Source organism: Vulcanithermus mediatlanticus, assembly GCF_055385885.1.
This window is the reverse complement of the sequence record NZ_AP042385.1, coordinates 1,098,850-1,154,267: the sequence shown is the minus strand read 5'-3', so window position 1 is coordinate 1,154,267 and position 55,418 is coordinate 1,098,850. Positions and strand designations below refer to the sequence as shown.

At 64.9% G+C, this 55,418-nt stretch carries 55 protein-coding genes and 1 pseudogene (2 of these 56 only partly in view); 22 read left to right on the top strand and 34 right to left on the bottom strand.

Translation table 11 applies throughout. From position 1 onward, the window contains the following. The 3 genes from ACZ5BT_RS06870 to ACZ5BT_RS06860 form a co-directional block, all read left to right on the top strand. Positions 1–279, top strand: the 3' portion of a protein-coding gene (locus ACZ5BT_RS06870) for an NUDIX hydrolase (RefSeq protein WP_464883868.1). The gene continues 192 nt to the left of window position 1, outside the view; the window shows 279 of its 471 coding nt (coding positions 193–471); the start codon falls outside the window, past its left edge; its stop codon occupies positions 277–279. Further along, positions 243–1,571 (top strand): nicotinate phosphoribosyltransferase, encoded by a 1,329-nt coding sequence (locus tag ACZ5BT_RS06865; protein WP_464883867.1) that lies wholly within the window; start codon positions 243–245, stop codon positions 1,569–1,571. Before ACZ5BT_RS06870 ends, ACZ5BT_RS06865 begins: the two co-directional genes overlap by 37 nt. Before the next feature lie 120 nt (positions 1,572–1,691). Next, entirely contained in the window at positions 1,692–3,500 is a 1,809-nt protein-coding gene (locus ACZ5BT_RS06860) for an aldehyde ferredoxin oxidoreductase family protein (protein WP_464883866.1), read from the top strand. Positions 3,501–3,541: 41 nt separating this feature from the next. Here ACZ5BT_RS06860 and ACZ5BT_RS06855 read toward each other — a convergent pair whose 3' ends face one another. The 13 genes from ACZ5BT_RS06855 to ACZ5BT_RS06795 form a co-directional block, all read right to left on the bottom strand. Then, the gene (locus ACZ5BT_RS06855) at positions 3,542–5,353 is read right to left on the bottom strand and encodes a S9 family peptidase (RefSeq protein WP_464883865.1); all 1,812 of its coding nucleotides are present in this window, start codon (positions 5,351–5,353) and stop codon (positions 3,542–3,544) included. A gap of 87 nt (positions 5,354–5,440) precedes the next feature. Then, on the bottom strand, positions 5,441–5,881 hold the full coding sequence (locus tag ACZ5BT_RS06850; protein WP_464883864.1) for a PaaI family thioesterase: 441 nt from the start codon (positions 5,879–5,881) through the stop codon (positions 5,441–5,443). 113 nt (positions 5,882–5,994) lie between these two features. Further along, positions 5,995–6,813 carry a hypothetical protein gene (locus ACZ5BT_RS06845; RefSeq protein WP_464883863.1) on the bottom strand — a complete coding sequence of 273 codons (819 nt, stop codon included), beginning with the start codon at positions 6,811–6,813 and terminating at the stop codon, positions 5,995–5,997. A 30-nt stretch (positions 6,814–6,843) separates the two neighbouring features. Further along, positions 6,844–7,140 carry a cysteine peptidase family C39 domain-containing protein gene (locus ACZ5BT_RS06840; RefSeq protein ID WP_464885788.1) on the bottom strand — a complete coding sequence of 99 codons (297 nt, stop codon included), beginning with the start codon at positions 7,138–7,140 and terminating at the stop codon, positions 6,844–6,846. A 32-nt stretch (positions 7,141–7,172) separates the two neighbouring features. Further along, positions 7,173–8,311, bottom strand: a protein-coding gene (locus ACZ5BT_RS06835; RefSeq protein WP_464883862.1) for an IS3 family transposase whose coding sequence is annotated in 2 segments (ribosomal slippage) — positions 7,173–8,077 and positions 8,077–8,311 — 1,140 coding nt in all. Because the reading frame shifts where the segments join, the coding sequence is not laid out codon by codon here. A gap of 17 nt (positions 8,312–8,328) precedes the next feature. Beyond that, complete coding sequence (locus ACZ5BT_RS06830) at positions 8,329–8,691, bottom strand: C39 family peptidase (RefSeq protein WP_464883861.1); 363 nt, start codon at positions 8,689–8,691, stop codon at positions 8,329–8,331. 447 nt (positions 8,692–9,138) lie between these two features. Then, positions 9,139–9,399: a hypothetical protein gene (locus ACZ5BT_RS06825; RefSeq protein ID WP_464883860.1), complete on the bottom strand. Its 261-nt coding sequence runs from the start codon at positions 9,397–9,399 to the stop codon at positions 9,139–9,141. 985 nt (positions 9,400–10,384) lie between these two features. Beyond that, complete coding sequence (locus ACZ5BT_RS06820) at positions 10,385–10,870, bottom strand: hypothetical protein (RefSeq protein ID WP_464883859.1); 486 nt, start codon at positions 10,868–10,870, stop codon at positions 10,385–10,387. Positions 10,871–11,194: 324 nt separating this feature from the next. Next, complete coding sequence (gene fmt, locus ACZ5BT_RS06815; protein WP_464885787.1) at positions 11,195–12,115, bottom strand: methionyl-tRNA formyltransferase; 921 nt, start codon at positions 12,113–12,115, stop codon at positions 11,195–11,197. Between the two features lie 8 nt (positions 12,116–12,123). Further along, positions 12,124–12,714, bottom strand: a complete 591-nt coding sequence (def, locus tag ACZ5BT_RS06810) for a peptide deformylase (RefSeq protein ID WP_464883858.1) — start codon at positions 12,712–12,714, stop codon at positions 12,124–12,126. A 70-nt stretch (positions 12,715–12,784) separates the two neighbouring features. Next, positions 12,785–13,648 carry a CdaR family protein gene (locus ACZ5BT_RS06805; RefSeq protein WP_464883857.1) on the bottom strand — a complete coding sequence of 288 codons (864 nt, stop codon included), beginning with the start codon at positions 13,646–13,648 and terminating at the stop codon, positions 12,785–12,787. Further along, positions 13,635–14,360 carry a diadenylate cyclase CdaA gene (gene cdaA, locus ACZ5BT_RS06800; RefSeq protein ID WP_464883856.1) on the bottom strand — a complete coding sequence of 242 codons (726 nt, stop codon included), beginning with the start codon at positions 14,358–14,360 and terminating at the stop codon, positions 13,635–13,637. Before cdaA ends, ACZ5BT_RS06805 begins: the two co-directional genes overlap by 14 nt. Then, positions 14,361–15,506: a phosphopentomutase gene (locus ACZ5BT_RS06795; protein WP_464883855.1), complete on the bottom strand. Its 1,146-nt coding sequence runs from the start codon at positions 15,504–15,506 to the stop codon at positions 14,361–14,363. It lies immediately after the preceding gene. A gap of 104 nt (positions 15,507–15,610) precedes the next feature. Between ACZ5BT_RS06795 and ACZ5BT_RS06790 the strand changes: the two genes are divergently transcribed. Continuing rightward, the gene (locus ACZ5BT_RS06790; RefSeq protein WP_464883854.1) at positions 15,611–16,066 is read left to right on the top strand and encodes a hypothetical protein; all 456 of its coding nucleotides are present in this window, start codon (positions 15,611–15,613) and stop codon (positions 16,064–16,066) included. Here the strand turns inward: ACZ5BT_RS06790 and ACZ5BT_RS06785 are convergent. Both ACZ5BT_RS06785 and hisJ read right to left on the bottom strand, forming a co-directional pair. After that, positions 16,058–17,680 (bottom strand): helix-hairpin-helix domain-containing protein, encoded by a 1,623-nt coding sequence (locus tag ACZ5BT_RS06785; protein WP_464883853.1) that lies wholly within the window; start codon positions 17,678–17,680, stop codon positions 16,058–16,060. The genes ACZ5BT_RS06790 and ACZ5BT_RS06785 overlap by 9 nt on opposite strands. Then, complete coding sequence (gene hisJ, locus ACZ5BT_RS06780; protein ID WP_464883852.1) at positions 17,677–18,471, bottom strand: histidinol-phosphatase HisJ; 795 nt, start codon at positions 18,469–18,471, stop codon at positions 17,677–17,679. Before hisJ ends, ACZ5BT_RS06785 begins: the two co-directional genes overlap by 4 nt. Before the next feature lie 159 nt (positions 18,472–18,630). Here hisJ and ACZ5BT_RS06775 point away from each other — a divergent pair, with 159 nt between their 5' ends. Next, entirely contained in the window at positions 18,631–19,614 is a 984-nt protein-coding gene (locus ACZ5BT_RS06775) for a zinc-dependent alcohol dehydrogenase family protein (protein ID WP_464883851.1), read from the top strand. Here the strand turns inward: ACZ5BT_RS06775 and ACZ5BT_RS06770 are convergent. The 4 genes from ACZ5BT_RS06770 to ACZ5BT_RS06755 all read right to left on the bottom strand — a co-directional run bounded on the left by ACZ5BT_RS06770 (position 19,611) and on the right by ACZ5BT_RS06755 (position 23,424). After that, the gene (locus ACZ5BT_RS06770) at positions 19,611–20,387 is read right to left on the bottom strand and encodes a DeoR/GlpR family DNA-binding transcription regulator (RefSeq protein ID WP_464883850.1); all 777 of its coding nucleotides are present in this window, start codon (positions 20,385–20,387) and stop codon (positions 19,611–19,613) included. The two genes, ACZ5BT_RS06775 and ACZ5BT_RS06770, sit on opposite strands and share 4 nt — an antisense overlap. 2 nt (positions 20,388–20,389) lie before the next feature. After that, positions 20,390–21,238, bottom strand: coding sequence for a carbohydrate ABC transporter permease (locus ACZ5BT_RS06765; protein ID WP_464883849.1), 849 nt, complete (start codon positions 21,236–21,238; stop codon positions 20,390–20,392). After that, the gene (locus ACZ5BT_RS06760; protein WP_464883848.1) at positions 21,235–22,116 is read right to left on the bottom strand and encodes a carbohydrate ABC transporter permease; all 882 of its coding nucleotides are present in this window, start codon (positions 22,114–22,116) and stop codon (positions 21,235–21,237) included. Before ACZ5BT_RS06760 ends, ACZ5BT_RS06765 begins: the two co-directional genes overlap by 4 nt. Positions 22,117–22,179: 63 nt before the next feature. Further along, the gene (locus tag ACZ5BT_RS06755) at positions 22,180–23,424 is read right to left on the bottom strand and encodes an ABC transporter substrate-binding protein (RefSeq protein ID WP_464883847.1); all 1,245 of its coding nucleotides are present in this window, start codon (positions 23,422–23,424) and stop codon (positions 22,180–22,182) included. Positions 23,425–23,616: 192 nt separating this feature from the next. Between ACZ5BT_RS06755 and galT the strand changes: the two genes are divergently transcribed. Both galT and galK read left to right on the top strand, forming a co-directional pair. After that, positions 23,617–24,642, top strand: a complete 1,026-nt coding sequence (gene galT, locus ACZ5BT_RS06750; protein WP_464883846.1) for a galactose-1-phosphate uridylyltransferase — start codon at positions 23,617–23,619, stop codon at positions 24,640–24,642. Between the two features lie 8 nt (positions 24,643–24,650). Further along, positions 24,651–25,685 carry a galactokinase gene (galK, locus tag ACZ5BT_RS06745; RefSeq protein ID WP_464883845.1) on the top strand — a complete coding sequence of 345 codons (1,035 nt, stop codon included), beginning with the start codon at positions 24,651–24,653 and terminating at the stop codon, positions 25,683–25,685. A gap of 156 nt (positions 25,686–25,841) precedes the next feature. Here galK and ACZ5BT_RS06740 read toward each other — a convergent pair whose 3' ends face one another. Further along, entirely contained in the window at positions 25,842–26,330 is a 489-nt protein-coding gene (locus ACZ5BT_RS06740; protein ID WP_464885786.1) for a nuclease-related domain-containing protein, read from the bottom strand. Between the two features lie 412 nt (positions 26,331–26,742). Next, a complete protein-coding gene (locus ACZ5BT_RS06735) occupies positions 26,743–27,318 on the bottom strand; it encodes a DUF981 family protein (RefSeq protein ID WP_464883844.1) in 576 nt (191 codons plus the stop codon). A gap of 117 nt (positions 27,319–27,435) precedes the next feature. On the opposite strand from ACZ5BT_RS06735, the gene ACZ5BT_RS06730 reads away from it, so the two are divergent. From ACZ5BT_RS06730 to ACZ5BT_RS06715, 4 genes are all read left to right on the top strand, one after another. Further along, complete coding sequence (locus ACZ5BT_RS06730) at positions 27,436–28,086, top strand: GntR family transcriptional regulator (protein WP_464883843.1); 651 nt, start codon at positions 27,436–27,438, stop codon at positions 28,084–28,086. Next, positions 28,083–28,997 (top strand): proline dehydrogenase family protein, encoded by a 915-nt coding sequence (locus ACZ5BT_RS06725; protein ID WP_464883842.1) that lies wholly within the window; start codon positions 28,083–28,085, stop codon positions 28,995–28,997. The genes ACZ5BT_RS06730 and ACZ5BT_RS06725 overlap by 4 nt, the downstream gene beginning before the upstream one ends. Before the next feature lie 19 nt (positions 28,998–29,016). Then, complete coding sequence (gene pruA / locus ACZ5BT_RS06720; RefSeq protein ID WP_464883841.1) at positions 29,017–30,570, top strand: L-glutamate gamma-semialdehyde dehydrogenase; 1,554 nt, start codon at positions 29,017–29,019, stop codon at positions 30,568–30,570. 96 nt (positions 30,571–30,666) lie between these two features. Further along, positions 30,667–31,071, top strand: a complete 405-nt coding sequence (locus ACZ5BT_RS06715; protein WP_464883840.1) for a DUF4395 domain-containing protein — start codon at positions 30,667–30,669, stop codon at positions 31,069–31,071. Between the two features lie 60 nt (positions 31,072–31,131). Here the strand turns inward: ACZ5BT_RS06715 and ACZ5BT_RS06710 are convergent, their stop codons facing one another. The 5 genes and pseudogenes from ACZ5BT_RS06710 to ACZ5BT_RS06690 all read right to left on the bottom strand — a co-directional run. Then, positions 31,132–32,274, bottom strand: a complete 1,143-nt coding sequence (locus tag ACZ5BT_RS06710; protein WP_464883839.1) for a BMP family ABC transporter substrate-binding protein — start codon at positions 32,272–32,274, stop codon at positions 31,132–31,134. 13 nt (positions 32,275–32,287) lie between these two features. Continuing rightward, positions 32,288–33,190, bottom strand: a complete 903-nt coding sequence (locus ACZ5BT_RS06705) for an ABC transporter permease (RefSeq protein WP_464885785.1) — start codon at positions 33,188–33,190, stop codon at positions 32,288–32,290. Between the two features lie 16 nt (positions 33,191–33,206). Beyond that, positions 33,207–34,232, bottom strand: a complete 1,026-nt coding sequence (locus ACZ5BT_RS06700) for an ABC transporter permease (RefSeq protein WP_464883838.1) — start codon at positions 34,230–34,232, stop codon at positions 33,207–33,209. A gap of 35 nt (positions 34,233–34,267) precedes the next feature. Next, positions 34,268–35,818, bottom strand: coding sequence for an ABC transporter ATP-binding protein (locus ACZ5BT_RS06695; protein ID WP_464885784.1), 1,551 nt, complete (start codon positions 35,816–35,818; stop codon positions 34,268–34,270). Between the two features lie 24 nt (positions 35,819–35,842). After that, a pseudogene (locus tag ACZ5BT_RS06690) lies at positions 35,843–36,913 on the bottom strand (integrase core domain-containing protein); the annotation flags it as partial. Between the two features lie 274 nt (positions 36,914–37,187). On the opposite strand from ACZ5BT_RS06690, the gene ACZ5BT_RS06685 reads away from it, so the two are divergent. From ACZ5BT_RS06685 to ACZ5BT_RS06665, 5 genes are read left to right on the top strand one after another with little or no spacing between them, the layout of a single operon-like run. After that, positions 37,188–37,868: a hypothetical protein gene (locus tag ACZ5BT_RS06685; RefSeq protein WP_464883837.1), complete on the top strand. Its 681-nt coding sequence runs from the start codon at positions 37,188–37,190 to the stop codon at positions 37,866–37,868. 8 nt (positions 37,869–37,876) lie between these two features. After that, the gene (locus tag ACZ5BT_RS06680; protein WP_464883836.1) at positions 37,877–38,650 is read left to right on the top strand and encodes a hypothetical protein; all 774 of its coding nucleotides are present in this window, start codon (positions 37,877–37,879) and stop codon (positions 38,648–38,650) included. A 3-nt stretch (positions 38,651–38,653) separates the two neighbouring features. Next, positions 38,654–39,325: a hypothetical protein gene (locus tag ACZ5BT_RS06675; RefSeq protein WP_464883835.1), complete on the top strand. Its 672-nt coding sequence runs from the start codon at positions 38,654–38,656 to the stop codon at positions 39,323–39,325. Next, positions 39,322–41,661 (top strand): hypothetical protein, encoded by a 2,340-nt coding sequence (locus ACZ5BT_RS06670; protein ID WP_464883834.1) that lies wholly within the window; start codon positions 39,322–39,324, stop codon positions 41,659–41,661. The genes ACZ5BT_RS06675 and ACZ5BT_RS06670 overlap by 4 nt, the downstream gene beginning before the upstream one ends. 21 nt (positions 41,662–41,682) lie before the next feature. Continuing rightward, positions 41,683–42,237, top strand: coding sequence for a class I SAM-dependent methyltransferase (locus ACZ5BT_RS06665; RefSeq protein WP_464883833.1), 555 nt, complete (start codon positions 41,683–41,685; stop codon positions 42,235–42,237). A gap of 2 nt (positions 42,238–42,239) precedes the next feature. On the opposite strand, the gene ACZ5BT_RS06660 is transcribed toward ACZ5BT_RS06665, so the two are convergent. Genes ACZ5BT_RS06660 through rdgB form a run of 3 tightly spaced genes read right to left on the bottom strand, consistent with a single transcriptional unit; the run spans position 42,240 to position 44,085 of the window. Continuing rightward, the gene (locus ACZ5BT_RS06660) at positions 42,240–42,749 is read right to left on the bottom strand and encodes a hypothetical protein (protein WP_464883832.1); all 510 of its coding nucleotides are present in this window, start codon (positions 42,747–42,749) and stop codon (positions 42,240–42,242) included. 9 nt (positions 42,750–42,758) lie between these two features. Then, a complete protein-coding gene (locus ACZ5BT_RS06655; protein WP_464883831.1) occupies positions 42,759–43,502 on the bottom strand; it encodes a TlyA family RNA methyltransferase in 744 nt (247 codons plus the stop codon). A 4-nt stretch (positions 43,503–43,506) separates the two neighbouring features. Beyond that, positions 43,507–44,085 (bottom strand): RdgB/HAM1 family non-canonical purine NTP pyrophosphatase, encoded by a 579-nt coding sequence (gene rdgB, locus ACZ5BT_RS06650; protein WP_464883830.1) that lies wholly within the window; start codon positions 44,083–44,085, stop codon positions 43,507–43,509. A gap of 69 nt (positions 44,086–44,154) precedes the next feature. Here rdgB and ACZ5BT_RS06645 point away from each other — a divergent pair, with 69 nt between their 5' ends. After that, positions 44,155–46,305, top strand: coding sequence for a putative bifunctional diguanylate cyclase/phosphodiesterase (locus tag ACZ5BT_RS06645; RefSeq protein WP_464883829.1), 2,151 nt, complete (start codon positions 44,155–44,157; stop codon positions 46,303–46,305). A 12-nt stretch (positions 46,306–46,317) separates the two neighbouring features. Here ACZ5BT_RS06645 and rph read toward each other — a convergent pair whose 3' ends face one another. Beyond that, positions 46,318–47,043 carry a ribonuclease PH gene (gene rph / locus ACZ5BT_RS06640; protein ID WP_464883828.1) on the bottom strand — a complete coding sequence of 242 codons (726 nt, stop codon included), beginning with the start codon at positions 47,041–47,043 and terminating at the stop codon, positions 46,318–46,320. Positions 47,044–47,075: 32 nt separating this feature from the next. Between rph and ACZ5BT_RS06635 the strand changes: the two genes are divergently transcribed. From ACZ5BT_RS06635 to ACZ5BT_RS06620, 4 genes are read left to right on the top strand one after another with little or no spacing between them, the layout of a single operon-like run. Beyond that, a complete protein-coding gene (locus tag ACZ5BT_RS06635) occupies positions 47,076–48,029 on the top strand; it encodes an ABC transporter substrate-binding protein (protein WP_464883827.1) in 954 nt (317 codons plus the stop codon). Further along, complete coding sequence (locus ACZ5BT_RS06630) at positions 48,026–49,693, top strand: sensor histidine kinase (RefSeq protein ID WP_464883826.1); 1,668 nt, start codon at positions 48,026–48,028, stop codon at positions 49,691–49,693. Before ACZ5BT_RS06635 ends, ACZ5BT_RS06630 begins: the two co-directional genes overlap by 4 nt. Beyond that, entirely contained in the window at positions 49,671–50,327 is a 657-nt protein-coding gene (locus tag ACZ5BT_RS06625; RefSeq protein WP_464883825.1) for a response regulator transcription factor, read from the top strand. Before ACZ5BT_RS06630 ends, ACZ5BT_RS06625 begins: the two co-directional genes overlap by 23 nt. Positions 50,328–50,363: 36 nt before the next feature. Beyond that, positions 50,364–51,224, top strand: coding sequence for a c-type cytochrome (locus tag ACZ5BT_RS06620; RefSeq protein WP_464883824.1), 861 nt, complete (start codon positions 50,364–50,366; stop codon positions 51,222–51,224). Between the two features lie 65 nt (positions 51,225–51,289). Here ACZ5BT_RS06620 and ychF read toward each other — a convergent pair whose 3' ends face one another. Both ychF and ACZ5BT_RS06610 read right to left on the bottom strand, forming a co-directional pair. Further along, positions 51,290–52,417, bottom strand: coding sequence for a redox-regulated ATPase YchF (gene ychF, locus ACZ5BT_RS06615; protein ID WP_464883823.1), 1,128 nt, complete (start codon positions 52,415–52,417; stop codon positions 51,290–51,292). Positions 52,418–52,453: 36 nt separating this feature from the next. Next, entirely contained in the window at positions 52,454–52,741 is a 288-nt protein-coding gene (locus tag ACZ5BT_RS06610) for a rhodanese-like domain-containing protein (protein WP_464883822.1), read from the bottom strand. Positions 52,742–52,859: 118 nt separating this feature from the next. Here ACZ5BT_RS06610 and ACZ5BT_RS06605 point away from each other — a divergent pair, with 118 nt between their 5' ends. After that, on the top strand, positions 52,860–53,621 hold the full coding sequence (locus tag ACZ5BT_RS06605) for a carbohydrate kinase family protein (RefSeq protein ID WP_464883821.1): 762 nt from the start codon (positions 52,860–52,862) through the stop codon (positions 53,619–53,621). A 25-nt stretch (positions 53,622–53,646) separates the two neighbouring features. Here ACZ5BT_RS06605 and ACZ5BT_RS06600 read toward each other — a convergent pair whose 3' ends face one another. Further along, positions 53,647–54,762 (bottom strand): MFS transporter, encoded by a 1,116-nt coding sequence (locus ACZ5BT_RS06600; protein WP_464883820.1) that lies wholly within the window; start codon positions 54,760–54,762, stop codon positions 53,647–53,649. A gap of 31 nt (positions 54,763–54,793) precedes the next feature. Further along, on the bottom strand, positions 54,794–55,418 hold the end of the coding sequence (gene dnaB / locus ACZ5BT_RS06595; RefSeq protein WP_464883819.1) for a replicative DNA helicase. The gene runs 710 nt beyond the window's last position; 625 of the gene's 1,335 nt are visible here — the last part of the coding sequence; its start codon lies beyond the right edge, outside the window — the gene reads right to left on this strand; its stop codon occupies positions 54,794–54,796.

The window sequence follows — 55,418 nt, the reverse complement described above, 5'->3', positions numbered from 1 at the left end:
CGAATCGTCAGGGATCTGGGCTACGTTCGCTATTACTTCACCGTCCACGAAGAGGTCGGGCAAATTCGCATCTCAAAAACCGTGCACTACTACCTGATGCGCTTCCTGGGCGGCGGGTTGACGCCTCAACTCGAGGAAGTCGACGACGCCAGGTGGGTGAGCGTGCAACGTGCGCTGAAGATGCTGGCGTATGATAACGAGCGAACGGTCCTCGAGCGGGCCCTCAACCACTGGAGGGAAAGATGTCGCAAGCGCTCCTCACCGACCTCTACGAGCTAACCATGGCCTATTCCTACTTCAAGCGGGGAATGAACAGCCCCGCGACCTTCGATCTGTTCGTGCGCCCCCCGGTTCCCAACCGTCGTTTTCTGGTCTTTTCCGGGCTGGAGTCAGCTCTCTCCTATCTGGAAAATCTTCATTTTGACGATGATGACCTGGCCTACCTCGACACCCTCGGGCTCTTTGACCGGGAATTTCTCGACTACCTGAGCCGTTTTCGTTTCCAGGGCGAGGTCTGGTCGGTGTCCGAGGGCGAGATCGTCTTTCCCGGCGAACCGCTGATGACGGTCCAGGCCCCTCGGATCGAGGCCCAAATCGTCGAAACCTTCCTCCTCAATACGGTCAACTACGAAACGCTCATCGCTTCCAAAGCGGCGAGGGTCCTCCTGGCCGCCGGAAAAGAGGCCAGTGTGGTCGATTTTAGCCCCAGGCGCGATCACGGTGCCGACGCCGCGATCAAGGCGGCCCGGGCTTCGTACCTGGCTGGCTTCGATGGAACCTCCAACGTGCTCGCCGGAAAACTCTATGGCATCCCGGTGGTGGGCACGATGGCCCATTCGTACGTGATGAGCTTCCCAGACGAAGGCTCGGCCTTCCGTGCATTCGCCGAAGATCACCCCCGCCCCATCTTGCTGATCGACACCTACGACCTGATGCGGGGACTCGAGAACGCCATCGCAGTCGCCAAGGATCTCAAGGCCAAAGGGCGTAGCTTAATCGGCGTTCGCATCGACTCTGGCGACCTGGCCGAGGCCACCCGTATGGTCCGCCAGCGGCTCGACGCTGCGGGGCTCCCCGAGGTCAAGATCTTTATCTCCGGCGACCTCGACGAGTACCGGATCCAGGCCTTCAAGGCCCAAGGGGGTGTCGCCTGGGGCTACGGCGTGGGGACCCGGCTCGGCACCTCCTACGATTTGCCCGCCCTGGGCGGGGTCTACAAACTGGTGGAGGACGACGCCGGCCCCCGGATCAAAAAGAGCCCGGGGAAGCACACCCTTCCCGGCAAAAAACAGGTCTGGCGCCTCGAGGACGGCGGCCAGCCTTCGGACCGGATCACCTTGCGAGAGGAAACCGGCGAAGGGCGAGCGCTCCTGCACCAGGTGATGAGGCAGGGTCGGCGAATCGTTCCCCCGCCCGACCTCAAAAAACTCCGGGAAGCGACGCGCGAGCGGATTTTCTCGCTCCCCGAAGCGCTGAAAGACCTCAATCCGGTCGAGAACCCCGCCTACCCGGTCACGGTCTCCCCCAGTCTTCTGTCGTTGCAAAACGAAGCCTTTCTGGAAAACTCCTGAATCCACACCCCTCCGCCGTATTGCATGGCTGTGCAGAACGGCCTTGCGGGCCATTCGTCCCGGGAGTAGCATGGCCCCAAAGGCGCTTATCGAAAACCAGCCTGGTTAGGAGGGGAAAGCATGCTTGGTGGTTACGCCCACAAGTTGGCAAAGATCGACCTCACCAACAAAACCGTCAGTTATGAGGCCCCCCGGGAGGAAGACCTGAAAAAGTACATCGGCGGACGCGGGCTCGGGGTGAAGTACGTTTTCGACAACGGCCCCTCGGTCGACCCGCTCTCTCCGGAAAATCTCATCGCCGTCATGAACGGACCGCTCTCGGGCACGCTGGCCAAGATGAGCGGACGCCTGGCGGTGGTGACCAAAAGCCCACTCACCGGCACCGTTGCTGATTCCCACATGGGCGGCTGGACCGCAGCCAAGCTCAAGTGGGCCGGATTCGACGGGCTTCTCATCAAAGGGGCCGCCAAAGAACCCGTTTACCTTCTGGTCAAAGACGGCGAGGTCAGCATTGAGGACGCCTCGGACCTTTGGGGCAAGACCACCCACGAGGTCCACGAGATTCTCCGAAAGCGCCACGGCGAAGAGGCCGACGTCATGGCCATCGGCCCTGCGGGCGAGAACCTGGTTCGCTTTGCCAACTGGATCAACAACGACGAACGCGCCGCCGGTCGAAACGGGACCGGGGCGGTGGCCGGCTCGAAAAAGCTGAAGGCCATCGTGATCATCGGCGATAAGGACAAAATCCCGAAGCCTGTTGACAAGGACGCCTGGCGCGAGGCCGACCAGCGTGCCCTCGCGGGAATCGTCGACGAAAAGAACGTTACCGCCCCGAAAAAGGGCGGGCTGAGCCTTTACGGAACCAACGTGCTCATGAACATCACCAACGCCATCGGCGCCCTCCCCGCTTACAACGCCCAGCACACCCAGTTCGCTGAAGCGGAGAAGATCTCCGGCGAATACGTCCGCGAGCACATCCTGGAAAAAGACAACACCTGCCACGCCTGCCCGGTGGCCTGCAAGAAGATGGTCCGCATTCAGGTCAACGGTAAGGAAATCGTCTTCGAATCCTACGAGTACGAATCGGCCTGGGGGCTCGGTGCGCACGTCGGCAACGGCGACACCCACTGGGTGGGCTACGCCATTTACCTGGCCAACGCCTACGGTATGGATACCATCGAGCTCGGTAACGTGCTGGCGGTGCTGGCCGAGGCCACCGAGAAGGGGTACGTGGCCGATCACGAGGGGCTTTCGTGGGGCGACAAGATGCGCCAGGCAGAGCTCATCAAAAAGATCGCGCTCAGGGAAGGCTTCTACGATCAACTCGCCGCCGGCGCGGCCGGCTTTGCCGAGGCGCTCGGCCACCCCGAACTGGCCATGAGCGTCAAGGGCCAGGCCATTCCCGCGTACGACCCCCGCGGCCTCAAAGGCATGGGCATCGCCTATGCCACCAGCAACCGCGGGGCCTGCCACCTCCGGGCCTACACCCCGGCCTCCGAGTTGCTCGGGGTGCCTGAAAAGACCGATCCCCTCGAGTGGCGCGGCAAGGGAAAGATGACGAAACTCTTCCAGGACCTTTCCGGCTTCACCGATTCGCTGGACGTGTGCAAGTTCAGCCAGTTCGCCGAGGGGCCCGAAGAATTCGCCGAGCAGTTCTCGGCCTACACCGGCATGGAGGTCACAGCTGAGGACATCCTGAAGATTGGCGAGCGGATTTATAACCTCGAGCGCTACTACAACAACCTGGCCGGATGGGGTGAGGGTTCGGACTACCTGCCCGAACGTTTCCTCAAAGAGCCCTCCGACATGGGCGGCTCGAAAGGTCACGTCACCGAGCTGCAGGAAATGCTCGAGGAATACTACGCCGAGCGCGGGTGGAAAAACGGCGTGGTGCCGGAGGAAAAGCTCAAAGAACTCGAAATCATCTAAACCCAGGCGAGAAAGCGAGGGCGGGGCGCTGCCCCGCCCTTTCAGCGATCGAACGCGATCTCGAAAAAGTCCGCCAGGCGCTTATAGAGTACCCGGCGGTTTTCCTTTTTGACGATGCCGTGGCCCTCGTCCTCAAAAATCAGGAGCTCGTAGGGAATGCCGTGCGCCTCCAGACGCTCCCGGACCGCGGCGACATTCTCCGGGGTGACGTTGGGGTCGAGCGCCCCCTGGACGATGAGGAGTTTGCCTTCGATGCGGTCCACGTAGTGAATCGGCGAGCGTTCCCGGTAGCGCTCGGGCACCTCTTCGGGGCTGCCCCCGAGCATTTCCTCGGAGTAGGGCCGGAGGTCGGGGCGGGTGGTGTAGTAATCGACCACCAGATCGGTCATGCCGCAGATCGGTGCCGCGGCAGCCACCAGGGCCCTCGGGGCGTGGGTGATCTGCCACCAGCTCGAGTAGCCGCCGTACGAGGTTCCGGTCACCCCCACCTTGTAAGGCTCGGCGATGCCCGCCTCAATCAAAGCCTCGATGCCGGTTCGGATATCCTCCTGCTCCATCCCGCCCCAGCCGGTCTCCTTGATCTTTTCCTGGAAGGACAGGCCGTAACCGGTGGAGCCACGATAGTTCGGTAAAAAGACGTTAAAACCGCGGGCCAGGTAATACTGCACCTCGGGGTTGACCCGCTCCGAGGCGTGGGCGGTGGGCCCGCCGTGAATCAGCACGATCGTCCCTTTGGAACGGCGGGGGGATCGGTAAACAAACCCGTGCACCCTGAGCCCGTCCGTGCTCCGCCACTCGAAGGGCTCGGCCGGCACCAATTCGCTGGGGCGCAGTGGAGTGAAGTCGCCGAGACCGGTGAGGCTTTGGAACGTCTCCGGGTCGGGCTGGCCGAGATCGAGGAGAACGATGTCGGCCGGGTGAACCGAGCTCGAAAACACCCCCACCCAGCCCTCGTCGGTACGGCCCAGTAAAGAGAGGTTGCCGTAGGGTGGGCGCACCGAAAATTGCCGGCCGCTCGGGACATCGATGACGAGCGGGTAGTTTCGGGCATCTTCAACGACCAGGGCCTGCATAAATTCGGTGGCCGCGAGGCGCGAGAGGTGCTCGAGGTTGAGGGCGGGGTCGTCCACGAGCGTGCGCGTCTTGCCGGAAAGCGCCTTGATGCCCAACCTCCGGTACCCCTCGGCCTCGGCCAAAAACGCAACTTGGCCGGTGCGAGTCCAGGTGGCCCAGACTTTGCTTTCGGGGCCGGCATTCAAAAATTCGCGGTCTTCGCTGCCCTCCGCGTCGACCAGCCAGACCTGCCGCCCTGCGGGATGGAAGTCGGCGCGGAAATAGAGCAGGTAACGACCGTCTGGGGAGAGCTCGGGCCAGCCGCTCCCCGGCTTCGGCGGCCTGGCAAGTGGGAAGTACTCGCCGGTGGCCAGATCTTTCCGCCAAATCCAGGTGGGCTCGATCGTCTCCTTGCGAATAAAGTCGTAGTTGGCCCCGAAGAAGAGCCAGGGGCGCTCGGGGTGCAGATCTCCCCCGCGCACGAAATAAGGCGGGTGGGGCTCGGTGAGGGGGCGAAGCTCATCGTCAAAAGGCCGGGCGTAAAGGCCGGCCCGCTCGTCGCCGGGATCGGCCTCAAAGACCACGCCGCGTTCATGGGGCAGAAAAGAGACGAAGAAGTTTTTCGTCGGACCTTGCGTCAACCTTCGCCGCTCGCCGCCGACCGGCCGCGCCCAGAGGTTCGGCACCTCGTCGACCCCGTTCCACACCCAAACCAGCCAGCCGCCCTTCGGGCTGAGTTCGGCCTGGTAGAGCTGGGGAAGGTCGAGGAGAATGTCCAGGAGTTCTTCCGGATCGCGCATGGGATCATCCTAATTCGGTCGGCTCGAAGGAAGGAAAAACCGCTCACATCGTGGTCTTTCACCGGCCTCGAGGCCCCACGCGTCACCTCAGGCGTAGCCGATCTCTTCATCGAGGGGGATGTGGCTCGGCATGAAGGTGCCGCTGCCGCGGCCGATGACCCGCCCGTTGGCAGCGAAAAGTTCTCCCTCGGCAACCAAAAGCCGCCTCGAGGCGTGAACCACGCGTCCCACTGCTTTGATCTCTCCGCCGGAAACTGGCCTCAAAAAATGAATATTGAAAGTGACCGTAAGAACAAAGACGTCCGTCACCAGGGACTGCGCGGCAAAAAACGTCGCGTCATCGAGCGCTTTGAAGTAGACCGCGCCGTGTGCGGCGCCTGCGGCGTGAAAAAAGTCCGGCTTAACGGCGATGGTTAAGGTGGCCCGCCCTTCCTCCACATGAAGTTGCGGCTCGAAGAAGCGGTTGATGGGGGCCCTGGCGTACACGCGCTCGAGTTTTCGGTAATGGTCTTGCACGGGCATGGGCATCTCCTTATTCCTGAGCATACGGAATGCTGCCCGGCCAGGGACCAAGCACCCTGCCGCCCTTTGAGCGTACGCTTTCAACATGCTCCGACCGGTGCTCCCGCGACCGGCCGCGATTACGGCGCCGCCTCGAGCACCACCTCCCGCACCCGGTAGCCCAGGGAAAGCCCCGCCGTGACCACGCCCGCACGTTCGCTCGCGCTCAAGGTCAAACTCAGCTCGCGTTTCCCCTCCGCGTCCAGGGCATAGCTGGCGGTAAAGCTCGCCGAGAGCGTGGCCGGAGCAGCGAAGGCGATGGGCTGGGAAAGCGCGGCATCGAGGGCGTAGCTCACCCGGTCGTTGGCCACGAACCCGGCCCCCAGGGAAAAACCAAGCGTCGTGGGGTAGGGCGGCAGGAAGCCGTGTTCGTACGCCAGCGCCCCCGAAAGCACCACCGGGTCCCGGATCCAGCTCGCCGAGAGGGAGGCGCGCGTCGCCCAGGGGTAGGCCAGGGAGAGGAAGAACCCGGGGTCGAGGGGGCTTTCCGGTGCCAGCCGGTAGCTCAGGCTGGCCCGGGAGACAAGCCGCCCCTCGCTCTGCTCCAGGTCGATCGCTTCGTCGGTGGCGTAGCGGCGCTTCGTCTGGGTGCGCGTGTAGGTGTAGCCAAGCCCCAGGCCCAGCGAGAGGCGCTTATTCAGGGCGTAGCTTGCAGCGAGCTGGGGGGTGAGGCTGTGGGTGGCGTAAGTCTCCTGGTAGGGGCCTTTGGCCTCGTCCACCCCGAGCAGACTGCCCCCGCCGGGGACGTAGGCGAGCGAAAGGTCGAAGGAAAAGCGGCCTGGGGTGGTCTCCGGGCGCTTCAGGGGGTCCACCGGCTGGGGAAGCCCCTGGGCCTGGGCGGCAAACCACAGGGTCAGCAAGACGGCAGCAAGCCAGGAAATCCCGTGTCCCCGTTTCATCGTTCCCTCGTCCTTCCTTTCGTGTCCTCCTTAGGGCAGCCGCGCCCGCAGGCGGCGCAGCCGGGCAAGCTCGGCCTCGGCCCAAGCGAGCTCCCCGGCCTGGAGCGCCTTGGCCTTCTTGAGCTGGGCCCGGGTCTTGGGGATCGCCAGCAGGATCACCCCGGAAAAACCCTTCTCCGTCACCAGGGCCTCTAAGGGCACAATCCGCCGGCCCCAGGAAGGGTCGGCGAGGAGAAGCTTTGGCCTTCCACCAGCGGGGTCGTCAACCAGTCCGGCAACCACCACAAAGTGGAGCTGGGGCCTCGTCACGTGGGCCACCACGGGCAGGCCGCCCCGTGCGAAGTAGTTGTACTGCCCCCCTATTTTTGGACCACTTTCCGCCCGATTTCGGTCAGTCCCCCGCCCCCCTTTAAGAATTTCTCCGCGAACGCCTCCGGCGTCAGATACCCCAGGGCCGAATGCGGCCGCCTGCGGTTGTAAACATCCAGAACAAACGACTCAATGGAGGCCCGGGCCTCGGCGAGCGATCCGTACTCCCTGAGGTCCACCCATTCCTCCTTTACGGTGCGGATCAGCCTTTCCACGTGTCCGTTCTCCCACGCCCGGCCGACCCCCGCGTAGCTCAGGGCCACCCCGAGTTCGAGCAGCCGCGCCACGTACCGCCGGGACGTGCAGGGCACCCCCTGGTCCGAATGGTGAATCTCCGGCCTGCCTCCTTCCAGGGCCATGTCCAAAGCGGAAAGGGTCAGGTGTTCGGTGATCCTGGGCCCGAGGGCGAACCCCACCACCCTCCGGGTCAAAAGGTCCATGACCAGCGCCAGGTAAGCAAAGCCCTCGCCCGTGCGCACGTAGCTCAGGTCGGCCACCCACACCTGGTTTGGGCGGGTGAGGCGAAACCCCTTCAGCCGGTTGGGAATCCCGGCTTCCCCCAGGCTCAGGGTGGTCCTTGGCTTTGCAACCTGCCTGGGAACCAGCAGACCCTCCTGGCGCATCAGAGAGCGCACCTTCTTGTCGCCCACCGAAAACCCCTCTCCCCGGAGCAGGACCCCGAGCCGGCGGTACCCGTACCGGGGCCAGGCCCGGGCCAAGGCTTTAAGGCGCTCCCGTAAGGGCTCATCCTCCCTGGCCTTGGGGCGGTAATACAGGCTGCTCCGGGGAACGTCCAGGACCCGGGCCAAAAGGCGCAGGGGGTAGCTACCCCTGAGGGCGTTCACCAGACCCCGCCTTTCCTTTGCCGGTAGATGCTGGAGGCTTTTTTTAAGACCTCCAGCTCCAGGGCCATCTGCCCGACCAGCCGCTCAAGCTCGTGGATACGGGCCTCTTGTTCTTTACAGGTCGAGCCGAAGACCAGGTGGGCATCGTCCAGGAACTTCCTCTGCCATCGGTAGTAGACGGACTCCGAGACCCCGTATGTCCGGCAGGCGTCCGTCACCGTCCGCTGGCCGGTGAGCACCTCAAGGACGATCCTGGCTTTCTCCTTTGCCGTCCATTTGCCCATGTTCGCTCCCCCGCAGATTACCCGAAGACCCTGTCTTGCCGGGTGGTCCAAATTTGGGGTAGCACTTCAAGCAAGTCGGCAAGTTGCGCCAGGTTCACCCGGTAGGCCCGCACCCGGTAGCCCTTCCTCTCCAGGTAGCGCTTCAAGGAGAGGGCGGTGAGGCCCTTCAAGGGGTCCTTGCCGGACTTCTGGGTCTCCTCAACGGCGACTTCCAACACCTCCTGCTCGGTCGTGGGGTCGCCGTAGTAGTACGTAAGCAGCGTCGCCACCGCCGCCGCCCCGCAGGTGTACCAGTCGGTCTGGCCCACCACGTGGGTGTAGCGGAGGGGACGGTAGGGAACGGAGAAGTCTGTAGCTTGCGTGATTCCCGCTCCGAGCATAAGCAGGAGCATCAACGATTTTTGCAGAAAGGGTCGTTCTAATGCGAACATATGAAACACAAGAAAAGAGGAAAACCTGGCCTTCACATTGCGCTCTTTTTGTGTGACCTGTGAAGCAAAGATGAATTCCCTACAGTTAAATCAGAATCGTCAACTTCGTCCTTTTGACAGCAACTTTTGAATTACAAAATAAACAACTATCCCCGCAGAAATTGCGCCTGACAACGCCGCAACTAACACGCTCATGACACTAGGGAAAACTGGGAAGCCAGATATAGAGAGAGCGACCAAAACCCAAATCGGAAGCGTGCCAGCAACTAACGCCGAAAGAAGCACTGCGTACTTCCTGTCACCTATATCGCTGTTCCTCATGTCGGTACCCCCACATTAAAGCTAAACTTGAGGGCAGCTTATGCCCGGAGGCCTCCGGCCATAAGCTGCTGTCGGCTAAGGTCCCACTATCGCGCCGACAATTGCTCCTTCAGTAGCACCCCCAACAGCACCCCCTGCAACACCTGCAGCAACCGCATTCCAGTCAACACGCCCCGTGCTTAAGTATGAATACATTGCCGCGGTCACTGCTCCACCAATAGCCCCCCCAATAAAACCTGCGACAGCGCCAGCAAAGGCACCAAACAAACCTTGCCCTTGAACTTCAGCCAGGTTCTCCTCAGCTACCGGTTCACCCTCCGGCACCACCACCTGCACGACCTCATCCTGCTGCGCGGGTTGCTGCGCCGGCGGCGCCGCCTTCACCTGCTCCCCCGCGGCCAGGACGGGGGTCACCCCCATGAGCAGGAGCCCGAAGACCAAAAGAACCGTCAGAGCTCGCCTCACTCACCTCACCTCCGTCCAGTCTGCAGGCCCGGGCCTCGGCTACAGAGATAGCACACACACACACATCCTGTCAAAATTCTAAGAACCGTTTTCAACATCCCGACACTTGCCCGTCACAGCCGCGCCGCAGGTGTACCAGTCCGTCTGGCCCACCACGTGGGTGTAGCGGAGGGGGCGGAAACTCCGGTCTCCACTTTCTCGACCAAGAACAACAGAATGCAATATCAAAATTGCCACAACAACCACATATTTCCTTGGGGTGAAAGTTAAAAGCATTTAACCATTACTCCTCTGTGCTAAAATCCCCGAACAAAAGCAGCAATGAAAGTGGAGGCCATACTTTTACGGCAATCCATTCTAGAAACACAGTTGCTAGAAGAATACCGATTTCAAAGCCGAGAAACACTGTAAACCCATTTAACACGAGAGGCCGTTTCCCAATGGCGAAATTGATTAGTAACAGCACCACAATAGCCAGAAAATTGTAAAGCACGATGAATGACACGGCCTTTCTCATAGCTCGTCTCCGCCACGAAGACCCTGTACCGTCAAGCACTGATTTCACTTGTGAACTCTCCTTACTCGCGACCAGTAAAGACACGCTAGGAATTCCTAAAAGGAATAGAATCGCTAGAGAAAACAGGTCGTCGTTAAAAAAAGCCAACATGCCCGCGAGAAAGGCCGCCAACCATAATAGCGTCTCTTTTAGGATTTCCTTCCGGATTTTAGAAATCTCTGACCCTTTGATTTTAAACCACCTCCCTAGCAATATTAAGCAAGCATCGTCCAAGGGCCCCGGCGAGAAACGGGCCCGCAATTCAAGGCCCGTCTAAGGGTATCGCAGCTAGCAAGGGTCCTACTTCCCCATGGCCTTGTTCCACAGATAGCTGGCCGAGGAAGACGCAGCTTTAAAGGTCCACTGCAAGCCTGTGTAGACGTATTTTGCCACCCTACCCCCGTACTCAATCGTCTTCTTAGCCACACCCAGGGTGCCATTGATCAACCCCATACCTGCGCCGTAAATTGCTTTAGCAACAACGATTTTGGGGTCAACTCTCTTTCCCTTTAGCTTTTGGGAAGCGATGTAGCCCCCTGCAGCCAGTCCCGCACCTAACGCAACGCTACGAAAAACATAATAAAGTTCTGGCCCTGCCCCTTCTACATCGTTTAAGTCCGTATCTCCTACAGGACCTCCCTCCGGCAACACTACTTGCACAGCTTCTTCCTGCGCGGGCGCTTGCGCAGGCGTCGCGGCGTTCATCGGCTGCCCCGCGGCCAGGGTGGGGGTCACCCCCATGAGCAGAAGGCCGAAGATCAAAAGAACCGTCAGGCTTCGCCTCACTCACCTCACCTACGTCCAATCTGCAGGCCCGGGCCTCGGCTACAGAGATAGCACACACACACACATCCTGTCAAGATTCTAAGAACCGTTTTCAACATCCCGACACTTGCCCGTCACAGCCGCGATCAACGCGGAGCAAGTGCCCCGCCGTGGCAAATGCCACGGCGGGGCACCACACTGCGAACGACTGCCGTGCTCCCGCGGCATGTTGAAAAGCTCGTGGACGCTGACTTAACTCGTCTGGCCGATGACTTGCAGGCAGTGAAAGGGGACTCGCCTGACCTGAGCTTCAATCTTTCAACCGGTAGACAGCCCTAGTCATACCTACCGATCGCCCAGTCGCCCCCCGGCCTTGACCCCATACCCCCGGGCCCAAGCCTCGGCGGGCATGCGGCGCTTGCCCTCGGGCTGAACTTCGACGAGTCGCACCGCGCCCTTGCCGGCGGCCACGAGTACCCCCTCGGAATCGACCGCGAGGACCTCGCCGGCGTTCCCCTCACCCACCTCGGGGCGGAGGGCATGGACCTTAATCCGCTTGCCGCGATGCCAAAACCAGCTTCCTGGCCAGGGCTGCACGCCACGGTGACGGTTGTAGATGTTCTGTGCAGGATCCTCGAAGCGAATGCGGCCGTCCTCCTTGGTCAGGAGCGGGGCGTAGGAGGGCTCGCCCACCTGGGGCCTCGGCTCGAGCGCCTCGAGGCGCTCGAGCACGTCGAGGAGGAGCTGAATTCCCCGGTCGCGGAGCCGCTCGGAGAGCTCGAGGGCAGTTTCGTCCGGGCCAATGGGCGTGCGCTCCTGGACGTAGATCGGCCCGGTGTCCATCCCCTCATCGAGGCGCATGATCGAAACCCCGCTTTCGGTTTCGCCCTCGATGAGCGCCCAGTTGACCGGCGCCGCGCCGCGGTATTTGGGGAGGAGGCTGGGGTGAATGTTGAGGAAACCGTAACGCGGGACCTCGAGGACCTCCCCGGGAATGATCTTTCCGTAAGCCGCCACCACCGCCGCGTCCGGGGCCAGCGCGCGAAACCGCTGAAGGAAGTCGGGGTTTTTCCTGAGCCGCTTCGGCTTTTCCACCGGAATCCCAAGCGCCCCCGCCCGAGCCGCGACCGGGCTCTCGGTGAGCTTGAGACCGCGCCCGGCGGGTTTGTCCGGCTGGGTGACAGCGAGGACGACCTCGTGGCGATCGGCCAGGGCCTCGAGCACCGGCACCGCCCATTTTGGGCTCCCGAAGAAAGCGAGCCGCAGACGCCTCTTCATCGTTTCCCAGCGAGCTCCCTCAAAAAGGCCTTGGCCTCTCGCTGCATGCGGGCCAGTTCGGCGCGGTTTTCCTCCAGAAACTGCCGGCGAAGTTCGGGCGGGAGCCGGTCGAAAAAGAGCACGCCCTCGAGGTGGTCGAACTCGTGCTGAATGATACGCGCCAGGTAATCCTCGGCCTCGAGCACCTTCGGCTCGCCGTGTTCGTCCTGGTACTCGACCCGCACCCTGAAGTTGCGGGGAACCTCGTCGGAGTAGAGCCCGGGAAGCGAAAGGCAGCCCTCGGTCCCAACCGCCTCCCCTTCAGCGAAAGTGATCTTTGGGTTCACCAAGACGTACTGGGCCTTGACCCGCGCTTTGAGCGGGATCTCTTCTTCACCCTCCTCCGGTTCGTCGTGATAGAGGGCGGCGACGAAGATACGCTTTTGCAAGCCTACCTGGGGTCCGGCGAGCCCAACCCCGCCGGCTTCGAACATGGTCTCGAACATCGACGCCGCGATTTCGGGGATTTCGGAGAAATCCTCGACCGGGCGTGCCTTTTTCCGCAAAATGGGGTCGCCGTAAAGGCGAATCGGGAGCACCTCGGCCACGACCACATTCTTACACCGGTGCTGCCGCCGCACCAAACCCGGCCGCAAGCCAGACCAAAATTTGCCCCAGTTACGGCGCCTTGACCACCACCAAACGCGCCCAGAGCTGCCCCAGAGCGTAGACGCCTTCGGGCAACTGAAGCCGGATGGGGCTCAAATAACTCCCCTCCCGCCACTCGACCTCGCCCGAAACATAGCTCAAGGAGGCCAGGATTTCCGGAGGTCCCACGAGCTTGACCCTCGAGGGCACCGCCGCCTTTTGCACCGAAAACCCCTTCGGCGGGCCGGGAAGTGCTAAAGGCACCTCGCGCAGGGTGTAGAGCGGCCCCTCGAAGCGGAGGGGAACCGTGGCTGGCATGATCTCAAGCCCATCGATCACCCGCCCGGCCTCGTCGAGCACCGCCACCGCGAGTGGCTGGTCTCCCCCGCTGCCCAGCGCCACCGCGACCCTGGCCCGGGCGACCCGGGAGGCCGCGCCCTTGACCGCCACGCTCGATTCCTTGGCCAAAACCGCCTCGCCGGGGACGAAGGCCTCCAGAGCCACCACCGCGCGCTCAACACGCTCGACCCGGGCCCGGATCCGGGCCGGAACCACCTTGGCCAGCTCGAGGCCGGCCGGGATCTGGACCCTGACCGGGCGATCGAAGGCGCCCTCCTCGACACCAGAGAGATCGAGGTAGGCCACCACCGCATCGGGGCTCATGCCCTCGACGATGCGGGAAGCCCCTTTCACCTGAACCAGGACCATGCGGGGTACGCCCACCGGAACCTGATCCTTGCCAATGCCGATGACCTCGAGGGGCCGCTCAAGGGTGCGCTCCACGACCGGGCCGCTGCCCCTCAGCTGGTACCAAAGGAGGAAGGCAGCCAAAAACGACAGCAGCTTGGCCGGCCAGTTATGGCGGAGACGATCCCAAAAACTACGCGTGCGCACCGAACACCCCCAGGAGTTTCTCCCTCAGCTCGGAGGGCGTGAGGTTGCGGGAGAGCTCGCCCCGCTCGGCGATCCGGATCGTCCCCCGCTCCTCGCTGACCACGACGACCAACGCGTCGGTCACCTCGGAAACCCCGACCGCCGCTCGGTGCCGGGTCCCCAGGTAGAGCAGATCCTCGCGATCCGAGAGGGGGAAAACGCAGGCGGCGGCCAGAATGCGGGCCCCGCGCACGATCACGCCCCCATCGTGCAGCGGCGTACCGACGGTAAAGACGGTCTCCAGCACCCGGGCCGAGATGCGGGCATCGAGGAATTCGCCGGTCTCGGCGTACTCCCCGAGCGGCGTGCGCCGTTCGATGGCGATGAGCGCCCCGAGGCGCCGGGCCGCCATTCGCTCGGCGGCCCGGACCAGCTCTTCGACCTCGTGGGTGCGCAAAGGCCCGGCGGCCAGCCGGCCCCGGCCGAGCCGCTCCAGCACCCCCCGGAGCTCAGGCTGGAAGACCACGATCAGGGCGAACACCCCGAGGGTGGCCGCATTGCCAAGCAGCCAGGCCAGTGCCCTAAGCCCCAAGCTGTCCGCCAGGAACCACACCAGCACATAGACCACGAGCCCGCGAACGAGGTTGAGCGCACGGGTCTCGGCGACCAGGCCGTAGAGGTAGTAAAAGAGCACGGCCACCGAGAAGACATCGAGGAGATCTCGCCAGGTCATTTACAAGACAGCCTCCCCCGGTCCGTGCCAGTCCACGCCGAAAAGCCGGGCCCAGCTCGCGCCCACATCGGCAAAGGTCCTTCGCGTCCCCAGCTCGCGCCCAGCCATTCCCGGACCCACGACCAGCAGCAGGCCGTATTCCCGAGTGTGGTCGGTCCCGGGGAATGTGGGGTCATTGCCGTGATCGGAGATGATGAAGAGGAAGTCTTCGTCGCCGAGGGCTTCCAGGAACTTAGGCAGGTAGCGGTCGAACTCAGCCAGGGCGCAAGCATAGCCGAGGGGGTCGCGGCGGTGCCCGTATTTGGCGTCAAAATCCACCAAGTTGGTGAAGATCAGGCCCGCAAAAGGTTCGGCCATGAGGGCCAGGGTTTTCTTAATCCCGTCGGTGTTGTCGTCGGTGTGAACCTCGCGGGTAAAGCCGCGATGGGCGTAGATGTCGGGAATTTTCCCCACGCCAATCACTTCAAGCCCCGCGCCCTTGATACGATCGAGCACGTTTTCGGGAGGCTCAAGGGCAAAGTCCCGCCGGTGCTCGTTCAGCCGGTAAAAGTTCCCTTTGGCTCCGGCGAAGGGCCGGGCGATCACCCGGGCCACGGCATATTCACCTTTCAGGATCTCACGCGCCTTCTCGCTCCATTCGTAGAGCGTTTCCAGGGGGACGACGTCGACGTGAGCGGCAATCTGGAAGACCGAGTCGGCCGAGGTGTAAACGATGGGTTTGCCGGTCTCGAGGTGCGCCTCGCCATAGTCCTTGATGGCCTCGGTCCCGGAGTAGGGGCGGTTCAGGAGAATTTCCCGGCCGATCGCCCGCTCGAAGGCTTCAATCACCTCTTGGGGAAAGCCTTCGGGAAAGGTCCGAAAGGGGTGCGCCAGATGGATACCGACGAACTCCCAGTGACCGGTGGTGGTGTCCTTGCCGCGGTTTTGCTCCTCCATCCGCCCAAAGGCCGCCTTCGGCTCTGATACCCGAGGGACGGTATGCACACCGGGAATATGGCCAAGCCCCAGCGCCGCCAGGTTCTGAAGGCGGAGACCGGTCTTTAAAACCGTGTGATCCAAAGTGTCGGCACCCTCGTCACCGAATTCACGCGCGTCGGGAAGAGCACCGAGGCCCACCGAATCGAGCACCACCGCGACGACCTTCATGCCCCTAGCATAACCGCGCCGCTTTCACCGCTGTGGCCCGGGACGGGACCGAAGCCCCGCGACGGGAAGGGACTCGGGGAATAGAGTAAGGGCGAGGAGGAGCAATGAAGCGGCTCTTCGCGATACTCATTCTCTCGTTCAGCCTTTTGGGCTACGCTCAGGAATTCAACGTTGGCTACACCGCCGTCGGATGGCAACCCGGAGGCATCCTGGAGCTCGGCGGTGGCGGATACCGCGGGGACACGCTGCTCTTTGGCGGCGAAGGCATGGGCGGCCGGGGATGGGGCTACGGCTTTGCTTACCTCGGCTACGCCCTCATTCACGACGCGCAAAGGGGCTTCATCGTCTATCCTCGCCTGGGGTTCGGTGGCGCCAAGGTCGGCCTCAGCACCGGTCTCGCCTTCGACGTCGGCGTGGGCGGTGACTGGGTCATCACCCCGCCCCGGGGACTCGTCGTCGGATTCCGGGTCGGGTACATCCGCTTCACCAACGTCGTCGGCTCGGGCGCGGCCTACGTTCGGGTCACCTTCGGCGGCGGTGGGTTCTTCCCTTCACGCTGAAGCCGATCGCCGTCTGGCAATGAAATCGAGGAGATCGCTGGCTTCCCAGGTGTTGACGATGCGATCCGGGGGAATCACCGCTTTATTGGCCATGAGGACCCCAAGATCAACGAACGCGAGCATCTCCCGAGTGTGGGCGTCGGGCCCAATGGAAAAGTGAAGGCGGTCCCGATAGCGCAGGGCCAGCCGCCAGTCGAGGTCGAGCCTTTGCGGGCTGGCGTTGAGTTCCACGATCACCCGCGCTTCTGCCGCCTTCTGCAAAACCGCGTCCCAGTCGACCCTGGCCCCCTCCCGCCGCAAAAGCAAACGCCCGCTCGGGTGCCCGAGGATCGAGAGGAAAGGGTTTTCCAGCGCCCGTAGCAACCGTTCGGTCTGTTCGGCCTGGGAAAGGCCGAGCATGGCATGGAGGCTCCCGACGACCACCTCGAACTGGGCCAAGACCTCGTCCGGATAATCGAGCGAGCCATCGCGCAGGATGTCGGACTCGATACCACGCAAGATCCGGAAGGGGGCCAGGCGTTCATTGAGCGCAGCGATCTCCTCCCACTGGCGCTCGAGGTCAGCCACGGTGAGCCCGCCGGCGTAGGCGGCGGTTTGCGAGTGATCGGTGACCACCATGTACCGGTAACCGGCGTCCCGGGCCCAAACCGCCATCGAGGCCAGGGTCTCGGCGCCGTCGGAGTAGGTGGTGTGGACGTGGATGAGGCCTTTGAGATCGTCCCGCTCCAGGTAACGCTGGGGGAGCTCGAGGCCGACGTGTTCGGGCTCGCGCAAAAAGGGCGGGGGAACCTCTCGACCGAGGGCGGCAAACACCCCCGCCTCGTCCTCGGCCGGGGGCAAAGGGCCGAGCGCCTCGACATAGGCGCGTGACCCGGTGGCGGCGACCAGCGTGGTACCAAAACGCCCGCGATCGGAAAGGAACACCCTCACGGGAAGCCCGCCGAGCTGGCCCTCAACCACATCGCCCACCGTGCGCTCGGCGTGCGCGCCAAGGGCCGAGCGCACGGTATCGGCATCCCCCACGACCACCAGGTCGACGCTCCCGACGGTCTCAAGGCCGCGCCGGAGGCTTCCCGCAAGCGCCACCCGAACCCCGGCGCCCTCGAGGTCCTCGCGGAGCACCTCGGCGACGGCCATCGCCTCGGGCAACAACACCCGCCTGGCGCTTTGCAGCACAAATGCAACCGCTTCGCGGAGCTTGGCCTCGGTCTTCTTGCCGAATCCGGGAAGCGCCGAAAGCCGCCCCTCGGCTGCAGCTTGGGCCAGCGATTCCAGATCGGTAATGCCCTCTTCCACCAGCAGGCGAATCTTCTTGGGGCCGAGCCCGGGCACGGAGAAAAGGTCAATGGCACCGGGGGGAAGGCGCCCCTCGAGGTCCTCGAGGTAGGGGAACTCACCGGTTTCGTAGATCTCGCGCAAAAGCGACGAGAGTGAGGCCCCGATGCCACGAATTCCGCGAAAGCCCCGGGCTGCGAGCGACTCCAGCGGCTCCTCGCTGGCCTCGAGGGCCCGCGCCGCACGGCGGTAGGCAAGGACGCGGAACTCCCCTTCCCCGAGGACCTCCATCAGGTCTGCAGCGCGCTTTAAAACTTGGGCCAGCTCTTTCTTGTTCATAGCTTCAAAGCCCTCGGGCGTCCTTGCCAAAAAACCACCGCCTCGGTGTAGCCCACGCTTTTGAGCAAAGCCACGGCGTCAGCAAAGCGGTGGCCCACTTCCTCGGGCGCGTGGGCGTCCGAGCCCAGCACCACAGGGATCCCAAGCTCTCGCGCCCTGGCAAGCAACGCGGGGCTGGGGTAGGGCTCGCCAACGGGTTTGCGCCATCCCGCGGTGTTGACATCCAAGGCCAAACCCTCCCCGGCGATCACCGAAAGCGCCTCCTCTGCGAGCGCCACATAGCCATCCTCAGGCACGTGTCCGAACTTTTTGGGCAAGTCAAGATGGCCAATGGCGTGGAAAAGCCCGCTTCTCGCAGCCTCGATCACCAACTCGAAGTACTCACGGTAAACCTCGCGCAGCTCACGCCAGGAAAACTCTTCGGCATACCGCGGGTGATCAAAGGGCCAGGCGCCGATGTAGTGCACCGAGCCGATCACGTAGTCGAAGGGGTAGCTCAGCAGCAGCTCGCGAACGTAGCGCTCGGTGCCCGGATGGTAATCGGCCTCGAGGCCAATCCCCACCTCGAGGTCGGAGGTTTGTTCCCGGAGACGCTCCAGGGTAGCGAGGTAAAAGGGGAGCATCTCCCGGTCCATGCGGGATTCAGGGTCAAACCAGGGGGGCATCGGCGCGTGATCGGTGAAGACGACGCCGGCCAGGCCCGCGCGCCGCGCGGCCTCGAGGTAGGCCGACGGATCCCCCACCGCGTGCTTGCAGAGCGGGGTGTGCACGTGCGAGTCAACGAGCTTCACAGCTCCAGCTTAAGCACCCCGCCGTGGCTTTTGCCACGGCGGGGGCTCCGGCCAAACACGAACGAACCCAATATCGGATCGGTGTGTTCAAAAGCTCGCGGGCGCATCCTTGACCGGGCCGAAAGACACGCGGGCACGGGTTTTAAGATGGAAGGCAGGATGCGGGCAATGGTGCTCCACCAAGCGAAAAAGCCGCTGGTCCTCGAGGACCGCCCCGTACCAAGCCCCGGGGAAGGCCAGGTCCTCATCCGCGTCGAGGCTTCGGGCGTCTGCCGGACCGACCTTCACATCGCCGACGGCGAGCTCTCGCCCCCGAGGCTGCCCCTGGTCCCCGGCCACCAGATCGTTGGTCGCGTCGAAGCGGTCGGCGCCGGTGTCCGCACGAGACAGGTTGGCCAACGGGTGGGGGTAGGCTGGCTCGGCTGGACGTGCGGCGAGTGCAAGCACTGCCGCCGGGGCGAGGAGAACCTCTGCCCCAACGCCCTCTTCACCGGCTTCCACCTCGACGGGGGCTTTGCCGAATACGCCGTCGCCTTCGCCGACTACACCTACCCCCTGCCCGAAGACGGGGAAGCGGCGGACATGGCCCCCTGGATGTGCGCCGGGCTCACCGGTTTTCGAAGCTACCGCTTCGTCAGGGACAAATCGCTCATCGGCTTTTATGGCTTCGGCTCCGCCGCCCATCTGATCGCCCAGGTCGCCCGGTATGAGGGCAAGCGGTTTTACGCCTTCGTCCGCCCCGGCGACGAGGCGGCCAAAGCCTTCGCCCTGCGGATGGGGGCCGAGTGGGCCGGCGACTCCACCGAAGCCCCGCCCAAGCCCATGGAAGGGGCGATCATCTTCGCCCCCGTGGGCGAGCTCATCCCCCAGGCGCTTTCGCACCTCGAACCCGGCGGCACGCTGGTCCTCGGTGGAATCTACATGAGCCCGGTTCCCCAAATGCCCTACGCCCTGCTTTGGCACGAGCGAACCCTCCGCTCGGTTGCCAATCTCACCCGGGAGGACGCCCGGGGCTTTTTGGAACTCGCGCCCAAGGTCCCCGTCCGGGCGCGGGTCGAAACCTACCCCCTCGAGGCCGCGAACGAAGCCCTCGAGGCCCTGCGCCGGGGCAGGGCCCAGGGGTCGATCGTCCTCGTCCCTTAAGACGCAAGAAAGACCTCGAGCCCCGCGTGCTCGAGGGCAGAGACCGCCGCCGGGTCGGCGGCGTCGTCGGTGATCAGGGCGTCGACGGCCGAAAGCGGCGCGATCTTGGCGGTGGTGATGCGCATCAGCTTGGTGTGGTCGGCGAGGACGTAGACCGACGAGGCCTGGGCGATCATCTTCTTCTTGATCTCGGCTTCCTGGACGTTGACGTTGGTCACCCCCCGGCGGGGGTGAACCCCGTTGCAGCCGATGAAGGCCTTGTCGGCGTGGATCTCCTCGAGGACCAGCGTGCCAAAAGGGTTGACCAGAGAGTGCTGCAGCGAGCGCAGCGTCCCCCCGGTGACGATCACGCTGATTCCGGGGTGGTCCTCGAGCATGAGGGCGATATTGAGCGCGTTGGTCACGATCAGAACCCGCCTCAGTCCGCGCGGCAGCGCCCGGGCGAGCTCGGTGGTGGTCGAACCCACGTCGACGATCACCGTCTCGCCGTCCTGGATCAACGAGGCGGCAAACCGGCCGATTTTCGCCTTCTCCTTGAGGTGGACCTTTCGCGATTCGCGCAACGGCAGCTCGATCCGTCCAGGCGAGGCGGGAAGGGCCCCGCCGCGGGTCCGCACCAAAAGCCCCTGGCGCTCGAGCGCCGCCAGGTCGGCCCGCACCGTCACCGCGCTGACGCCGAAGGCGCGGGCGAGCTCAACGACCCGGACCATACCGTCCTGAGCGAGGATCTCCAGGATTTTCTTTCTCCGAAGCGAAGCTTCGATCGAGGCCATGATTAACCCTTTACCGAACCCGCGAGCAGACCGCGAATGAAGTAACGCCCCATCAGGATATAGATCAGCAGGGTGGGGAGGGCAGCGAGCAGCGCCCCGGCCATCTGCACGTTCCACTCAACGATGAAACTCCCGGCCAGGTTGTTGAGCGCCACGGTGATCGGCTGAACGCTGGGCTTATTGGTGATGACCACCCCAAAGAGGAAGTCGTTCCAGATTTGGGTGAACTGCCAGATCACCGCGACCACCGTCCCCGGGGCCGAGAGCGGAACGATCACGAAGCGGTAGACGCCGAGCACCCCCGCCCCATCGATTTGGGCCGATTCTGAGAGCTCCCGCGGGATCTGCGCGTAATAGTTGCGGAAGATAAGGGTGGTAATGGGAATGCCATAGACCACGTGGGCCAGAATCAACCCGGGAATGCTCCCGTAAAGGCCGATGGCCATGAGCAGCTTCACCAGGGGAATCAGCACCGACTGGTAGGGAATGAACATGCCAAAGAGCAGAAGGAAAAAGAGAACTTCGCTGCCCCGAAACCGCCAGTGGGCAAGCACGTATCCGTTGATCGAACCCAGGAAGACGGAGAGAATCACCGCCGGCACCACCAGGTAGACCGAGTTGAGGAAGTTCTGCCCGAGCCCCTGCATGCCGGTGGTGGGATCCCCGTTCCACGCCTTGGCAAACGACGCCAGGGTGAGGTTTTCGGGGAGGCGCCACATCGCCTCGACGCTTACCTCGCGGTAATCCTTGAGCGCGTTGACCACCAGCACGTAGATCGGGATCAGATAGAAGACCGCGAGCAAAAGGAGCGAGCCGTAGATGAAGAACGTCAGGAACCCGGAGCGTTTCATTCGGTGGCCTCCCGTCGCAAACTCCAGGAGAGGTAGGGGATCACCAGGAAACTCACCATCATGAGCAGGATGATCGAGATCGCCCCGCCCTGGGCAAAGCGGTTGGCCTGGAAGGTGGTGACGAACATGTAGAGGGCGGGAACATCGGAGCTAAAGGCCGGCCCGCCGCTGATGCCGGCCACCGCGACCACGAGGTCGAAGATCTTAAGGGAGATGTGACCGAGCACGATCACCGCACTCAAGGTCACCGGGGTGAGGAGGGGGAAGGTGACGAAACGGAAAAACTGCCACTGACTCGCCCCATCGACCTGGGCCGCCTCGTAGAGCGCCTTGGGGATCGCCCGCAAACCGGCGAGGTAGAGCGCCATGGTGTAGCCCGAGAGCTGCCAGACGGCGGCCAGCGCGATGGCCTTGATCCCGATCGAGGGATCGGTGTACCAACCGTTTTTCAAAAACTCCAAACCCAAGGCGTCGAATATCAGGTTGAGGCCGCTGCTCGGGTTCATCAACCAGCGCCAAACCACACCGGTCACGATGAAGGAAAGGGCCATGGGCATCAGGAAGATGGTGCGGAAAATGCCTTCATAGCGGATTCCGCTGTTCAGGAGCAGCGCGCCGACCAGGCCAAGCACCAGCGACCCGGGGATGAAGAGCAAGGCGAAGATCAAAGTATTTTTGAGATCGATCAAAAAGCGCAGGTTGTGGAAGAGGCGTATGTAATTTTCCAGGCCAACGAACCGCACCTGGGGCACGATGATGTCGTTTTGGTTGGTCAACGAAAGCCACGTCGTCCAACCTATGAATCCATAGACAAAAACGACGATGAGGAGAACCGAAGGTGCGATCAAGGCAAAAGCGACCAGGCGATAGCGGCGCATGCGTGCCTCCAGCTCTAGATTAACGGGCCCCGGTTGGCCCGGGGCCCGCTGCTCTCGAACCACCTATTGCTTACATACCCCGGCGTCGACACAGGCCTGGGCGAGCATCGCCTGCGCCTGGGCCACGTTGCGGCTGGTCACGAAGAGGCTCATCACGTCGTTGATCGCGGTACTCCAGCTCTCCTTGGCCGCCGCACCGTGGACCAGCGAGGGCACGATGGTGTCGGTCTGCCACTGCTTCATCGCCCACTGCAGGTAGGGGTTGAACAGGCTGGCGTCGCAGTCGGTGCGAGCACAAATCGAACCTTTCAGCGGGTTAAAGGCTTCCTGGCCCTCTTTGGAGCCTAGGAGTTCGAGCCACCAGCGCGCCTCCTGGGGATCGGGGGCCTTTTTGGGCAAGCCGAAGGTGTCGGAGAGCGCATCGTAGATGCCCACGTTGCCGGGGGCGGGCGCCCAGCCGTAGCCGTCGAACCCCTTGGCCAAAAAGTCGGCGTTGGCCCAGTCGCCGTGGATGTACATCGCCGCCTTACCCTGAATGATCAGGTCGTTGGCCTGGTCCCAGCTCCGCGCGGCGTGGTCGGCGTTGACGTAATCGAGCATCTTGGCGAAGGTCTCGAGGGCCTTCCGCACCCCTTCGCCCCGCCAGTCGGTGGTTCCATTCCAAAGCCCTTTATAGCCCTCGGGCCCGAGCACGCCGATGAGCACGGTCTCGAAGACTTGCGTACTGGCCCAGATGCCGTTATCCCCCAGCGCCAGCGGAATGATGCCTTCTTTCTTCAGCTTTTCCGCGATGGCGAAGAACTCGTCGTAGGTCTTGGGCGGGGTCAGGCCGTACTTTTCAAAGATCGCTTTGTTGTACCAAAGCACGTTCGCCCGGTGGATGTTGGCCGGCACCGACCAGTAGTGGCCGTTCCACTTCAAAAGCTCGAGCACGCCCTTGGGGAAGACCTTGTCCCAACCGTTCTTCTGGTAAAGGTCATCGAGCGGTTCCATGAACCCGGTCGTCACCCAGGTGTCGATCAGGTGGCGGCCCATATGAACCTGGAAGGAGTCGGGGGGATCACCACCGAGCATCCGGGTCTTGAGCACCGCCTTGGCGTTGGAGCCCGCGCCCCCGGCCACCGTGGCGTTGATGATCTTGACCCCCGGGTGACGCGCTTTGTAGATGTCGAAGAGTTTCAAAAGCCCGGCCGCCTCGCCGCCGGTGGTCCACCAGGAGAAGATCTCGAGCTTACCGGTCTGCCCGAGCGCAAACCCCATAAACGCGAGCGCCAGGGCCATCCCTTTGACCCACTGCCTCTTCCTCATACCAATCCCTCCTTACCTCGCAACCACCCGATGTTGCCTCTGGAGTGCACTTCAAAACGAATTTACGCCGGCCTTCGTTTGCTTGTCAAGGACTTGCCCATTGCCGCTTCGTTGACCGGTAACGAAAACAAAGGTAATTTTTAAGTAAGAGAGCGAAAGTGCCGGACCACCGGCACCGCTAACGCCAGGGGGATGCCAGCGATGTACAAACGACGCTTCACCAAGGCCGACGGCCGCGCGCTCTACCTGTACGGCCAGCGGCCCATCGACAACGCGCGACTCGCAGGACCGGGGACACCGGGGAAAAACCCCGCCCATCTCCGCTGGCACCCGCTCCTCAACACCTGGGTCATCTACGCTGCCCACCGGCAGGATCGCACTTTTCTCCCGCCGGCCGAGCGCTGCCCTTTGTGTCCGGGCCATGAAATCCCTTTCCCTCACTTCGAAGTCGCGGTCTTCGAAAATCGCTTTCCCGCCCTCGCCAAAACGCCGGCCCCGCCGCCCCCCAACATCCCGGTGCCGGTTGATCCCGGGATGGGTCGCGCCGAAGTGGTGGTGTACACCCAGGACCACGAAGGCTCGATCGCCAGCCTGAGTCGGAACCACCGCCGCCTTTTGGTTCGGGTGTGGGTCGATCGTTACCGGGAGCTCTTTGCCGACGAGGCCATAGCCTACGTCATGCCCTTCGAAAACCGCGGCGAGGCCGTGGGGGTGACCCTGCACCACCCACACGGTCAGATCTACGCCTACCCCTTTGTCCCACCGGTCGCGGCGACCGAGGCCGAGGCCTTCGCCAAACGACCGGTCCTCCTGGAGCTTTTGCCCCGTCTCAGGCCCTACACGATCGAAGAAACCCGAGCCTTCGTCGCCTTCGTTCCCCCGTTCGCTCGCTTTCCCTACGAGGTCTGGATCGCGCCCAAACGCCAGCATCCGGGCCCCTGGACCTTCGACGAGAACGAGCTCGACGAATTCGCGGATATTCTCGGGAACGTCGTGAGCCGTTACGACGCCCTCTTCGCCAAGCCTCTCCCCTACGTCATGGCGCTGCACGCGGCGCCAAAGGGGGCCGAGCACTTTCACTTCCACGTCGAGTTCTACCCCCCGATGCGGAGCAAGGACAAGCGGAAATACCTGGCCGGCACCGAGCTCGGCGCCGGGACCTTCGTCGTCGACGTCCTCCCCGAGGTTGCCGCCGAAACCCTGCGAACGGCACTTTAGGAGAACCCATGTACGCGAGCATCTTTGGCGAAAAACCCCAGGCCAAGGCCAGCGCCCCGGGACGCGTCAACCTCCTCGGAGAGCACACCGACTATAACCAGGGTTTCGTCCTGCCGGCAGCCCTCCCCAACCGCACCACGGTCGAGGCGGGCCGGGGCGAAGGCATCGAGGCCTATGCCGAGGCCTTCGGCGAGCTGAAATCCAGAGCACTGGGCCCGGCCAGAGGCGACTGGCTCGACTACCTGGCGGGAACGCTGTGGGCGCTCCGGGAAGCGGGGTTCGCCGTCCCCGGGGCGCGCTTTTACGTACGGAGTGACGTGCGTATCGGGGCCGGACTTTCGAGTTCGGCCGCCCTCGAGGTGGCCGCCCTCAAAGCCCTGCGCGAGCTCTACGATCTGCCGCTTACAGATCTTGAACTTGCGAAACTGGCACAGCGGGCGGAATCCGAGTACGTCGGCGTGGCCTGCGGCATCATGGACCAGATGGCCGCGGCGCTGGGCAGGCCAGGGCAAGCGCTCTTCATCGATACCCAGAGCCTGGACTACGAACCGCTGTCCCTCCCTGAGGGAGCCAGGGTGGTGGTGGTTGACTCCGGGGTACCCCGAAGGCTCGCCGAGAGCGGTTACAACCAGCGCCGACAAGAATGCTTTGCGGCAGCGAAGATGCTGGGCGTGGTCTCGCTCCGTGAAGTTCGTGACACTCAGGCAATCGAAGCCCTGCCCGAGCCCTACCGCCGACGGGCTCGCCACGTGGTGAGCGAAAACGCTCGGGTCCTCGAGGGCCTCGCCGCCCTTAGGTCAGGTGACCTCGAGCGCTTCGGCGCGCTCATGGTGGCCTCGCACCGCTCGCTCAAAGAGGACTTCGAGGTCTCCACCCCCGAGCTCGATCGCCTGGTCGAGCTGGCCCTCGAAGCCGGCGCCCTTGGCGCGAGACTCACCGGCGCCGGCTTCGGTGGGGCCATCGTGGCGCTGGTACCGGAAAGGAATCTCGAGGCGTTCCGGCAAAGGGTTGCAGCGGGCTACGCGGGGGCCCGATTTTTCTAAACACTTGGCCGCTGAATACCCTCCAAAACCTCAGCGACGCAAAGGGAGCGAGGGTCCGGAGCTCGGCTCCAGGGATCACAGCGGGTCGCGAGCAAAAAACCGAACGGGGGTCACGAGAATCCGTTTGCCGGAGCTGTTGGCACGAACTGGTTGGGGTTAACGGGTACGCGCCTTGAGCATTTCAAAAATATGGCGGGCCGTGGAATACTCGAGCCGCCGCGGCCAGCCTCGCAAAAACGCAGGCAAGCCCTCAGCGGTCAAGACTGGCAACTTTCCCGCCCGGTCCCCTTCGACCCGAGTACCCACGAATACCAAGATCGGCTGTACCTCAACCCCGAGCAGGGCCTTCAATTTGTGGGCCTGCCGCCAGGCCTGACGGACAATTTTATCGTTACGTCTCCCATTCACGAACAAGCCGCTGGGCGTTGCAACCACGCGACCGGCGTAATGCTTCACCTCGACCGAAAAAACGCCCCCCGGCCCCACCACCACGTGGTCAGCATTCTCCCCGTCGAGGTCAACATCATGAAAAACACGAAAGGGCTCCGGGAGCGCCTCGAGGACCCGACCAACCGCCTGTTCGCCCGCATAGCCCTTGACCTGCGCGTGGAGCGCCCTTTGGAATTCGCGGTCCTCGGCAGCCATTTTCAGGAGAAAAGCCAGGGAAAAGAAAAGCATGGGAAGGGCAAGCCAGGGAAAAGCAAGGCGGAAGAGCAGCCATACCCCGAGAACCGTGCCCAGGAACACAGCAAGGGCCAAACCCAGTTTCCGCTGCAAATGACGACCTGCACGACCTTGAACCTTGGCCATAGTTCTCATTCTTCTACAAAAGAACCAGTAATAGGGGGAAATAACCTAAACCCTTGCTTTTTCCTGGCCAAGATGGCGTGAAGAGCCTCGCGGCACGGCCCAACAGCCTTACATGAAAGAATTCCCCTTGTAACCGCTCCAGCGATCCATTCCTGGCTGCATGAGGCTTCTGGCTGGTCGACCCTCAATATTCGACCCGCGGCGCCGAAGCTGGCCCCACGGGTCGCGGAAAAGGGGACGCTTTCGTTTAGCGCATCGGCAAGGGCACCCAGCGTCCGAAGGCATCCTTGGCGGTGTGATCGATATACCCGCCGTAGCCGCCAATGGCGAAGATCAAGGCCCCGATGAGCAGCAAGGCCCCCACCACCGGTCGCAAACCTGGGTTTTTGTAGGCGAAGGGAGTGAGCACCGCCGCCAGGCCGATGACCCCGTAGCCAAGCGCCCAGAGGCTGGCGCTCCGCGTGAGGTCGTAGCGCAAAATCGCCACCACCAACGCCAGCAAGATGCCACCGCCAAAGAGCGACATCCAGCTCAGGGGCCCGAGGTCATCGCCTCGCCAAAGCACCAGGCCGGCCAGGAAGAGCAACGAACCGAAGAACACCGCCGGCTCGCCCATGACGATGTTGTAAGCTCCGGGGAGTGGCCAGCCGAAGATGATAAAGAACCCGGGCAATCCGAGCAAGAGGCCGGTGAACCAAAAGACGTAGGCCCACGAGCGCTGGACCTCCCGGGGGGCCTCGAGATAGCGGTTCCCGTATACCGCGACCGATACCGTTCCCATCACGACAGCGATCATCATTAGCGTTAGATAATCAATGAACATGCGCTCCACCTCCTTACAAGCTTTTACAGTTTGATTCTAGCAAAGTCTTCTGGGCCTCATGTCCCGCCCCCCGAGGGGTTGGTTGCGTATACTGGATACACATGCGAGGATGAAACCGTGCGAATCGAACGACCCAGCCTGGTGCGCGAAGCGGCCTACGAGCGTCTCAAACGCGCCATCACCGAGGGCGAGTTCCTTCCCGGCGATCGCCTGGCCGAACCCGAACTCGCCACCCGCCTCGGCGTCTCCCGTACCCCCGTGCGCGAAGCCATCCAGCGCCTGGCCCAGGAGGGGCTGGTCGAGCTCCTCCCCGGCCGGGGGGCCCGGGTCAAACGCCTATCCCCGCTCGAGGTGGCCGAAGTCTACGAAGTGCGCTCGGCCATCGAGGCCGAAGCCGCCCGCCTCGCCGCCGAGCGGGCCACCGACGCCGAGATCGAGGCTTTGTCCCGCCTTGAGGCCCGGATCGAAGCCATCGATCCCGAAGACCTCGAGGCCCAGACCGACGCCGACCTGGCCTTTCACGCCGCGTTGGTCGAGGCCGCCCACAACCGGCGGCTCGGCGAATTCTTCCACTCCCTCGACGCGCTGCTCGCCCTCATCAAGCGCTACTCCCGCGACCAAAACCAGTCTCCGGCGACCCTGGCCGAACACCGATCCATCGTCGAAGCGCTCAGAGCCCGCGATCCCGAAGCGGCAGCCCGGGCCGTCCGCCGCCACGTCGAGCGGTTCAAAAACCTGGTGCTGGAAAGGATAGAGGAGGAGGCATGAATCTCTGGAGAAGCACGGTGCTCGCCATCGCCGGTCAGCCTCTGGTGGAGCGACTCGTCAAGACCTACGGGCTTCGCCTGGCCCGGCGCTTCGTCGCGGGAGACACCCTCGAGGAGGCCCTCGAGGTCGTCGACCGGCTCGAGGTCGAGGGGATCCACGGCATCCTCGACGTCCTGGGAGAGATGGTGACCGACGAGGCCATGGCCCGGGCCTTTGCCGAGGAAATCAAGAAGACCGTGGCCGCCTTCGCCGAGCGCCCCTACCCCCGATACGTTTCGGTGAAGCTCACCCAGCTGGGCCTCGATACCGCGACCTCGCTCGCCGAGGCACTGCTCGCCGACATCCTCACCCTGGCCCGGGAAAAAGACGTCTTCGTCCGCATCGATATGGAGGATTCGCCCCGGGTCGACGCCACGATCGGAGTGTACCGGACCATGCGCGAGCGCGGCTTCGACAACGTCGGGCTGGTGCTCCAGGCCTACCTCAAGCGCACCGAAGCGGACCTCGAGGCCCTTCGCCCCTACGCCCCCGACCTCCGGGTCGTCAAGGGGGCCTACAGGGAGCCGCCCGAAGTGGCCTACCAGGACCAAAACACCATCCGCGAGCGCTTCAAAGCCCTGGTGCGCAAGAACCTCGAGGCCGGGAACAAAACCGCCATCGCCACCCACGATGACGTCCTCATCGACTGGGCCAAACGATGGACCGGCGAGGCCGGCATCCCCCGGGAGCGCTTCGAGTTCCAGTTCCTCTACGGCGTGCGAAGCGAGCTTCAGCGAAAGACCGCCCGCGAAGGCTACACCACCCGCGCCTACGTGCCCTTTGGCCAGTCGTGGTACCCCTACTTCTCTCGCCGCATCGCCGAACGGCCGGAAAACGCCCTTTTCGTGCTCCGGGGCATCGTGAAGAAGTAGGAAGTAAGGAGGGAAAAGCATGACGGTTGAACCATTTCGGAACGAACCCATCGAGACCTTTACCAGCGAAGAGGCCCGGGTGATGATGAAGCGCACCCTGACCGAAATCAAAGCCCAGTTCGGTCAGGAATATCCCCTGGTGATCGCCGGGGAGCGGATCTTCACCGGCGACTTCATCGACTCCCTCGACCCCTCGGACCCCTCGAGGGTGGTGGGCCGGATGGCCAAGGCGGGCAAGGAAGCGGCGGAAGCGGCCCTCGAGGCCGCCTGGAAGGCCTTCCCCGCCTGGAAGGCCCTGAGCCAGGAAGCTCGCAGCCGGGTCCTGCTCAAAGCCGCCCACATCATGCGTCAGAAAAAGTCGGAGCTTGCCGCCTGGATGGTGTTTGAGGTGGGCAAGAACTGGGTCGAGGCCAGCGCCGACGTCGCCGAGGCCATCGACTTCCTGGAGTACTACGCCCGCGCGGCCCTCGACTTCAAAGGCCCCGAGGCCATCCCGGTGGTGCCCTTCCCCGGCGAGGACAACGAGTCGTTCTACATCCCGCTGGGCGCCGGGGTCTCGATTAGCCCCTGGAACTTCCCGGTGGCGATCTACACCGGGATGTTCGCCGGCCCCATCGCGGTTGGCAACACGGTGGTGGCCAAACCCGCCGAGGACGCGGTGGTGGTGGCCTACAAGGTCTTCGAGATCATGGAAGCAGCCGGCCTGCCCCCCGGCGTACTCAACTTCCTCCCCGGCATCGGAGAGGAAGTCGGCGCGTACCTCGTCGAGCACCCCAAGACCCGCTTCATCAACTTCACCGGGAGCCTCGAGGTCGGCACCTGGATCAACAAAGCCGCCGGCGAGGTACGTCCGGGGCAGCGTTTTTTGAAGCGGGTGATCACCGAGATGGGGGGCAAGGACGCGATCATCGTCGATGAGAGCGCCGATCTCGACCTGGCGGCCGCGAACATCGTGGCCAGCGCCTACGGCTTTTCCGGCCAGAAGTGCTCCGCCGCGAGCCGGGTGATCGCGCATGCGGCCATCCACGACCTGCTCATGGAAAAGGTCGAGGCCCTAACCCGAAAACTGGTGGTCGGCCCGACCGAGGAAAACCCCGATCTCGGTCCGGTCATCAACGCCGCGCAAGAAAAGAAGGTCCTCCACTACATCGAGCTCGGCAAGCGCGAGGGGCAGCTCGTCCTCGGCGGTGAGAAGCTCGAAGGGGCGGGCTTCTTCATCGCCCCCACCATCTTCACCGAAGTCTCGCCGACGGCGAAACTCGCCCAGGAGGAGATCTTTGGCCCCGTGCTGAGCGTGATCAAGGTGAAGGACTTCGACGAGGCCCTCGAGGTGGCCAACGACACCGTCTACGGCCTGACCGGCGGCGTCTTCGCCCGCGACCGGGAAAAACTCGAGCGCGCCCGGCGCGAGTTCCACGTGGGCAACCTCTACTTCAATCGCAAGATCACCGGGGCGCTCGTCGGGGTGCAGCCCTTTGGCGGCTTCAACCTCTCGGGCACCGGCGCCAAGACCGGGAGCCACGACTACCTCCGGCTCTTCTTGCAGATGAAAACCGTCGCCGAGCGGTTCTAAGCACACCACCTGCCCCGCCCGCGCCTCAGGCGCGGGCTTCTGCAATTGTGACTCATACCATTGAGTGTATAACGCTCAGTGGTATAGCATCGCCCCATGCGGACGGACCAGAATCAGATCCGATTTAACCAGATTCTCCTTGGGGTGGGGCTCCCGCTCAGCCTCGCCTTTTCCTGGAGCGCCGGGGTCTACCTGCTCGCACTCCTCATGGTCTCGCAGCACCTTGGCCTCGACCTGATGGTCCTCCTCAAGCGGCTTACCGGCATCCCCAAAAAGCCGGTCGATGAAGACCCGAGGCCCCATCGCTTTGCCAGGACTCTGGGTGCCGTTTTCCTGATCGCCGCCTCGCTGGCGCTGCTCTTCGGCCACCCCTACCTCGGCTGGACGCTGGCCCTGGTCGTGGCCGCGCTGGCTTGGATCAACCTGCTCCTCCGGTTTTGCCTGGGCTGCTTCCTTTACTATCAGTTCCGCCTGCTCCGCTACCGGCTTGGCCTTGGCTAAGCGACCTCTCAAAAAGCCCCCCCAGGCTATAAGCCTGAGGGGGCTTTTGGCATTCCCCGATTACTTCGGTTCGTTCGGCCAGGGCCCCACCACGCCCTCAACCGCCCACTCGATCGTCTGCAGCTCCTGCTTCGAAAGGCGAAGCCCTTCGGGCACGCGGAGCACCCCTTTACGGTCGTAGATCGGCCCCTGGAAAGGATCAAAGGCCAGTTCGACGTCACTCATGAGCGCATGAAGCTTCATGACCAGGTCATAAACGCTGATCTCCCCAAAGACCGGGTGCTTGATCTTTTTGGCCTTGAGCTCGGGAACGAACTTGGGATTGACCGGCACTCCAAAATCCGCGCCCAAAACCACCGCCTTTTGCGGCAAAAGCCACCAGTAATCCACGTCCTGGAGGTTCTTTGCGGTATAGAGGCCGGCGCGGACCTTGGCCAGGAAGTCCTTGTATATCTCGCCCCAGCGAACGAGCTGCCCGCTCACCACGTAGTCGGGGGCGAATTTGAGCATCGGCGAGTAATGGGCGAACGAGGGGAAGCCCTTCTCGGCTGCCACCTGCACCACCGTGGGCGAGTCTTCGGTAAAAGCAAAGACGTCGGCGCCGTCGGCGATGAGCGCCTCCGTGGCCTCCTTGGCCGCCGCGGGGCTGTACCACTCGTAGATCCAGCGCACCAGCACCTTGGCCTTGGGGTTCACCGCCCGCACCCCGAGGGTGAAGGCGTTGATGTGCCGTTTGAGCTCGGGGATCGGGAAGGCACCCACATAGCCCACCTTTCCACTCTTGGTCAGCGCCCCGGCCATGAGCCCGTTGAGGTAGTAGATCTGGTAGAAGTCGGCCATGTAGGTGGCCACGTTAGGCGCCCGCTTAAAGCCAGTGGCATGCGCGAAGATCACGTCGGGATAGCGGCGGGCGGCCTCGAGGACCCCGTCCATGTATCCAAAGCTGGTCGCAAAAATCACCTTTGCCCCCTGCCGCACCATCTGGTCGATGTAGCTCCCAACCTGCCCCTCGGGCACCGACTCCACGTAGGTGGTTTCAAGCCAGGGGAACGCCTTTTCCACCGCCTTGCGCCCCTCGTCGTGGGCACGGGTCCAGCCGTAGTCACCCACCGGACCAATGTAGATGAACCCTGCCTTGAGCTTCTCCTGGCCGAAGGCCAGCGCTCCCAGGACCAGCAGCACCGCCACGAACCACTTCTTCATCCCCTCATCCTCCTTACGACCGCTCGCCCCGTATGTAGGGGCGTCCCAGCGCCTCTGGCGCGCCCAGCCGAACGCTCTTGCCCAGGGCGCTCAGGACCAAGAACAAAATGGTGAAGAGGTAGGGCGTCATCTTCAAAAACTCGGGAGCAAGGTAGGCCTGGAAACGGTAGGCCAGGTGGTAAAACGCCCCGAAGACAAACGCCGCCCCCACCGCCCTCAAGGGGTCCCAGGAAGCAAAGATCACAATCGCCAGCGCGATCCAGCCGAGCCCCGCGGTCATCCCCTCGGTCCAGGAGGGCCGGTAAGCGAGCGAGAGGTAAGCCCCCGCGACCCCGGCCATCACACCGCCGAACACCACCGCCAGGTAGCGAACGAGATCGACGTTGACGCCGAGCACATCCGCCGCGGTGGGGTTTTCCCCGACCGAGCGCAACACGATCCCCGAACGCGTTTTATAGAGGAAAAACCAAAGGGCGAATGCGGCCAGGAATCCGAGGTAGAGGAGGGGGCTTTGATCGGTAAACACGCCGGGACCGAGCACGGGCAGATCCTTCAGGAGCGGGACATCGGCCCGGGGCATGGGGTGCGCCAGCGGCCGCCCAGCGAACGACTTGCCCAGCAAGCCGGAAAGGCCAAGCCCCACCATGGTGAGGGCCAGACCCGATACGTACTGGTTGGCCCGGAGCGTCACCGAGAAAAAGGCGTGGGAAAGCGCCGCCAGCCCCCCGACCGCCATCGCCGCCAGGACCCCGAGCCAGACCGATCCGCTGGCATCGGCCACCGCGAATGCGGAAAGCGCTCCCAGGATCATCATGCCCTCGACCCCGAGGTTGATCACCCCGGCTCGTTCGGTCACGATCTCCCCGAGCGCGGCCAGCAGCAACGGGGCGGAAAAGGCAAACCCCCGCGCCAGCATGACCACGAACCAGTCCTCAACCACGACGCCCTCCAAAGCGGATCCGGTGATGAATCAGGACCTCGGCGCCAATCAGGAAAAAGAGGATCAAACCGTTCACCACCTGTACCAGCTGGAACGGTGTTTGCAAGGCCACTTTGGCCACGTCGCCAGCGGCGAAAACAAAACCGATGAGCGTGCCGGTCAGGAGAACAGCCAGGGGATGGTTCCGAGCCAGCCAGGCCACGATGATCGCGGTATAGCCGTAGCCGAGAGAGATCTGCAAGGGGCTGAGCAAACGGTGATGATTCGCGGCAACCTCGACAAAGCCGGCCAGCCCGGCGGCGCCGCCGGAAAAAAGCGCCACCAAAAGCATGGTCCGTACGATCCGGACCCCCGCATACCGGGCCGCCTCTGGATTCTCACCCACCACCCGCACCTCAAAACCGAGCGTGGTCCGGCCCAGGACCCAGCTCAAAAACGCCGCCCCCAGCCCGGCGAGCAAAAGCCCGGGCCAGGCGAGTGCGGTCCCCGGCAGCAGCGGGAGCCACGCCGCGTCGGGAAAGGTATCGGTGTAGGCAAAACCAAACACCGAGCGCCCCCGCCAGGGCCCGTGGATCAGCCATTCCACCAGGTAAATCGCGACGTAGTTCATCATCAGGGTGGTAATGACGTCGTTGACCCCAAGGCGAACCCGGAAGTATGCGGGTACCATGGCCCAAATCGCGGCGGCGACGAAGGCTGCAAAGGCCATGGCCGGCAGCATCAGCCACCCCGGCACGCCGGAAAAGAGCGCGACCCAGCTCGCCGCCACCGCCCCCAGGAGCAGCTGCCCTTCGGCCCCGATGTTCCAAAACTGAGCCCGGAAGGCAAAGGCGAGTCCGATCCCGGAGAGAATGAGGGGGACGGCCCGGCGGAACACCTCCGCAAGCCCCCGGCGATCGGTCAGCACGCCCTGATAGATCACGGAAAGCGCTTCGCCGGGAGGGGTTCCGTAGAGCCACAGCAGCAGCAGGCTGGCCACGAAGGCGGCGACCACCGCCGCCATGGAAATCAGAACCACCCATGCCGGCGAAACTTTATGGCGGGGTTCAAGCCTCACGCCGACACCCCCGCCATCAACAGCCCAAGCCGTTCTCGCGTGGCGTCCTTGGCCTCCAGCACCGCGACCACCCGTCCCTCAAAGAGCACGGCAATACGGTCCGATAGGTGGAGGATCTCCTCGAGGTCCTCGCTCACCAAAAGCACACCGGCGCCGCGTTCCCGTGCCTCCAGCAGCGCCTGGTGAACCTGGCTGGCGGCGCCGACATCAAGGCCGTAAGTCGGGTGGGCGGCCACGATGATCTCGGGATCGCCGTGGAGCTCACGGGCCAGGATGAGCTTTTGCACGTTGCCGCCGGAGAGAAACCGAACCGGAACCCGGACGCCCGGCGTCTTGATCCGGTACCGTTCCACGGCTTTGAGCGCGAAGCGGTCAATCGCCTTCGAGTCCAAAACCGGCCCCCGGGCAAACGGCGAACGCCGGTAGTGTTTGAGGACCAGATTTTCCGCCACGCTCAGCGTACCCACCACGCCACGACGGTTGCGGTCCTCAGGCACGTGCGCCACCCCGGCCTCGAAAAACGTCCGAGCGTCTTTTCCGGTGAGATCGCGATCGCGAAGGCGGATCCAGCCGCGGTGAGGCCGCCTCAGGCCAGTCACCGCCTCGATGAGCTCGCTCTGACCATTGCCAGCGACCCCGGCCACGCCGAGGATCTCACCCTCTCGGAGCTCAAAGGACACATCCTTGACCGCAAAATACCCCCGGTCACCCCGAACCCACAGATCCTTGACGAAGAACATCGGCCGTCCCGGCGCCCGGCGCTTCGCGTACGCGGGATGTTCGGAGGCCTCACCCACCATCAAACGCGCAAGGCCCGCCCGGTCGGTTTCGCTGGTACGGAGGCTCGCCACCACCCGCCCCCGGCGCAAAACCGTCACCCGGTCGGCGATCTCCATCACCTCATCCAGCTTGTGGGTGATGAACACCACCGCGTGTCCGGACGCCTTCATTCGCCGGAGGACACGAAAAAGACCCCGCGCCTCCTGCGGGGTCAGGACCGAGGTCGGCTCGTCTAAAATGAGAAGCTTCACGTCGCGGAGCAAAACCCGGAGGATCTCCACCCGTTGCTGCTCACCGGCGGAAAGCTGCCAGACGTAAGCGCCCGGATCGACGGGCAACCCGTAGCGCTCACCGAGCTCCCGGAGGCGCTCGGCGACCCGGCGCGCCGGAAAAACATACGGCAACCCGCCAAGGCCGAGGGCCACGTTCTCGGCCACCGTGTGCTTCCGCACCAGTTCGAAGTGCTGGGGTACCAGCCCGATGCCGAGCGAGAGCGCCTCCTTGGGCGAGCCGATCCGCACCCGACGCCCGCGAATTCGAATTTCACCCTCGTCGGGGGCCAAAAGCCCGTAGAGCATGCTGACCAGCGTGCTCTTGCCCGCACCGTTCTCGCCCAAAAGGGCGTGAACCTCTCCCGGGCAAACCTCAAGGTGCACCGCGTCGTTGGCGACGACCCCAGGAAACCGCTTGGTGAGGGAATGGACTTCGAGGAAGGGCTCGCTGCCCCGACAAGGCGACTGCGCCCCGGCCCCTCCCACGCGGCCCATCCTAACGAGCGGACGCGCCGAGGGCAAGCCCCTGTAATCGGTCAACACATCTGAGACTCTTTTGGGGACCGACTCCGCTTGCATTCTAGCCAGGAACTCAAGAGGCGCAAGGCCGTTGAGCGCACGATGGGGCCTCCTGCGGTTGTAGTAGTCCAGATAGGCGTCGAGCTCCCTTTGGAGCTCGGGGATCCGGGAAGGCAACGGCCGGGTGTAAAACTCCTCCCTGAAGGTCCGCTGCATCCGCTCCACGTGGCCATTGAGCTTGGGACTTCTCGGGGGCAGCACGAAGAGCTCGATACCCAAACGTTGGCAAGTTTCCTCAAACTCGGCCATGAACTCGCTGCCACCGTCCACCTGAATGGCCCTGACGGGAAAGGGGGCCTGGGTGATGAGGTGGGCCAGAAAGCCAGCTGCTAGGTTGGCCGTGGCCCGGGTGTGCACCTCGGCCAGGGAAAAGCGGGTGTAAAGGTCTACCGCCGAAAAATGCTTGACGACCTCCCCGGGTCCTAGGGTCACGGTAAGGGTGTCCACCTGAACCAGGTCGCCGGGTGAGGAGGCGACGTAGCTTTTGGGTTTCCTCCTGGCGTAGGGGCGCCTGGGCCTTCGCTTCACCTTCCCCCGTCTCGCCCGGGCCAGGAAGGCGGCCACGCTTTCAACACGACGGTGCGCTCCCAGGTGGGCCAGGATGCGGCCCACGGTGCGTTCGCTAACCCCAAAGCCTTGCTTCCCCAAGGCCAGCCAGATCGGCCAGCGGCCCCAGGTGGGGTTTTGCTTCCTCAAAGTTTCAATCGCAATGAGAAGTTCGGGCGTCCAGTGGAGCTTTCGTCGCAACCGCCTTGGGCGTTTGGATCTGGGCACAAGGCCTTTGAGGCCTTCTTCCCTGAGTCGCTTTTCCCAGCGGTAGTAGGTAGCCCGGCTGATTCCCACCAGGGACTGGATCTCGGACCAGTCCACCTTGTGTTTCCGGAACGCCTCGACTTGTTTGAGCTTTCGCAGACGGTCTTGGACCGTGGGGTCGCCCGCTCCAGCCTCCTGGAGCACCTGGGCTTTCCTCGCCCCCCTCCATACCTCCCGGCCAACCGTTGTAAGCTGCATACGTGGGGACCTCCTCTCTCCTGGAGTGGTCCCCACATTCTTATCGATTCGGTCTCACATGTGTCTGTCCGGGTTCAGCCCCCTCCTCGAGGCCTACCCTGGAATATTTGCCAAGTTTGCTGGAAATAAGTATAATTCCGCCAGCGGCAGGAGGCGAAGATCCACAACTTCCCAAACGGGCGCCATGGGGTTGTGGGGAGCCAGTGGCGCGACCGGCCTGCGACCTCGGAGGTGAGAAACAGTGAGGAGGTCGCTTCATTTTTTTGCTGCCGCCGTGGCCACGTTGCTGGCCGTACCTGCCCTGGCGGCGTTTGGCAATCAGACGGTGATCAACCTGAACTTTCCCCGATACGTGGTCGTTTACACCAACGTCACCTCGGTCAGCTTCTTCTCAAGCACCACGGCAGCCGCCACCGGGGCGTTGGCGGGCCAAACGATCGGCGGAACCACCTACTACACCACGGTCGATCAGTGCCTGAACGCTCTAAACCAAGCCGGTGGCTTACCGAGTGCCTACAGCGTGAACGCGACCACAACCCAAACCGCAAGCGCCACCTGCGACTTCGCCCCCAACGACGTGGTGAAAGACAGCGGCTTCTCGGTGAGCGGTTACGCCAACGCCGCCACGAACGACACCGACGGCGAGCTGCTCATCATCAGCAATGACCCGGCCGCAACCTTTGCGGTGAGCGCGACTCCGAGTGGCACCCTCTCCGCCCCGGTTTACGTCGTCCCCGGCTACGTCAACACCAGCGGCCAGATCAGCCAAAACAGCACCACCACACCCCAGGACGTCACCACCGGTGCGACGTTCACCCAGGCCGACGCCTACACCACCGACTACAGCTTCGCCCGGGTCATCCCGCTCCTCTTTTACGCCCAGATCGACCCGCTCAGCACCGGCCAGCTCAACGAGAGCGTCACCCTGACCTGGTCGGTGGTGTTCGGCCCCTAGGAGGACGGGTGCGTGGCTTTCTCGGACGCTGGCTCCCCCCCTTGATGGGGGGGCTTTTGCTCCTTTTCGCCCAGGCCCAGCGCGCCCCGGCGCTGGGCCTGGCGCCGCCCTTCGTGGAACTCGAACTGGCCCCGGGCCAACGCTACGAGGGGATCATCCGCCTGGTCATGGCCAAAAAGGGCGAGGGTCAGTTCGAGGTGCAACCTTTGGATTTCGAGTTCGATGATGCCGGCCAACTGGTGGTTGAACCGCCGGGAATGAACCCCTACAGCGCTGCCGACTGGCTGCAGTTCTCCGCCGACCCCTTCGCCCTCAGCGAGGGGAAGGTTCGAACCTTCTCCTACGCGGTCGAGGTGCCCCCCTCGGCCCGGGGCAGCTATTGGAGTGCGATCGCGTTCACGCCGGTGGTGAACCCGGAGCAAAGTGGGGGGAAGGTGAGCGTTCAAATCCGCACCCAGGTCCTCTTCGGCATCTACATCACCACCACCGGAGGGCAGGACCCCGCGTTCGCCATCGACGAGGCCCGCTTGCGCGAGGGCAGGCTCGAGGTCCTGGTCTCGAACCGGGGCAACACCTACCTGGCGCTGGGGGGCACGGTGCGTTTCCTCGACGATCGGGGTCGGACCGTCGCCCAAAAATCCTTCCCCAAGTTCCTCCTGCTCCGCGACGCGAGCCGCCTCTTCCGCTTCGACCCGCCACCCACGAGCCGGGCCGCGGTGATCGAGGTGCGCGACCGCAAGGGGAAGCTCCCGGCACAGGCGCGGGCCCTGCCCCTGAAATAGGCCATGCTGCGCTGGATCGGGCTGGTTCTCGCATTCGCCTCGCTCGCCCTGGGGCAGTCCTGGACGCTCTTTGGCTTTGCCCAGGCCCCGGCCAACGCCAGCTTTAACCCGGCCACGCAGGATCTGGTGTGCGCGGCCCTCGAGGCCCCCGACCAGAGCGGTCTCTCGCTGACCGTGCTCCCCGGAACCTGTGCCTCTCCCGTCGTCCGCTGGCCTTACGACACCGACGATAACCAGCAGCGCTACGCCCTGACGTTCCAGCTGGCGTTTTGGGGCCAGGGGAAGGCCTCCGACCCCCTGACCGGGGTCGGGGCTCTCACGACGCTGCTCAAAAACAACTACCTGCTGGCCCTCGCCGTCTCGGGCACCGGAACCGGGCGGCGGCTTGAATACCTCCCCCCACTCCAGCCAGGGGGGAGCGTCAAAGGCCCGATGCCGGACGGCCCGGGCTGGACGGCCTACACCGCACCAGAAACCGACATCCCCTTCGGGAACCCCACGGTCCTCTACACCCTCGACCTCAGCAGCTTCGTCTGCCAGCTCTTCGGCGCGCCCTACGCTCCCTGCTGGTACGGGGTGCTGACGTGGGACCTCCCCACCCGTCTGCGTCTGGGGCGAGATGCACCCGGGAATCCCCAGCTCCAAATCACCCTCCAGGGTTTTCGAAGGCGGTGAGCACCGTGCGGCGGACCGTCCCCACGCTGATCCTCGCCCTTTTGGGCTGGGCGCTGGCGCTGAAACCGGGTGAGGTTTTCTCGCTCGTGCTCCCAAGCGGGAGCGAGATCACGGCGGTCGAGCAGGCTGCCGAGCTTCAGCCGCCCCTCGCCCTGTCCAGCGGCGATCTCTACCTCTTCCGGGTCGCCGAGAACGCCAGCGCCGACGCCGGGATCGTCGTCCGCTACCGAACGCCCTCGAGGGAAACCGGCCAGATCCGGCGGACGGTCGACTACCGGCCAGAACTCCGGCTGAGCTTTCCCGCCTCGCTCCGGCTGGGCGCGGACGGTCGGGCGCTGGCCCGGATCGTCCTGGAAAACCGGGGGAACGGGAAGGCCGATTTCCATATTCGCATCCGCCTGGGGACCGAGACCCTCTACCGGGATACCCTCACCCTGGGACCGGGGCAGAGCGGGGAACGGGCCATCCCCATGGACCGGCGGGGGGTCTACCTGGTCGAGGTGGTGGACACGCGCTCCGGCGCCACGCGCTACGCCTGGCTCCGGGTCAGCGGCGGCGGGCAGGAGGGATTCGACGAACCCGCGCTCGATTTCGATCTGCGTGGCGGCCTCGAGGCCGGCGGGCCCGGGATCGAACTGAGCGTTTCCGGAAAACTCAGTGACTACGTGACGGCCCGGGGCCAGGCCCGGTTGGATCCCCGCGGCCCCGCGGTTTCGCTGATGCTCCTCGGGCCGGGACCGCGGGCGGCCTGGGTGCAGCAGGCGGATTCGGGCGAGGTCGTGCTCGGATACGGGGCCCGTCCCTGGGAGGGCCAGCTTGCCGTGCGTTATCCAAGGGTCACGGCCGCCGCCAGACTCAGCTACGATCCCGGCGCCTCGCGCCGGGTGGGCCTGGACCTCGAGGCCACGCCGCAACGCCTCAAGGGCCGCCTCACCGCCAGCGGTGGCCCCCTTTCCAGCTGGCTCGAGTGGCAAAGCGGAAGCGGGTTCGGGGGCGGGGCAGAGTTCAGTTGGTCGGTCGCGGGCTGGGTGTTCGATACCACCCTGGGCACCGAAAGCGATCGCTGGCGGGGAGCCTTCCGCCTTTTTGGCCACGGCTGGCGCGCCGAGCTCGACCTCCCCGACCCCAAAGCCCGGCTGCGCGCCGAGGACCAGGGGGTATTCGGGGAGGTCGAGCTCGCTACGGGAAGTCTCCGCTTCAGCGTTGGCAACCCCAATCTCACCCTCGCCCTCCAGGCTGAGGGCGGAGTGGCCACCCCGAGCGTGAGCTGGAAGGGGCGGTGGGCGCTCGCAGCGGTGGGGCTCTCGGCCCGGCTTTCGCTTTCACCCGCCCAGGGCCAGGCCGAGCTCGGCGCCGACGCGGGGACCTTCGCGGCGCGGGTGGGGTTGGCCCTGGCCAGAGCCCCGCGCCCCGACCGGGTCTGGGTCGAGGGTCGCTGGCGGAGCGGCGCCTGGGAGACCAGGCTGCGCCTGGAGCGAATCGCGAACGAAACCAGGGTCGCCCTCAGCGGGCGTCAGCGCTTCCGGCTCGAGGTTCCGGAAACGGTGGCCGATCTCTTCGGGGGCACCCGTTACGCCCGCGTACAGCTCGACTGGCCCTGCCGGGCCGAGCGAGCCACGATCGAGGTGGACGGGCAGACCCGCGCCGTGGCCAAGGGCCAGTGGCTGCGCCTCACCCCGGGAACCCATCGCCTGGCGCTCGCCGACCCCCTGCCTCCGGGGTGCGTCGCCGAGGCCTGGACGAAGACGCTTTCCCTCGGCGCCGGAAAACGCGCCCGTCTCCGCCTCCCCCTCGTCCGGCCGGCGAGGCTCGTCATCACGCTCGAGGGCAATCCGCCCCCGGGGTCGCTGCTCGTCCTCGAGGGTGCGCGGGGCGCCATCCGGCGGCCGCTCTCGTCCATGGTCGAGATCGACGGCCTTCCCCCGGGCACGTACCGGCTGCGCCTTTTGGGGCTCGGGGCCACCTGGGAAGCCGACCCCCAAGAAGAGCGCCTTAAGCTGCGTTCGGGGGAAATCGGAAGCGCGAACTTTACCCTGCAAAGGCGGGTGCTCGTCGCCGAGTCCCGGCTCCGGATCGAAACCCTCGAGGTCAGCACCACCACCCCAGCCCCCGGCGATTCCCTCGCGGTTCAAGCCCGAGTGAGCGGGGCCGACCGGGTCTACGTACGCATCGGTCGCCGCCTCTTCCCCCTGACCCGTAAGGGGGAGGCTTGGTTTGGCGTCGCACAGCTCCCCCAACGACTGCGGGGCCGGCTGCTGCTCCGCCTGGTTGCGGAAAGCCAAGAGGAGCGTCGGGTGCGTAACATCGCGCTCTCCGTCCGCCCGCCGCTCAGGTAGCCTCCGGGGGTATGCTCGGGTATGGTCCCACACCGTTTTCCCGGAACCCCTGAAGACCTCGAGGCCGAAGCACGCCTCCGTCGCCTGCGCCCCGACCGCATCGTCCAGGCCTGCGTTCAAGGGCTCGAACCCACGGCCTCGGTGCTCGAAATCGGCGTGGGCAGCGGCGTGCTCCTCGCCGAGTTCGCCCGGCGGGGCTATCGCGTCGGCGGCGTCGACATCCGCCCCGACATGATCGAGGCCGCCCGGCGCCGCCTCCCCAATGCGGAGCTCATACTGGCCCCAGCAAACGCGCTTCCCTTCCGGCCCCAGAGCTTCGACCTCGTGCTCTTTGGGCTGGTTTTCCACGAACTCGAGGACCGGGTGGGTGCCTTGCGCCAGGCCCGCCGTGTGGCAAAGCGCCGGGTCGCGGTGCTCGAGTGGCCCTACGAAAGCGGCGAGTTCGGCCCGCCCCTCGACCACCGGCTGCCCCGTGAAACCGTTCTGGCCGAGTTCGCCGGGGCAGGGCTTTCCCCGGTGACGAGCGAACGCGTAGGCGCGTTGGTTCTCTACTTCAGCGAAGCGACGACGTCCTGAACCTACGGTTTCCAGCCCAACGGCTCGGCGCCCTGGACCCCCTCCGGCCCCACCGTAAACCGGAGGAACTTCGAAACCGCCACCGTGGCGGGGTAAGGGCTCGAGCGACGCCTGGCATCGGCAAAGACCCAGACCAGGGCATTGTGGAGGTCGGTGAGCAGGAAATCGAGCCTCCAGGCCGAAAGCCCCTCGCCCAGGGGCGGGTGGTCGAAGCAGTCGGGGGCATAGGTCGTGCACCCAGGCGTGAGCACCACCTGCTCGCCCTGCAATCGAAGCACGAAGGCGTCGAAGCGCACCGGAAGACCGGCGCGCAGATCCCGGATCCAACCCCCGGTGACCTCATCCCAGTACACCCGGGCTTCCCGCGTCCGCGGAATGACGGAATAGCGCCAGGCTCCCGGGGTGGTCGTCGAACGCGACGTGGTCTGGGAAATCCGGAAAAAGTCGGAGGTCGGCACCGTCTGGGCCAGGGCGAACGCCAAAAAGGCCAGCCACCAAACCGCGCGCCGCATACCTCCAGGTTATTCGGGGATTTCTGTAGGTTCGGGTTTTTTGAACCAAAGCCAGGACTCGAGGTTCCCCCGCTTCCCCGCGATCGGACTCGGGGCCTCGCCGGCGAGCAAAAGCCCGAGTTCGCGCCCGCTCGCCGCCACCCGCTCAAAGGCCCGCCGCCGGGCCTCGGGGTCGCGAACCACCCCCCGGTGCGACCCCGGCTCCAGTTCGAACTGGGGCTTCACCAGCACCAGCACATCCCCACCCGGCGAGGTCCACCCGGCGAGGCGGGGTAGGATCAGCGTGCTCGAGATGAACGAGACGTCCATGACCGCCATCGAGATCGGTTCGGGAAGGGCCTTGAGATACCGGGCGTTCACCCCCTCCATCACCACCACCCGCGGGTCTTCGCGAAGCCTGGGGTGCAACTGCCCATGCCCCACGTCGATGGCATAGACCCGTCTTGCTCCCCGCTCGAGCAAGACCTGGGTAAAGCCTCCGGTGCTGGCCCCCACGTCGGCGACGACCCGTCCCCCAACGTCGATGCCGAAGGCCGAAAGCGCCCCGAGCAGCTTCTCCGCCCCCCGACCGACGAACTCCGGGAAGGAAAGCACCCGAACCGAGGCGCCTTCTCTCACGGCGAAGGCGGGTTTTCGCACCCGGACTCCATCGACGAGAACCTGACCGGCGCCGATCAGGGCCTGGGCCTTGGCCCGGCTCTCGACCAGCCCTTTTCTTACCAGATAGCGATCGAGCCGCTCGCCCTTCGCCATCGCTTCACGCGCTGTAGGCCGCAATGAGCGCCCGCAGGGCCTTGCCCCGGTGCGAATAGCGCGCCTTTTCCTCGGGGCGCATCTCGGCGAAGGTCTTGCCCGCCTCGGGGACGTAAAACAACGGGTCGTAGCCAAACCCGTGGCTGCCCCGGGGCGCCTCGAGGATCCGCCCCTCGGTTTCTCCACGGAAGACCTCCACCCGGCCGTCCGGATAGGCCAGCACCAACACCGCCACGAAGCGGGCGGTCCGCTCCGCCTCCGGCACCCCGCGCAGACGCTCCAGGAGATAGAGGTTCCGCTCGGTGTCGGTCTTTTTCCCTCCATAACGGGCGGAAAACACCCCGGGCTCGCCTTCGAGGGCATCGACCTCCAGACCCGAATCGTCGGCCAGCGCCACCAGCCCCGAGTGCCTCGCGGCGTAGGCGGCTTTTAAAAGGGCGTTATCCTCGAAGGTTAATCCGGTCTCCTCGGGCAGCGTGATCCCAAAGGCGTCGAGGGACTCAAGGCTCCAGCCGAGGGGACCGAGACCGTCTTTGAGTTCTTTGAGCTTCCCGGGATTCCCGGTGGCCACCAGCACGCGCATCGCCCCCAGCTTAAACGACCCCGCGCCCCCTGGCGTCTGGCCCTGAAGCGCCCGGGATAAACTGCAGACATGTCGGCTTTGGTGCGCCAGGCCGTATCAGGAACTCTTACTAAATCGTGGACGGTTATCGCGTTCGCCGTTGCCGTTCTCTACTTCCTCAACCTGCACCGGCTCTACCAGGTCTACGGCGACGCTGCGCTCGCTTTCGTCGTCCTCTGGCTCCCCTTCCTCGCCTGGCGCACGGGGCCGAAGGGCGGTTTCCTGCTCGGGCTCCTCGCCAACGCCCTCCACTGGCCGCTCATGCCCGAACGCTTCGCCATCCTTTCCAGTTCGCACCTCCCCCTCTTCCTGGTCAACCTGGCAGGTGGCACCGCCACCGGTTTTCTGGGCCAGCAATGGCGGATCCACCAGGCCCGGGAACGCGCCCTCAGGCTGCTCGGCACCGCCGGCCGGGTCGCGGCGACCACTGGCGAGTGGCCGGCGCTGCCGGAGCGGCTCTGCCGGAGCGCGGCCCTCGAGGGCGGCTACCCGGCGGTGCTCTTTTTCGAGGTGGACGAGGCCAGGCGAGTGGAGCTTTCCGCCTGGCACCTGGCGTCCGCCACCCGCGTCCTCAAACCGACGAACCGCCATCTCGAGGTCTACGACCGGGGCCGGCGCCTCGCCAGCATCGACCTCGAAGCGCTCAGCCCCTGGATCCCGGCCGAGGTGGTGTCGGTGGAAAGCGACGGGAACCCCAAAGCTTTTTCCAAGCTGGCCGCGGCCCTCTCCCTTCCCCGGCTGGTCCTGGTCCCCGTTCCCTGTAAGGACAGGGTGAGCGCGGTGCTCGCGCTTGGCGAACGCGAGCGGCGCCCCCTCACCCCGGGGGAAGACGAGGCGCTCTCCGAGGTGGGCCTGGTGCTCGGCGCTGCCCGGGAGCGGTTCAGGCTGAAGGAAGCGCTCGAACGCCAAGCGGTGACCGATCCGCTCACCGGCTTGCAAAACCGGCGCGGGTTTGCCCTTTCGGGGCAGGCGATGCTCGAACGCGCCCGGTCCCGGGGGCGCCGGGCCGCGCTGCTCTACCTCGACCTCGACCGGTTCCAGATGGTCAACGACACCCTGGGGCACGCCGCCGGCGACCAGGTGCTGCGCGAGGCGGCGACGCGCCTTTTGCGCGCCTTGCGTGAAGAGGACCTCTTGGCCCGAATCGGCGGCGACGAGTTCGCCGTGCTCCTGGTCGGCGACCGGGAGACGGCCGAGGCGCTGGCCAAGGAGCTCGGCTCCGTTCTGTCGCACCCCTTTGCTATCGCCGGCCGCAGCTTCACCCTCAGCACCAGCATCGGCATCGCCATCGCCCCCGACGACGGCGTCGAGATCGAAGACCTCTTGCGCAAGGCCGACGTGGCCATGTACCAGGCCAAGCGGCTCGGCCGGCCGGTTCTCTTCTATAACCCGAGGAGCGACCAGGCCTTAAGAGAGCGGCAGGCCCTCGAGGAGGACTTCCGAAAGGCTCTCAAAAACGGCGAAATCACGCCCTACTACCAGCCGGTGATCTCGCTCCGGCAACGGCGAGTGGCCTTTTTCGAGGCCCTGGCGCGCTGGCGGGTCTCCCCCGCCGTTTTTATTCCCCTGGCCCAGGAGCTGGGCCTCGCCGACGCCCTCGACCGGGCGATCCTGGAGCGGGTCGCGGCCGACCTGGCTCGCTGGCGCCGGGCTGGACACGCCATCACCGCCAGCGTGAACGTCACCCCGACGACGCTCGCCACCGGCGACTTCCTGCCCTTCGTCCTCGAAACCCTCAAAACGCACGGCCTGCCGCCGGAGGCGCTCATTTTGGAGATCACCGAATCCTCCTTCCTGGGCTCGAGCGGTGAGCGGGCCCTCGAGGCCCTCCACCAGGCCGGGTTCAGCCTCGCCGTCGACGACTTCGGCACCGGCTACTCGTCGTTGGCCCGCCTCAAACACCTGCCCCTGGACTACGTCAAGGTGCCCTACGAGTTCACCCGCGAACTCCCGGGTTCGAGCGCCGACGCAGCCATCGTGACCGCGATCCATATCGCCGGCGACGAGCTCGGCTTCGAGACGATCGCCGAGGGCGTCGAACGCGAAGCGCAGGCCCGCTTTCTGAAGGAAATCGGCTACGACCTGCTCCAGGGCTTTCTCATCGCCAAGGCGATGCCAGCGGACGAAGCCTTAGCGTGGTTTCGCGAGGCCAGAAGCCGAATTTCCGCGCTCTCGTTGTGATTCGAAACCCAGCTACGCTTCCGATGCCCGGCCTGCCATGGCGCGATGCACCTGGGATACGATCCCGGGAATCTTCTCCAGCCCGATCGCGACCATGCGCTGGAAGACCCCGGCCGGGAGCGGACGCCCCTCGCCCCCCCCGTGGACCTCGATGATCTCCCCCTTGGCCGTTCCCACCACGGTGAGGTCGGCCGAAGCGCTCATATCCTCCGCCTCAGTGAGGTCAAGAAACACCCGGTCGTCGCCGAACCATCCCAGGCTCACCGCGGCGAAGGGGACCAGCGGCCACTCGTCGATCTCACCGCGCCGCACCAGACGATCGAAGGCCTGCCAAAGGGCGGCATACCCCCCGACGAGCGAGGCCACCCGGGTTCCGCCGTCGGCCTGGAGCACATCGGCGTCGACCACCACGGTCTTTCCTGGCACGGCTTTCAGGTCGAGCACGGCTCGAAACGCGCGCCCCAAAAGACGCTGGACCTCCTGGGTGCGCCCCCCGAGGCGGAAACGTTCGCGCTGGGTCCGGTTCCGCGTGGCCCGGGGCAAGAGGTTGTACTCCGCCATCAGCCAGCCGCTGCGACGGGGGACGTGGCGCGGGACCCCTTCGGTCACGCTCACCGCCACCAGAACCCGGGTCTGGCCCAGCTCGATCAGGGCCGACCCCTCGGCGTACTCGGCATAGCCAGGCACCACGCGCAAGGGTCGCATTTCCAGGGCCTCTCGACCGTCTCTGCGGGTCATCTCTCCTCCCGGGGCCAACTTAACATGAACCCATGGGCCACCTGGCGCGCCTCGTTCCCGTGCTCGTGCTCCTCATCACCGCCTGTCAGGATCGCGCCGCCCCCCGCACCTGGGTCGGCATACTGGTCTCGGGAGAGGGACGCATGGAACGCGTGCTGGGCCTCGAGGAGGGCCTCGAGGCCTTCGGCCTGACCGGCGTCGAGCTCCGCATCTGCAACGGCCGCGGCAGCCCGGCCCGGCTCGGCGAATGCGCCCGCCGTTTCGAAGCCCAAGGGGCCGCGGTTCTCGTGACCACGGGCGGCATCGAAACCACCGAAGCCCGAGCAAACACCCAAAGCGTACCCATTCTCTACGTCGGTCTCGCCGCGAGTCAGGACTGGCCGTTCATCCAGAGCCTCACCCGGCCGGGGGGCCGGATCAGCGGCGTGGATAACGGCTACGCCGAGCTCGCCGGGAAGCGACTGGAATGGGCGGTGAAAGCGCTCCCCGGCGTCCGACGGGTGCTGGTCCTGTTGCAGCCTGGGGTGGTGCCCACGGCCCGCGCTTTCCAAAACCTGGCCCGGGCCGCCGAAGTCCTCGGGGTGAGACTCAGCCGCTTTCCCGTGGAGCGCCCTTCGGACCTCGATCGGCTGCCCCAGATCCTCACCGAAACCCGTCCCGACGCGGCCCTGATCCTGCCCAGCTACATCCTGGAAAACGCCCTCACTGAGCGCGTCTTACCCGCACTCGACACCGCTCAAATCCCCCTCATTGGCCTTTCAGAAGAGCAAACTCGCCTCGGCGCAAGTCTGAGCTACGGGGCGAGCGGGCGTGCCCTGGGGCGGCAGGCGGCGCGCATGCTCCGGGAAGTCATGCGGGGCTACCCCATTGCGGCGCTGCCGGTGCAGCGCCCCGACGTCCCGCGCCTCTCCCTGAACCCCAGCGTCCTAAAGCGCCTCGGGATCGTCCCCAGCCCCAACATCCTCCCCATCGCCCAAGAACCATGAGCCGGCTTGAGATTCGATTCCTCGTGGCTGCCGCTGCGGCGGCGATCCTGCCCCTGATCGGGGTATGGCTGATCGGATGGCGGCTTGTGGGTGAAGCTTACCTGGGCCAGGCCTCGCAACACCTTGCCGGCATGACCGAACGCATCGCCGTCGAGCTCGAGGCCCGCCTCGTGACCATCGACCGGGTGTTAAAAACGGTCTGCGTCCTCGCCGGCGATAACCCCGAACTGGCCCTCGATGTGGCCCTGGCCGAGCTCCCCGAGCTCGACACCGTGGGACTGTCCGACGAACGCAGGTACGTTCGTGCTTCCCGGTTTCGGGTCATTCCCCCAAGCAGCCGCCTCCCGAAGGCGGACCCGGGGAACGTACGCAAGGACGAGTGGGGCGAACCCGTGCTCCGGGTGGTTGTAACCTGCGGCCAAAGGCGGCTGGAGGCCGACGTGCGCCTCCGCCCGATCTTCGACCTGGTGGCGAGCGTGCCGCCCAACGACACCGCCCGCCTCTTCGACCAATCCGGGCACTTGCTGGCCAGCTCCGACCTCACCGAGGTGCTGCGCCAGGGCCTTCAAACACCCGCGTCCGAGGTGCGCCGTTCGACCCGCCGCCTCGAGAACGGCTGGCGCCTGAGCGTGGAAACCTCGCGCGCCGCCCTCACCGCGCCGCTGGGCCGCGCCAACTGGCTCATGGCTTTGGCCCTGGTGCTGGCGCTTTTCGCGAGCGCCGTCCCCGGCGTCAGGCTCGCCCGGAGCCTGACCCGACCGCTCAGCCTTCTCTCGCAAGGGGCGGCGGCGCTCGGACAATCCAAAAAGCCGCCCCAGCTCCCCGAGACCGGTCCGCCCGAGGCCAGGGCCGCGATCCGTGCCTTCAACCGCATGGCCGAAGACCTGGCCGAGCACGCCGAACGACTCGAGGCCCTGGTCAACGAACGCACCCAGGCGCTGCGGCTGGCCCTGAGGCAGGCCGAGGCGGCGAGCCGGGCCAAGAGCCGCTTTCTGGCCTCGGTGAGTCACGAACTCAGGACCCCGCTCACCAGCATCAAAGGGTATGCCAGTACGCTCCGGAGCCGGGACGTCCGCTGGTCGGAGGAGGAGACCGAGGCCTTCCTCAAGGTGATCGAAGAGGAAGCCGACCGCCTGTCGTGGCTCGTCAACGACCTGCTCGATTTCGCCCGCCACGAGGAAAAGGGGCTGAGGCTGGTGACCAAACCCCTCGACGTGTCGGCACTGATCGAGACGCTCCAGCCAAGGCTCTGCAAGCTGGCCCCCGAACACCCCGTCCATTTCTCGATCGCGCCGGGCGTTCCCCTGGTTCCGGCCGATCGCGAGCGGATCGCGGGTGTGCTCTACAACCTGGTGGAGAACGCCGGACGGCACACCCCGCCGGGTACCGAAATCACCGTCGAAGCCCTTCCCCACCCCGAGGGGGTGGAGATCGTGGTGCGCGACAAGGGGCCCGGAATTCCCCCGCCCCTCTGGGAGGCCGTCTTCGAACCTTTCTTCCAGGGGGAGCCCAAACCCCAGGGCAGCGGCCTGGGCCTCGCAATCTGCAAACTCGTCGTCGAGGCCCACGGCGGGCGGATCTGGATCAACGCCCCCGACGGCGGCGGAACCGCGGTACACTTGATCCTGCCGAGGGAGGCCCATGCGGGTCCTGATCGTGGATGACGACCCCAACATCCAAAACCTGATCGCGGCGAACCTCAAAGCGCGCGGGTACGAGGTCGGTACCGCCAGCGACGGCGAGGCGGCGATACGCGAGCTTTTGGCGGGTGCCTGGGACGCCATGTTCCTCGACCTGCGCATGCCCGGCCTGGATGGGCTCGAGGTCATCCGCCGCGTTCGGCCAAAGTTCTCGCTCCCCATCATCGTCATCTCGGCCCTCGGGGAAGAGGCCACCAAGGTCGAGGCGCTCGATCTGGGCGCCGACGACTACCTCACCAAACCCTTCGGTATCCCCGAGCTCCTGGCCCGGCTGCGCGCGGTCCAGCGCCGCTACGGCGCCCCGGAGGGGCCGCTCCGCTACGGCGAGGTCACCCTCGACCCCCAAGGTGGGTTCGTTCGAGCCGGCGACCGAGAACTCCGCCTCACCCCCACCGAGTCCGCCCTCCTCCACCACCTCCTCAAGCGGGCCGGCCAGACGGTGACCCACGCCGAGCTCCTCGACGCGGTGTGGGGCCGGGGCGAGGGCGACCTCCACTACCTCCACGTCTACGTCGGCCGTCTCCGTAAAAAGCTCGCGGGCGCGCTCCGCATCGAGGCCGTACCCGGTGTGGGTTACAGGATTTTGAGGACTTTTTGAGCGCGTCAGTTCGAAACTCGACCTGGAGGTGGCGCGATGAGAAAAAGCCTCGTGTTCGTGATCCTTTTGAGCGTGTTCGGGTTGAGCCTGGGGCAAAAGGTTCCCGATCCCCCGAGCGCCTACCCAGAAGGCGAGCTCGGCAAGCTGGTCAAGCTCGGCGAGGAGCTGGTGATGAAAACCGACACCCATCCCCTCACCCGGGCCTATGTCGGCAATAAGCTCCAGTGCACCAGCTGCCACCTCGAGGGCGGCAAGACGAAAAACAAGTTCGCCACGTTCATCGGTACCGCAGCCGCTTTCCCCGCCTACAGCCCCCGGGAAAAAGCGGTCATCACCCTCGAGGACCGTATCCTGAACTGCTTCATGCGCAGCATGAACGGCACCCGGCCCCCGGTCGGCTCCAAAGCCTCGGTGGCCATCGCCGCCTACATCACCTGGCTCTCGAGCGGCCTTCCCATCGAACAAAACCCCAGCAAGCCCATCGGGCGCTACAATGCGCCCTGGCCCGACCCCGCAATCGCAAAACTCGTCAAGTCGGGCCGGGTCGACCTCGAGCGGGGCGGCGAGCTCTACGCGCAAAAGTGCGCCGCCTGCCACGGAAAAGACGGCCAGGGCGTGGGCACCTTCCCACCCCTTTGGGGTCCCAATTCCTACAACAGCGGCGCGGGCATGGCCAACGTCATCAAGGGCGCCTCGTGGCTCAAGTACAACATGCCACTCGGCAACGCCAACCTGAGCGATCAGGAGGCGGTGGACATCATGGCCTACGTCAACAGCCACCCGAGGCCCGCCTTCAAGCTCACCGAGCACCTGCCGGACCCGGAAAAGCTCGGGGAATACAACTCCAACGTCCCCGAGCAGATCATCCCCGCGCCCACCTGGCCGCCGAAGAAGTAGCCGGCGAATGTGGGCGGCCTGCGCCTCGGGCGCAGGCCGCCCTTTTTTTGTCCACCCTGCCTCATTTAAACGTTAAAGAGCACCAGCATCACGTCGCCGTCTTGCATCTCGTAGTCACGGCCCTCGGTGCGCACCCAGCCGCGCTCCCTGGCCCCGGCCCAGGACCCGGCCTCCACCAGGCGGTCCCAGGGCACGACCTCGGCACGGATGAAGCCCCGTTCCATGTCGGAGTGAATCTCACCCGCGGCCTGGGGCGCCTTGGTGCCCCGGCGAACCGTCCAGGCCCGGATCTCCTTTTCCCCGGCGGTGAAAAAGGTGATGAGGTCGAGCGCCCGGTAGCCGGTTTCGATCAAACGGTCAAGGCCCGAGCGTTCCAAGCCGTATTCGCGGAGCAGCGCCGCCGCCTCTTCCGGGGAGAGCTCAGCCAGCTCGGCCTCGAGCTTGGCGCAGACCACGACGACCTCGGCCCCCTCGAGGGCGGCCCTTTCCCGAAGCGCCTCGACGTAGGGGTTTTGCGCCCCGTCCGGGAGATCCTCCTCCGAGACGTTGGCCACGTAGATCAGGGGTTTGGCGGTAATGAGGCCGAGCTGTCGGTAGAGCCCGGCCAGTCGCTTGGCCTCCTCCTCACCCCTGGCCTCGTACTTGCGCAAGGGTCTTCCCTCTCCCAGCCACTCGACGAGCGGCCGCAAGAGGTCCAGGGTCGCCCGGTCCTCCTTGCTCACCCGGGCGCTGCGTTCAAGCCGTTCCAGGCGGCGCTCAAGGACCCCGAGATCGGCCAGGGCGAGCTCGGTGTGGATCGTTTCCACATCCCGGATCGGGTCCACCGAGCCCTCGACGTGCACCACGTTGGGATCCTCAAAGGCCCGCACCACGTGGGCCACCGCCGCCACCTCGCGGATATGGCCGAGGAACTGGTTGCCAAGCCCCTCGCCCTTGTGCGCCCCCCTGACCAGCCCGGCGATGTCGACGAACTCCACCGCGGTGGGGACAATGGGGGGAAGGCGATCCCCCTTGCGGAAAACGCCCTGCAGGGCGGCGAGTCGGTGGTCGGGAACGGGCACCACGCCGACGTTTTTTTCGATGGTGGCAAAAGGGTAATTCGCCGCCAGGGCGCCGGCCCGGGTCAGGGCATTAAAGAGCGTGGATTTACCAACGTTGGGGAGACCGACGATTCCGATTCCAAGGTTCGGCATGCCAAGGTGGGAGTATACCCCAGGCGCGCTCCTTCTTCAGTGCGCCTTCAAGGCTTTAAGCCCCTCTTCCAAAACGTAGGCCTTGTAGCCATCGGCGTCGAGGTAGAGCGCCGCCAGCGACGACATGTGGCCGAGATCGCACACCAAAAGCACCGGCTTATCCTTGGGGAGGTCGTACTTGCGCTGGGCAATGGCCTCGAGGGGCACGTTCATCGCGCCGGGCAGGCTCCCCTGCTTGAATTTGGCCGGATCGCGGACGTCGACCACCAGGAAACGCTCCGGGTTTTTCTCGTATTCGTCCCAGCCAATGCGAGCGATACCCATGAACATCATCATATCAAGAAGCGCCCCCGAGCGCTCAGGCCGGGCCGGGCCGGGTATAGCATGGCTGAAGGATACCCATTAGGCTAGGGTATGGGCTGGTTGTAGGAGGTGCGTAACCGTGCTCTTAGTCGTTGGCGAGGCCCTGATCGAGATGACGAGCGAATCCGAGGGGCCATTTTCAAGTGATCAACGCTTCGTGCCCGAACCCGGCGGCTTCGCCCTCAAAGAGGCCGTCGCCGCCGCCAAACAAGGTGCCCGCGTCCGCCTGCTCTCACGCATCGGCCGCGACGGTGCGGGCGGCTGGATTAAAAAGAAGTTGCAACAAGCGAATCTCGAACTGATGCTTCAGGAAGACCCGGTCTTCCCCACCAGCCTGGTGGTCCGCGGCCCGGACACCCTGATCTACCGCCTGGCCGATGCCCACCTTGAGCCCGCAAACGAGGCTTTTTTCGAAGGCGGGCGCCTGCTCCACACCACCGCCTGGCCCTTCGGGCTCGATCCCGGGCGTACCAGCGCCGTGCAAACCTTCCGGGAGGGGATGCGGCGGGGGCTCGGGCTCTCGATGGACCTCAACTACCACCCCCGGGCCTTCCGGGGCGATTTTATGGAGATCATCCGCCCCTACCTCCCGTTTACCTACCTCAAAATCGACGAGGACTCGCTCGAACACCTGGGCCTCAAACCAAGCGAGCTCTTCCAGCTGGCCACCACGGTGCTCTTTTTCCGCAGGCAGCAGGTCCGGCTCCTGTCGCTCATGGACGAAGAGAACTTTCCCCTTGCCGCCGAGCAGGACCCGGAGGCCATCTACGGAAAGTTCCTGGCCGCGGTGAGCCAGGGGGCCGAGCCGGCCGACGCCCTGAGCACGGCCATGGCCGAGTGAGTCCAAGCGGCACCGGAGCGCTGGGCTATCCGGCGCTCCGGTGCTTTTTTCGGAGCCAGCCCTCGAGGACCAGGGCGTAAAAGGCCAGGACCAAAGCGATGGCCCCCAGGATGAAGGGAATAGCCCCGGGGCCAAAGCGGCCGACCGCCACCCCGATCAGCGAGGGGAAAACCCCGCCCACGCCGCCGGCGAGCAAAACCCACGATGTGGCCCGCCCCCCCGGTCCGAGGACCTGCTGCACCCACGACATCGCCGCCGGGAACACCGGGCCCAAGAAGAAACCGGCAGCGGGGTAGGCATACCCCGCCCAGGGGCCACTCGCGACCAAAACATAGGTCAACGCCACCAGGGTGAGGGCGACAAACAGAAAGCGCTCGGCCCGCAGCCCGGGAGCAAAGGCCGCCACCGTCAGCCGACCGGCGGTCTGCATCCCCCAGTAGAGGCCGATCCATACCACCGACGTCCAGCCCAGGGTCTCGAGGTGATAGGCTCCCCAGTGCCCCCCGCTCGACTCCAGGCCGACGTAGACGAAGAAAAAGGCCATGAACGCAAACAAGCGGACGTCGGCACCACCCGCCCGCGCCTTCTCCCCTGGCACCGCCGGCACTCCGGGGACGCCCAGCACCAACGCCGCCACCAAAAAGGCCAGGGCGGCGATGGTGGCATACAGGGCCGGAAGCCCAAACCCCAGCAGGATCCCCACGAGCCAGGGCCCGACCATCGAGCCCAGGCCGAAAAAAGCGCTCTCGAGGTTGAAGGCGGCGAGCCGCCGCGTCGGGTAGGCCGCCCCCAGCAGGACCAAAATGGTGGTGTTGACCCAGCCAAACCCGGCACCGGTGACGAAGGCCCCGAAAAGCGCCACGCCCCACACCGGGGCCGCCGCCAGCGTCAGGGCGCCGAGACCGAGCAAGGCCGGTCCGGCGGGCAGGGCGGCGGAAAAGCCGACCGCCTTGAGCCGTCGCCCGGCGAGCCAGGTCGTCAGCAGAGTTCCGGCGAAAAACGCCCCGACGATGAACCCCACCTCGTCGATGGGGACGCCAAAACGCCTGGAAAACGCCGAGAAGGCTGGGCCGAAGGTCGTCTGCACCAGCCCCACGAGCATGGCGGAGGCCAGCGCCGCGGACATCGGGGTCCGTCTCACGAGGGTCTACTCTAACCCGACCCGAGGTCGGTCAGATCTCCTCGCGAGCCAGGTCGTTGAAGCGAACGTGCGCGGCGTGGAACTGCAGCTCAACGGTGCCGGTGGGGCCGTTTCGCTGCTTGCCGATGATGATCTCGGCGATGCCGGCCTTGTCCGAGTGAGGGTTGTAGTATTCGTCGCGGTAAATAAAGAGCACCAGGTCAGCGTCCTGCTCGATCGAGCCCGACTCACGGAGGTCGGAGAGCATGGGGCGCTTGTTCGGCCGCCCCTCGACCGCGCGCGAGAGCTGCGAAAGCGCCACCACCGGGACCTCGAGCTCGCGGGCCAGCCCTTTGAGCCCGCGGCTGATGGCGGCGATCTCCTGCTGCCGGTTCTCGCTCTTGCCGCTCCCGGCCGCCCCCGACATGAGCTGCAGGTAGTCGACGATGATGAGGCCCAGCTTGTGCTGGGTCCGAAGGCGTCTGGCCCGGGCCCTGAGCTCGAGCAGCGAAAGGTCCGGCGTGTCGTCGACGTAGATCGGGGCCTCGGCCAGCCGGCCGGCCACATCCACGATCCTCTGGAAGTCCCGTTCCGAGAGCTGGCCCTGCCGCAGGCGGTTCATATCGATCCGGGCCTCGGCGGTGATCATCCGGGTGACCAGCTGCACCGCGGGCATC

Bases quoted from the DNA above. Each gene is read 5' to 3' on its own strand.
- ACZ5BT_RS06765 (WP_464883849.1), bottom strand. From the start codon at position 21,238: ATGAAACGCTCCGGGTTCCTGACGTTCTTCATCTACGGCTCGCTCCTT.
- galK (WP_464883845.1), top strand. From the start codon at position 24,651: ATGTACGCGAGCATCTTTGGCGAAAAACCCCAGGCCAAGGCCAGCGCC.
- ACZ5BT_RS06625 (WP_464883825.1), top strand. From the start codon at position 49,671: ATGCGGGTCCTGATCGTGGATGACGACCCCAACATCCAAAACCTGATC.
- ACZ5BT_RS06795 (WP_464883855.1), bottom strand. From the start codon at position 15,506: ATGAAGGTCGTCGCGGTGGTGCTCGATTCGGTGGGCCTCGGTGCTCTT.
- ACZ5BT_RS06830 (WP_464883861.1), bottom strand. From the start codon at position 8,691: ATGCTCGGAGCGGGAATCACGCAAGCTACAGACTTCTCCGTTCCCTAC.
- rph (WP_464883828.1), bottom strand. From the start codon at position 47,043: ATGACCCGCAGAGACGGTCGAGAGGCCCTGGAAATGCGACCCTTGCGC.
- ACZ5BT_RS06735 (WP_464883844.1), bottom strand. From the start codon at position 27,318: ATGTTCATTGATTATCTAACGCTAATGATGATCGCTGTCGTGATGGGA.
- ACZ5BT_RS06710 (WP_464883839.1), bottom strand. From the start codon at position 32,274: ATGAAGAAGTGGTTCGTGGCGGTGCTGCTGGTCCTGGGAGCGCTGGCC.
- ACZ5BT_RS06740 (WP_464885786.1), bottom strand. From the start codon at position 26,330: ATGGCTGCCGAGGACCGCGAATTCCAAAGGGCGCTCCACGCGCAGGTC.
- ACZ5BT_RS06865 (WP_464883867.1), top strand. From the start codon at position 243: ATGTCGCAAGCGCTCCTCACCGACCTCTACGAGCTAACCATGGCCTAT.
- ACZ5BT_RS06850 (WP_464883864.1), bottom strand. From the start codon at position 5,881: ATGCCCATGCCCGTGCAAGACCATTACCGAAAACTCGAGCGCGTGTAC.
- ACZ5BT_RS06860 (WP_464883866.1), top strand. From the start codon at position 1,692: ATGCTTGGTGGTTACGCCCACAAGTTGGCAAAGATCGACCTCACCAAC.
- ACZ5BT_RS06635 (WP_464883827.1), top strand. From the start codon at position 47,076: ATGGGCCACCTGGCGCGCCTCGTTCCCGTGCTCGTGCTCCTCATCACC.
- rdgB (WP_464883830.1), bottom strand. From the start codon at position 44,085: ATGCGCGTGCTGGTGGCCACCGGGAATCCCGGGAAGCTCAAAGAACTC.
- ACZ5BT_RS06855 (WP_464883865.1), bottom strand. From the start codon at position 5,353: ATGCGCGATCCGGAAGAACTCCTGGACATTCTCCTCGACCTTCCCCAG.
- ychF (WP_464883823.1), bottom strand. From the start codon at position 52,417: ATGCCGAACCTTGGAATCGGAATCGTCGGTCTCCCCAACGTTGGTAAA.
- ACZ5BT_RS06695 (WP_464885784.1), bottom strand. From the start codon at position 35,818: ATGGGCCGCGTGGGAGGGGCCGGGGCGCAGTCGCCTTGTCGGGGCAGC.
- ACZ5BT_RS06645 (WP_464883829.1), top strand. From the start codon at position 44,155: ATGTCGGCTTTGGTGCGCCAGGCCGTATCAGGAACTCTTACTAAATCG.
- pruA (WP_464883841.1), top strand. From the start codon at position 29,017: ATGACGGTTGAACCATTTCGGAACGAACCCATCGAGACCTTTACCAGC.
- ACZ5BT_RS06665 (WP_464883833.1), top strand. From the start codon at position 41,683: ATGGTCCCACACCGTTTTCCCGGAACCCCTGAAGACCTCGAGGCCGAA.
- ACZ5BT_RS06770 (WP_464883850.1), bottom strand. From the start codon at position 20,387: ATGGCCTCGATCGAAGCTTCGCTTCGGAGAAAGAAAATCCTGGAGATC.
- ACZ5BT_RS06630 (WP_464883826.1), top strand. From the start codon at position 48,026: ATGAGCCGGCTTGAGATTCGATTCCTCGTGGCTGCCGCTGCGGCGGCG.
- ACZ5BT_RS06655 (WP_464883831.1), bottom strand. From the start codon at position 43,502: ATGGCGAAGGGCGAGCGGCTCGATCGCTATCTGGTAAGAAAAGGGCTG.
- ACZ5BT_RS06775 (WP_464883851.1), top strand. From the start codon at position 18,631: ATGCGGGCAATGGTGCTCCACCAAGCGAAAAAGCCGCTGGTCCTCGAG.
- ACZ5BT_RS06785 (WP_464883853.1), bottom strand. From the start codon at position 17,680: ATGAACAAGAAAGAGCTGGCCCAAGTTTTAAAGCGCGCTGCAGACCTG.
- ACZ5BT_RS06675 (WP_464883835.1), top strand. From the start codon at position 38,654: ATGCTGCGCTGGATCGGGCTGGTTCTCGCATTCGCCTCGCTCGCCCTG.
- ACZ5BT_RS06790 (WP_464883854.1), top strand. From the start codon at position 15,611: ATGAAGCGGCTCTTCGCGATACTCATTCTCTCGTTCAGCCTTTTGGGC.
- ACZ5BT_RS06845 (WP_464883863.1), bottom strand. From the start codon at position 6,813: ATGAAACGGGGACACGGGATTTCCTGGCTTGCTGCCGTCTTGCTGACC.
- ACZ5BT_RS06725 (WP_464883842.1), top strand. From the start codon at position 28,083: ATGAATCTCTGGAGAAGCACGGTGCTCGCCATCGCCGGTCAGCCTCTG.
- galT (WP_464883846.1), top strand. From the start codon at position 23,617: ATGCCAGCGATGTACAAACGACGCTTCACCAAGGCCGACGGCCGCGCG.
- cdaA (WP_464883856.1), bottom strand. From the start codon at position 14,360: ATGACCTGGCGAGATCTCCTCGATGTCTTCTCGGTGGCCGTGCTCTTT.
- ACZ5BT_RS06760 (WP_464883848.1), bottom strand. From the start codon at position 22,116: ATGCGCCGCTATCGCCTGGTCGCTTTTGCCTTGATCGCACCTTCGGTT.
- ACZ5BT_RS06715 (WP_464883840.1), top strand. From the start codon at position 30,667: ATGCGGACGGACCAGAATCAGATCCGATTTAACCAGATTCTCCTTGGG.
- ACZ5BT_RS06620 (WP_464883824.1), top strand. From the start codon at position 50,364: ATGAGAAAAAGCCTCGTGTTCGTGATCCTTTTGAGCGTGTTCGGGTTG.
- ACZ5BT_RS06610 (WP_464883822.1), bottom strand. From the start codon at position 52,741: ATGGGTATCGCTCGCATTGGCTGGGACGAATACGAGAAAAACCCGGAG.
- ACZ5BT_RS06755 (WP_464883847.1), bottom strand. From the start codon at position 23,424: ATGAGGAAGAGGCAGTGGGTCAAAGGGATGGCCCTGGCGCTCGCGTTT.
- ACZ5BT_RS06705 (WP_464885785.1), bottom strand. From the start codon at position 33,190: ATGCTGGCGCGGGGGTTTGCCTTTTCCGCCCCGTTGCTGCTGGCCGCG.
- ACZ5BT_RS06660 (WP_464883832.1), bottom strand. From the start codon at position 42,749: ATGCGGCGCGCGGTTTGGTGGCTGGCCTTTTTGGCGTTCGCCCTGGCC.